The sequence below is a fragment of the Streptomyces rugosispiralis genome, from assembly GCF_024505145.1.
In the GTDB taxonomy this organism is placed as follows: Bacteria; Actinomycetota; Actinomycetes; order Streptomycetales; family Streptomycetaceae; genus Streptomyces; species Streptomyces rugosispiralis.
This window is the reverse complement of record NZ_JANIAA010000012.1, coordinates 1-57,671: the sequence shown is the minus strand read 5'-3', so window position 1 is coordinate 57,671 and position 57,671 is coordinate 1. Positions and strand designations below refer to the sequence as shown.

The 57,671-nt window shown below is 69.6% G+C and carries 51 protein-coding genes and 1 tRNA gene (1 of these 52 running past the window's edge); 30 read left to right on the top strand and 22 right to left on the bottom strand.

Features of this window, described 5'->3' with window-relative positions; genetic code table 11:
- Both NP777_RS20160 and NP777_RS20155 read right to left on the bottom strand, forming a co-directional pair.
- Window positions 1-1,115, bottom strand: partial view of a globin domain-containing protein gene (locus tag NP777_RS20160; RefSeq protein WP_256651564.1) — the 5' portion only. The gene continues 460 nt to the left of window position 1, outside the view; the window shows 1,115 of its 1,575 coding nt (coding positions 1-1,115); its start codon is at window positions 1,113-1,115; its stop codon lies off the left edge, out of view.
- Between the two features lie 351 nt (window positions 1,116-1,466).
- Window positions 1,467-2,099, bottom strand: a complete 633-nt coding sequence (locus NP777_RS20155; RefSeq protein WP_256651563.1) for an HAD family hydrolase — start codon at window positions 2,097-2,099, stop codon at window positions 1,467-1,469.
- A gap of 216 nt (window positions 2,100-2,315) precedes the next feature.
- Here NP777_RS20155 and NP777_RS20150 point away from each other — a divergent pair, with 216 nt between their 5' ends.
- The 3 genes from NP777_RS20150 to NP777_RS20140 all read left to right on the top strand — a co-directional run bounded on the left by NP777_RS20150 (window position 2,316) and on the right by NP777_RS20140 (window position 3,965).
- Window positions 2,316-2,822, top strand: coding sequence for a DUF2269 domain-containing protein (locus tag NP777_RS20150; protein WP_256651562.1), 507 nt, complete (start codon window positions 2,316-2,318; stop codon window positions 2,820-2,822).
- 67 nt (window positions 2,823-2,889) lie between these two features.
- Window positions 2,890-3,369, top strand: coding sequence for a MarR family winged helix-turn-helix transcriptional regulator (locus NP777_RS20145; protein ID WP_256651561.1), 480 nt, complete (start codon window positions 2,890-2,892; stop codon window positions 3,367-3,369).
- A 140-nt stretch (window positions 3,370-3,509) separates the two neighbouring features.
- Window positions 3,510-3,965, top strand: coding sequence for a GNAT family N-acetyltransferase (locus NP777_RS20140; protein WP_256651560.1), 456 nt, complete (start codon window positions 3,510-3,512; stop codon window positions 3,963-3,965).
- Between the two features lie 49 nt (window positions 3,966-4,014).
- On the opposite strand, the gene NP777_RS20135 is transcribed toward NP777_RS20140, so the two are convergent.
- Window positions 4,015-5,310, bottom strand: coding sequence for an SGNH/GDSL hydrolase family protein (locus NP777_RS20135; protein WP_256651559.1), 1,296 nt, complete (start codon window positions 5,308-5,310; stop codon window positions 4,015-4,017).
- A 495-nt stretch (window positions 5,311-5,805) separates the two neighbouring features.
- Window positions 5,806-7,194 carry a serine hydrolase domain-containing protein gene (locus NP777_RS20130; RefSeq protein ID WP_256651558.1) on the bottom strand — a complete coding sequence of 463 codons (1,389 nt, stop codon included), beginning with the start codon at window positions 7,192-7,194 and terminating at the stop codon, window positions 5,806-5,808.
- 120 nt (window positions 7,195-7,314) lie between these two features.
- Between NP777_RS20130 and NP777_RS20125 the strand changes: the two genes are divergently transcribed.
- The 3 genes from NP777_RS20125 (at window position 7,315) to def (ending at window position 8,931) form a co-directional block, all read left to right on the top strand.
- Window positions 7,315-7,746, top strand: coding sequence for a MerR family transcriptional regulator (locus tag NP777_RS20125; RefSeq protein WP_256651557.1), 432 nt, complete (start codon window positions 7,315-7,317; stop codon window positions 7,744-7,746).
- A gap of 57 nt (window positions 7,747-7,803) precedes the next feature.
- The gene (gene trxA / locus NP777_RS20120) at window positions 7,804-8,142 is read left to right on the top strand and encodes a thioredoxin (protein WP_044572667.1); all 339 of its coding nucleotides are present in this window, start codon (window positions 7,804-7,806) and stop codon (window positions 8,140-8,142) included.
- Window positions 8,143-8,292: 150 nt separating this feature from the next.
- A complete protein-coding gene (gene def / locus NP777_RS20115) occupies window positions 8,293-8,931 on the top strand; it encodes a peptide deformylase (protein WP_256651556.1) in 639 nt (212 codons plus the stop codon).
- A gap of 42 nt (window positions 8,932-8,973) precedes the next feature.
- On the opposite strand, the gene NP777_RS20110 is transcribed toward def, so the two are convergent.
- Together NP777_RS20110 and dnaB are read right to left on the bottom strand one after the other, a co-directional pair.
- Window positions 8,974-9,576: a class I SAM-dependent methyltransferase gene (locus NP777_RS20110; protein WP_256651555.1), complete on the bottom strand. Its 603-nt coding sequence runs from the start codon at window positions 9,574-9,576 to the stop codon at window positions 8,974-8,976.
- A 79-nt stretch (window positions 9,577-9,655) separates the two neighbouring features.
- Complete coding sequence (dnaB, locus tag NP777_RS20105; protein WP_037954653.1) at window positions 9,656-11,134, bottom strand: replicative DNA helicase; 1,479 nt, start codon at window positions 11,132-11,134, stop codon at window positions 9,656-9,658.
- Between the two features lie 460 nt (window positions 11,135-11,594).
- On the opposite strand from dnaB, the gene NP777_RS20100 reads away from it, so the two are divergent.
- The gene (locus tag NP777_RS20100) at window positions 11,595-12,935 is read left to right on the top strand and encodes an MATE family efflux transporter (RefSeq protein WP_256651554.1); all 1,341 of its coding nucleotides are present in this window, start codon (window positions 11,595-11,597) and stop codon (window positions 12,933-12,935) included.
- Window positions 12,936-13,162: 227 nt separating this feature from the next.
- Here NP777_RS20100 and rplI read toward each other — a convergent pair whose 3' ends face one another.
- The 4 genes from rplI to rpsF all read right to left on the bottom strand — a co-directional run bounded on the left by rplI (window position 13,163) and on the right by rpsF (window position 14,913).
- Entirely contained in the window at window positions 13,163-13,609 is a 447-nt protein-coding gene (rplI, locus tag NP777_RS20095) for a 50S ribosomal protein L9 (RefSeq protein WP_256651553.1), read from the bottom strand.
- A gap of 17 nt (window positions 13,610-13,626) precedes the next feature.
- The gene (rpsR, locus tag NP777_RS20090; RefSeq protein WP_003978893.1) at window positions 13,627-13,863 is read right to left on the bottom strand and encodes a 30S ribosomal protein S18; all 237 of its coding nucleotides are present in this window, start codon (window positions 13,861-13,863) and stop codon (window positions 13,627-13,629) included.
- An 85-nt stretch (window positions 13,864-13,948) separates the two neighbouring features.
- Window positions 13,949-14,539: a single-stranded DNA-binding protein gene (locus tag NP777_RS20085; RefSeq protein ID WP_256651552.1), complete on the bottom strand. Its 591-nt coding sequence runs from the start codon at window positions 14,537-14,539 to the stop codon at window positions 13,949-13,951.
- 83 nt (window positions 14,540-14,622) lie between these two features.
- A complete protein-coding gene (gene rpsF, locus NP777_RS20080) occupies window positions 14,623-14,913 on the bottom strand; it encodes a 30S ribosomal protein S6 (RefSeq protein ID WP_030827724.1) in 291 nt (96 codons plus the stop codon).
- A 229-nt stretch (window positions 14,914-15,142) separates the two neighbouring features.
- Here rpsF and NP777_RS20075 point away from each other — a divergent pair, with 229 nt between their 5' ends.
- The 3 genes from NP777_RS20075 (at window position 15,143) to NP777_RS20065 (ending at window position 17,795) form a co-directional block, all read left to right on the top strand.
- Window positions 15,143-15,460, top strand: coding sequence for a hypothetical protein (locus NP777_RS20075; RefSeq protein ID WP_256651551.1), 318 nt, complete (start codon window positions 15,143-15,145; stop codon window positions 15,458-15,460).
- 118 nt (window positions 15,461-15,578) lie between these two features.
- The gene (locus NP777_RS20070) at window positions 15,579-16,697 is read left to right on the top strand and encodes a lipid II:glycine glycyltransferase FemX (protein WP_256651550.1); all 1,119 of its coding nucleotides are present in this window, start codon (window positions 15,579-15,581) and stop codon (window positions 16,695-16,697) included.
- 66 nt (window positions 16,698-16,763) lie between these two features.
- Complete coding sequence (locus NP777_RS20065; RefSeq protein WP_256651549.1) at window positions 16,764-17,795, top strand: alanine racemase; 1,032 nt, start codon at window positions 16,764-16,766, stop codon at window positions 17,793-17,795.
- A gap of 52 nt (window positions 17,796-17,847) precedes the next feature.
- On the opposite strand, the gene NP777_RS20060 is transcribed toward NP777_RS20065, so the two are convergent.
- Window positions 17,848-19,356 carry a glycosyltransferase family 87 protein gene (locus NP777_RS20060; protein ID WP_256651548.1) on the bottom strand — a complete coding sequence of 503 codons (1,509 nt, stop codon included), beginning with the start codon at window positions 19,354-19,356 and terminating at the stop codon, window positions 17,848-17,850.
- A gap of 215 nt (window positions 19,357-19,571) precedes the next feature.
- Entirely contained in the window at window positions 19,572-22,259 is a 2,688-nt protein-coding gene (locus tag NP777_RS20055) for a transglycosylase domain-containing protein (RefSeq protein ID WP_256651547.1), read from the bottom strand.
- 357 nt (window positions 22,260-22,616) lie between these two features.
- Between NP777_RS20055 and NP777_RS20050 the strand changes: the two genes are divergently transcribed.
- From NP777_RS20050 to NP777_RS20040, 3 genes are all read left to right on the top strand, one after another.
- Entirely contained in the window at window positions 22,617-23,327 is a 711-nt protein-coding gene (locus NP777_RS20050; RefSeq protein ID WP_256651546.1) for a PadR family transcriptional regulator, read from the top strand.
- A 49-nt stretch (window positions 23,328-23,376) separates the two neighbouring features.
- The gene (locus NP777_RS20045; protein ID WP_256651545.1) at window positions 23,377-24,459 is read left to right on the top strand and encodes an inositol-3-phosphate synthase; all 1,083 of its coding nucleotides are present in this window, start codon (window positions 23,377-23,379) and stop codon (window positions 24,457-24,459) included.
- 85 nt (window positions 24,460-24,544) lie between these two features.
- The gene (locus tag NP777_RS20040; protein ID WP_256651544.1) at window positions 24,545-25,882 is read left to right on the top strand and encodes an MFS transporter; all 1,338 of its coding nucleotides are present in this window, start codon (window positions 24,545-24,547) and stop codon (window positions 25,880-25,882) included.
- A gap of 5 nt (window positions 25,883-25,887) precedes the next feature.
- Here the strand turns inward: NP777_RS20040 and NP777_RS20035 are convergent, their stop codons facing one another.
- Window positions 25,888-27,378, bottom strand: a complete 1,491-nt coding sequence (locus NP777_RS20035) for a CCA tRNA nucleotidyltransferase (protein ID WP_256651543.1) — start codon at window positions 27,376-27,378, stop codon at window positions 25,888-25,890.
- A 180-nt stretch (window positions 27,379-27,558) separates the two neighbouring features.
- Between NP777_RS20035 and NP777_RS20030 the strand changes: the two genes are divergently transcribed.
- The 7 genes from NP777_RS20030 (at window position 27,559) to trxA (NP777_RS20000) (ending at window position 37,352) form a co-directional block, all read left to right on the top strand.
- Window positions 27,559-29,916, top strand: coding sequence for a DUF6049 family protein (locus tag NP777_RS20030; protein ID WP_256651542.1), 2,358 nt, complete (start codon window positions 27,559-27,561; stop codon window positions 29,914-29,916).
- 48 nt (window positions 29,917-29,964) lie between these two features.
- Window positions 29,965-32,343 (top strand): murein biosynthesis integral membrane protein MurJ, encoded by a 2,379-nt coding sequence (murJ, locus tag NP777_RS20025; RefSeq protein WP_256651541.1) that lies wholly within the window; start codon window positions 29,965-29,967, stop codon window positions 32,341-32,343.
- Window positions 32,344-32,453: 110 nt separating this feature from the next.
- Window positions 32,454-34,169 carry a protein kinase family protein gene (locus NP777_RS20020; RefSeq protein WP_256651540.1) on the top strand — a complete coding sequence of 572 codons (1,716 nt, stop codon included), beginning with the start codon at window positions 32,454-32,456 and terminating at the stop codon, window positions 34,167-34,169.
- A gap of 36 nt (window positions 34,170-34,205) precedes the next feature.
- Window positions 34,206-34,895: an RNA polymerase sigma factor SigM gene (gene sigM, locus NP777_RS20015; protein WP_256651539.1), complete on the top strand. Its 690-nt coding sequence runs from the start codon at window positions 34,206-34,208 to the stop codon at window positions 34,893-34,895.
- Complete coding sequence (locus NP777_RS20010) at window positions 34,892-35,878, top strand: hypothetical protein (protein WP_256651538.1); 987 nt, start codon at window positions 34,892-34,894, stop codon at window positions 35,876-35,878. The genes sigM and NP777_RS20010 overlap by 4 nt, the downstream gene beginning before the upstream one ends.
- A 151-nt stretch (window positions 35,879-36,029) precedes the next feature.
- Window positions 36,030-36,980 (top strand): thioredoxin-disulfide reductase, encoded by a 951-nt coding sequence (gene trxB / locus NP777_RS20005; protein WP_256651537.1) that lies wholly within the window; start codon window positions 36,030-36,032, stop codon window positions 36,978-36,980.
- A gap of 42 nt (window positions 36,981-37,022) precedes the next feature.
- On the top strand, window positions 37,023-37,352 hold the full coding sequence (gene trxA / locus NP777_RS20000; RefSeq protein WP_014061966.1) for a thioredoxin: 330 nt from the start codon (window positions 37,023-37,025) through the stop codon (window positions 37,350-37,352).
- A 75-nt stretch (window positions 37,353-37,427) separates the two neighbouring features.
- Here trxA (NP777_RS20000) and NP777_RS19995 read toward each other — a convergent pair whose 3' ends face one another.
- The 9 genes from NP777_RS19995 to rpmH all read right to left on the bottom strand — a co-directional run bounded on the left by NP777_RS19995 (window position 37,428) and on the right by rpmH (window position 44,187).
- On the bottom strand, window positions 37,428-38,045 hold the full coding sequence (locus NP777_RS19995; RefSeq protein WP_037954609.1) for a GNAT family N-acetyltransferase: 618 nt from the start codon (window positions 38,043-38,045) through the stop codon (window positions 37,428-37,430).
- 326 nt (window positions 38,046-38,371) lie between these two features.
- Window positions 38,372-39,520, bottom strand: a complete 1,149-nt coding sequence (locus NP777_RS19990; RefSeq protein WP_256651536.1) for a ParB/RepB/Spo0J family partition protein — start codon at window positions 39,518-39,520, stop codon at window positions 38,372-38,374.
- Complete coding sequence (locus tag NP777_RS19985) at window positions 39,517-40,605, bottom strand: ParA family protein (protein WP_078956777.1); 1,089 nt, start codon at window positions 40,603-40,605, stop codon at window positions 39,517-39,519. The genes NP777_RS19990 and NP777_RS19985 overlap by 4 nt, the downstream gene beginning before the upstream one ends.
- A gap of 226 nt (window positions 40,606-40,831) precedes the next feature.
- Entirely contained in the window at window positions 40,832-41,545 is a 714-nt protein-coding gene (gene rsmG / locus NP777_RS19980) for a 16S rRNA (guanine(527)-N(7))-methyltransferase RsmG (RefSeq protein ID WP_256651535.1), read from the bottom strand.
- Window positions 41,546-41,656: 111 nt separating this feature from the next.
- Window positions 41,657-42,166 (bottom strand): Jag family protein, encoded by a 510-nt coding sequence (locus NP777_RS19975; protein WP_256651534.1) that lies wholly within the window; start codon window positions 42,164-42,166, stop codon window positions 41,657-41,659.
- Window positions 42,167-42,181: 15 nt separating this feature from the next.
- Entirely contained in the window at window positions 42,182-43,324 is a 1,143-nt protein-coding gene (gene yidC, locus NP777_RS19970) for a membrane protein insertase YidC (protein WP_256651533.1), read from the bottom strand.
- A 3-nt stretch (window positions 43,325-43,327) separates the two neighbouring features.
- The gene (yidD, locus tag NP777_RS19965) at window positions 43,328-43,645 is read right to left on the bottom strand and encodes a membrane protein insertion efficiency factor YidD (RefSeq protein ID WP_020869966.1); all 318 of its coding nucleotides are present in this window, start codon (window positions 43,643-43,645) and stop codon (window positions 43,328-43,330) included.
- A complete protein-coding gene (gene rnpA / locus NP777_RS19960; protein WP_256651532.1) occupies window positions 43,642-44,025 on the bottom strand; it encodes a ribonuclease P protein component in 384 nt (127 codons plus the stop codon). Before rnpA ends, yidD begins: the two co-directional genes overlap by 4 nt.
- A 24-nt stretch (window positions 44,026-44,049) precedes the next feature.
- Window positions 44,050-44,187, bottom strand: a complete 138-nt coding sequence (rpmH, locus tag NP777_RS19955; RefSeq protein ID WP_003949374.1) for a 50S ribosomal protein L34 — start codon at window positions 44,185-44,187, stop codon at window positions 44,050-44,052.
- Between the two features lie 438 nt (window positions 44,188-44,625).
- Between rpmH and dnaA the strand changes: the two genes are divergently transcribed.
- The 10 genes from dnaA to NP777_RS19905 all read left to right on the top strand — a co-directional run bounded on the left by dnaA (window position 44,626) and on the right by NP777_RS19905 (window position 57,535).
- Window positions 44,626-46,473, top strand: a complete 1,848-nt coding sequence (dnaA, locus tag NP777_RS19950) for a chromosomal replication initiator protein DnaA (RefSeq protein WP_256651531.1) — start codon at window positions 44,626-44,628, stop codon at window positions 46,471-46,473.
- A 955-nt stretch (window positions 46,474-47,428) separates the two neighbouring features.
- Window positions 47,429-48,559 carry a DNA polymerase III subunit beta gene (dnaN, locus tag NP777_RS19945; RefSeq protein WP_059143747.1) on the top strand — a complete coding sequence of 377 codons (1,131 nt, stop codon included), beginning with the start codon at window positions 47,429-47,431 and terminating at the stop codon, window positions 48,557-48,559.
- A gap of 105 nt (window positions 48,560-48,664) precedes the next feature.
- On the top strand, window positions 48,665-49,546 hold the full coding sequence (gene gnd / locus NP777_RS19940; RefSeq protein ID WP_256651530.1) for a phosphogluconate dehydrogenase (NAD(+)-dependent, decarboxylating): 882 nt from the start codon (window positions 48,665-48,667) through the stop codon (window positions 49,544-49,546).
- A gap of 57 nt (window positions 49,547-49,603) precedes the next feature.
- Window positions 49,604-50,746, top strand: a complete 1,143-nt coding sequence (gene recF / locus NP777_RS19935) for a DNA replication/repair protein RecF (protein ID WP_256651529.1) — start codon at window positions 49,604-49,606, stop codon at window positions 50,744-50,746.
- Window positions 50,743-51,294 carry a DUF721 domain-containing protein gene (locus NP777_RS19930; protein WP_256651528.1) on the top strand — a complete coding sequence of 184 codons (552 nt, stop codon included), beginning with the start codon at window positions 50,743-50,745 and terminating at the stop codon, window positions 51,292-51,294. Before recF ends, NP777_RS19930 begins: the two co-directional genes overlap by 4 nt.
- Before the next feature lie 307 nt (window positions 51,295-51,601).
- Window positions 51,602-53,632, top strand: a complete 2,031-nt coding sequence (gene gyrB / locus NP777_RS19925; protein ID WP_020869960.1) for a DNA topoisomerase (ATP-hydrolyzing) subunit B — start codon at window positions 51,602-51,604, stop codon at window positions 53,630-53,632.
- Window positions 53,633-53,674: 42 nt separating this feature from the next.
- Window positions 53,675-56,299, top strand: a complete 2,625-nt coding sequence (gene gyrA / locus NP777_RS19920) for a DNA gyrase subunit A (protein ID WP_256651527.1) — start codon at window positions 53,675-53,677, stop codon at window positions 56,297-56,299.
- Window positions 56,300-56,302: 3 nt separating this feature from the next.
- Window positions 56,303-57,073: a DUF3566 domain-containing protein gene (locus NP777_RS19915; protein ID WP_256651526.1), complete on the top strand. Its 771-nt coding sequence runs from the start codon at window positions 56,303-56,305 to the stop codon at window positions 57,071-57,073.
- Between the two features lie 62 nt (window positions 57,074-57,135).
- Window positions 57,136-57,209, top strand: a tRNA-Ile gene (locus NP777_RS19910).
- 191 nt (window positions 57,210-57,400) lie between these two features.
- A complete protein-coding gene (locus tag NP777_RS19905) occupies window positions 57,401-57,535 on the top strand; it encodes a DLW-39 family protein (RefSeq protein ID WP_003958712.1) in 135 nt (44 codons plus the stop codon).
- Window positions 57,536-57,671: the final 136 nt, after the last annotated feature.

Genomic DNA, 57,671 nt, shown 5'->3' with positions numbered 1-57,671 from the left:
CGGGCCCGGTGCACCAGCGCGGAGGACACCCATCCGGCCGGGACGGCCTTCACATGGAAGGAGAGCAGCCCGTCGGAGCGCGGCGCCGAGGCGAACGAATAGTGCCGCCAGACCCGCGGCCACCAGGGCGTTTCCAGTGAGGTGTACTGGCCCGCCAGAAAGGGGTACGGCTGGTCGGGACGGACGGTGATGACCGCGATGTCATGGGTGCGCGTCTCATGCCCGACCACCTCGGCCTGCCACCACGCGGGGGCGATCAGCTCGTCCTCGGCGGCCGAGTCGATCATGATCTGGGAGATCGCGGTGTAGGCCCGCACCCAGGCGGCCTCGGCCTCGTCGTTCCAGGTGGTGACGGCGTAGCGGGTGAGCGCGCCGATCAGGCATTCGCCGACGGCGGGGTAGTGCTCGGGCTGGGTGCCGTACTTGCGGTGGCCGCGGCCCAGCCGGGAGAGGAACTCGGTGAGGATGTCGAGGTCGTCGATGAGCCGGGCGGCGGTGAGGATCGCCTTGAACAGCCGGTCGCGCTGGGCGTCCATGGCGGCGGGGAAGAGCGGCCGCAGCTCGGGGTGCTGGACGAAGAGCAGCGCGTAGAAGTACGAGGTGACCTTGTCGCTGATGGGCTCGACCTCGGCCATGGTGCGGCGCAGCAGGATCGCGTCGGGCGAGGCGGTCTCGGGGGCGGCGAACGGCGAGTCGGGGCCGGGCCGGACGTCCTGCGGGACCGGGGCCACCTCGTCGGGGCGCTGATGCTCCTCGCGCCCGGGGGCGGCGGGGCCGGGGGCGGCTGGGCCGTGCCCCGCGGGGCCGGGGGCCCGGCGGTCGTCCGGGCGATGGTCGTCCGGGCGATGGTCGTCCGTACGGCGGTCGTCGGTGCGGTGGCCGCCCGCTCCCCGGCCGGGCGCGGGGGCCGGCTCCGCGGGCGTACGGCGGTCGGCTTCGGTGCCGACCGGGCGTATCGGGTTCACCGGGCGGCTGGGCGCACGCTCATCGCTCTGCTGGTCCGGGGTCCTGCGGTCGTCGGCCGGTTTCCTGCTCGGGGTGAACCAGCCCCAGTCGCCACTGTTTCCGCCGGAGCCGTCGCTGCCGGCCGACGATGTGGTGGTCGGAGCGTCCATGGTTGCCTCGCCTCGAACATCTTTCTGTCGGTCTTCGCACTTCCGCTGCCGGAATGTGCCCGCGATTCCCCGTCCTGGTGCACTGGTTCAAGCGAGAATGGTCGTGCCGACCCTCTCTGTAACTCTCTGCCGGGCAGCATGCCATGCTCGTTCCCCGCCCCGGGCGCATAGCCCGAAGTCCGGGAAACGGGGGCTGCGTTCCCGTTACGCTGGTTGCCCTGGGATGCCCGTTCTGACCCCGTTACAGCACGCCGCACGGAACCGGACCCGACCCTACCGGCCCCGGATGAATTCACAAGCCCCAAGTGCCCCACATCTGTTACACCCACCAACTCGCGTAATTACCGATAGTTACGTGTGGTTACCCATCAATTCGTAAGCCTCTCGGAGATCGCGGCCCGTATAGGCGTGGGATGCGATTTCGCTCACATGGTGGTCGGCGTTCACGGCGACCGAGACCGGCACCACCGTGAACAGTTCGGCGTCCGAGAGGGAATCCCCATAGGCCACGCAGTGATCCCTGGTCAAGCCGAACTTCGCACAGAGTTCATCGGCGATCCGGACCTTCGCGGCCGGGGTCAGGATCCCCGCCGGATCCACCGGCTCCCGGAACGGCACGGCGGGCCACGTCGAGCCGTACGTGGCGTCCGCGCCCCACTCCAGCAGCCGCGACACGAAGAAGCCCGGCGAGAGCGAAATCACCGCACAGCGCTCGCCCCGCGCCCGGATGTCCGCCCACACCTCACGGATCCCGGCCAGCCACGGCGCCCCCTCGAACGCCGCCGCCACATGCTCCTCCGTCAGCGCCGCCCACAGCGCACAGGCCCGCTCCGCGAACTGGGCCGTCGTCAGTTCCCCGCCCGCGAACGCCCGCTCCAGCGCGGCGATCTCCCGCTCCAGACCGAGCTGCCGGGAGATCTCGATCGCGGCGGCCGAGCCGTGGATGAGCGTCCCGTCCAGATCGAACAGATGCAGTCTGGTCATACCAGCCGAGCGTAGATGCACCCGCCGACCGGCCCCGCCCCGGCCCAACGCCAACGGCCCGGCCCGAACGCCAACGGCCCGGCCCGGCGCCGACGGCCCGGCGTCATCGCCCGGCCCGCCGGCACCTACGCGCCGGGCCGCCCGCGCCGCCGGGAGTACGCGCGGATACTCCCGACGTCAGACGCCCCGGGGTCGCGACGCCGCCACGGTGGGGGCATGCGGCAACTCACCCGCCCCGCGCGCCGGGGCCTCCTCGTCGTTCATGTCGTCGTCTCCGTCGGATGGCTCGGGCTGACCCTCGGGGTGCTGGCCCTGGGGATCACCGGGGCCATGGCCGGCTCGGCCGAAGACGCCGGGGCGGCGTACCGGTCCATGAACGTGCTGGGCGACTGGCTGCTGATTCCGATCAGCCTGCTGTCGCTGGTCAGCGGGATCGTGCTGTCGCTGGGGACACCCTGGGGGCTGGCGCGCCACCGGTGGGTGTACGTGAAGTTCTGGCTGACCATGATCACCACCGCCGCCACGGCGTTCGCACTGCGCGCCCGGATCGACTCCGCGATGGCCGATGTCGTGGCGGGGCGGGCGGTCGGGGCGACCACGGATCTGATCCTGGCGCCGGCGGTCAGCCTGTGCGTCTATACCTTTCTCACCGCGATCTCGGTGATCAAGCCCTGGGGGCTGACCGCCCGGGGGCGGCGGCTGCGGGCGACAAAGCGCCGATAATTGCATACGCGGTCTTTTTCATGCCTGGACTATCCTGGAATCCACTCACCCACCAAGGAGGGGTTCCATGCCGGACGAACCGCACGGCGCCGTCGCCCCGCCCGTAGCACAGACCCTGGCCCAGGGCTGGTGCGCCCTGTCCTCCCTGCACGGCCGGATAGAGACGCATATCGAGCGTGCGCTGCAGGCCGGGCACGATCTGAGCGTCCGCGAATTCTCGGTGCTCAACGTACTCAGCGGGCAGCACGACGGCGACGGCGGACATCTGCAGATGAAGCAGCTCGCCGACTCCGTCGTACTCAGCCAGAGCGCCACGACCCGGCTGGTCACCCGGCTGGAGGACCGCGGTCTGCTCGCCCGCTACATCTGCCCCGACGACCGGCGCGGCATCTACACCGACGTCAGCGACGAGGGGCTGAAACTCCTGGAGGAGGCGCGGCCGACGCATGACACCGCGCTGCGCGAGGCACTCGCCGAGGCCGCCCGGCGGCCGGAGCTGGCGCCCCTCGTCGCCGCGGTGGAGGGGCTGACCGGCACCACGCGCTGATGCCCGGACCCGCTGATCCCGGCACGCGCTGATGCCCTGACGCGCTGGAACGCCCTGATGCCCGGACCCGCTGATCCGCGGTGGCCGTGGGCCCGTCGCCGCCGTCGGGGGCTCGCGGGGCCCGGCGTAGGCTCCACCGCATGAGCGACTTCGAGATACGGCGCGCGACCGCCGATGACATCCCGGCGATCGTGGCCATGCTGACGGACGACCCGCTCGGCGCCCGCCGGGAGTCCCCGGACGACCTGGCCCCGTACCGCGCGGCGTTCGAGCGGCTGGACGCGGATCCCCAGCAGCGGCTGGTCGTCGCCGTCCGGGAGGGCCGCACCGTCGGCACCCTTCAGCTGACCGTGATCCCCGGGCTGTCGCGGCGCGGCGCCACGCGCTCGATCATCGAAGGCGTCCGGATCCACTCCGAGGAGCGCGGCGGCGGGCTCGGCACCCAGCTGATCGAATGGGCCGTCGAGGAGTCACGCCGCGAGGGGTGCGTGCTGGTGCAGCTCACCTCGGACACGACCCGTATCGACGCCCACCGCTTCTACGAGCGGCTCGGCTTCGAGGCCAGCCACATCGGCTTCAAGCTGCCGCTGGCCTGAACCGACCCGCTCTCACCTGTTCTCACCGGTCTCACCCCCGTCGGCGGCCTCATAGCGTCGCGAGGTCGACGGCCTCGGCCATCCGCCGGTAGCCCGCGTCGTTCGGGTGCTTGAAGTCGCCCGAGTCGTACGCCGGGTTCAGCCGCAGCGGGTCGGACGGCGCGGCCATGGCCTGCGCGAAGTCGACGACCGCGTCGAAGGCGCCCGAGGCGCGGATCCACTCGTTGATCGCGGCGCGCTTCGCCTCGGACCGCGGGGTGTGGTACTCGGCGCCCTTGAACGGCAGGATCGTCCCGCCGATGACCTTGATCCCGCGGGCGTGCGCGAGAGCGATCAGCTCCCGGTAACCGGCGATCACCTCATCGGCCGACACCTGCGGATCGGGCTTGTAGGTGGGCAGATCGACCTCGCTGAAGCCGATGTCGTTGAGCCCCTCGAGCAGGATCACCGACCGTACGCCCGGCTTGTCCAGGACATCGCGCCGGAAGCGGGCGCCCGCCCGGTCCCCGTACCAGGCCGAGTCGTGCAGCAGCAGATTGCCGCCGATCCCGGAGTTGAGTACGGGGCGCGGGGTGCCCGCGGCCACGAGGCGCTCGGCCAGCAGATCCGGCCAGCGGTGGTCGGCGTCATAGGTCGAGCCGAAGCCGTCGGTGATCGAGTCGCCGAAGGCCACCACCGTACCCGGGTGGCGCGGGCCGCCGGTGACCTCGACATCGGAGAGGTAGTACCAGGAGTGGGTGGTCTCGGCGAAGGCCGCCCCGGCGCGGTCGGCGCGGTGGTCGCCGTCCGCGCGGAAGCTGCTGGCGTACGCCTGGGCGTGGAAGGTGGCGGGGCCGGTCGGGCGGTCGAAGTACAGCGTGACGGTGACCGCCTGACGGGCCGCCACGCGCAGCGGGGCCGCGTCGCTCACCGTCTCCCCGCCCGCCGGGACCTCCACCGACCGACGGTGCCCGAAGGTCAGCGGGCGCAGGCTCGCGCCGTTGACGGCGGCGCCGTGCGCGGTACGGGCGATGGTCGCGCCCGCGATGCGCAGCGGGGTGGTGCCGTAACGGTTCGACAGCCTGATCCGGGCGGCCGTGCCGCCGTCGGTGACCCGGACGACCTGACGCAGGGTCTGGGCGGTGTGCTCGGCGAAGCCGCTCTCGGCCCAGTTCTTCTCGAAGCCCGAGCTGGGGCGCTGGACGGGGGCGGCCCACCCGGCCGACCAGACGGTCCCCGGCCGGTCGCGGCCGGCCGCCGGGCCGCCGGGCCGGGCGGTGGCCGTCCCGGAGGCGGCCATGGAGGCCGCCATGACGGTGGTGAGGGCGAGCAGGGATGCGCTGAGACGAAGCGTGGACAAGCGCACGACGGGGCTCCTGGGGGAGGGGAGGACGAGTGGATCGGATCAGGCCACTCCCGTACGGAGGCGCGGGGTACGGAGTACGTGGGTACGGGAGCCCGCGAGCTCCGGCGTATCGACGCACCGAAGCACGGTCGCGCCGGCTGAACCGTCGCACCGAAGCACCCGCGCAACGGCTGAACCAGCTGAACCGGCGCACCGACATACCGACATACCGACATACCCGCGCACCAGCTGAACCGGCGCACCGACATACCGACATACCCGCGCACCAGCTGAACCGGCGCACCGACATACCGACATACCCGCGCACCAGCTGAACCGGCGCACCGACGTACCCGCGAACCGACGTACAGGAGAACCGGAGACCAACCTGCCGCCCGCCGCACCGCCGACCCAGCCCCCGGCCGTGCGTACCACTGGCGGGGTCAGGCTACGGCCGCCGGATCCTCAACACCCCGCCGGAACGCGGCACCCGCTCCCGCCCCGCCGCCTCCCCCCTCAGAGTGCGCGCCAGCCCTCCGGGTCGACCCCGCCGGGCACCGCGTCGCCCGGGGCGTAAGGCTCCCGGGTGAACACGAAGGTGCCCAGGTCCAGATGGGCCGGGGCGCCGCCCTCCCCCTCGACCACCCGCAGCGTCTCCCCCGCGTAATAGCCGTCGAGCCCCGTCCAGGTGCCGTCCGGCTCGGCCCTGAAGCGGGAGGCCCGGCCTCCCCCGGTGGCCGGGGACAGCTCCAGCCCGCGGTCCGCCCGCAGCCGCAGGTGGTAGGCACGGGGGCCCCAGTACCAGGGGCCGGTCAGCGCCAGCAGCGCCGGATCCACCTCGGTGAGCGGCCGCCAGGGCTCGGGGATACGGGGCTCGTGCTCCGCCACGATCCGTATGAGGTCGGCGGCGATGGCGCCGATCGCCGGCCCCGAGGTGGCGTTGGCCAGCGCGATCCCGGCCAGCCGGTCCTCGGCGCTCACCCACAGCGAGGCCAGGAAGCCGGGCATGGAGCCGGTGTGGCCGTGGAGGAACCGTCCGCCGTGCCGGACGAGCTGCGTCCCCAGGCCGTAGCCGCCGTCCCAGTCCCCCTCCTCGGGGGCGACGGCGGGCGCCCGCATCTCGGCCAGCGACTCCGCGCCGAGCACCCGCTCGTCCCCGTCCAGCAGGAAGGCGGCGAAGCGGGCCAGATCCCCGGCGGTCGACCAGAGCTGTCCGGCCGGACCCATCCGCCCGGTGTCCTCGGCCGGTTCGGGCAGCAGCACATCCGCCCAGGGGTGCACGGCCCATCCCCCGGCGTGCGGCGCCCGCGGCTCGAGCGACGTACGCCCCATCCCCAGCGGCTCCAGCACCTCGCGCGCGAGCACCTCGCCCCAGGGCGCTCCGCGCAGCCGCTCGACCAGCGCGCCGAGCAGCGCGAAACCAGGGTTGGAGTAGTGGTGACGGCGGCCCGCGGGGTGGATCAGCGGGCGCTCGCCGAAGATGTCGGCCGTCTCTGGCCGCAGCGCCCCGGGCGTGCGCTCCCACCACGGGCCGCGGGCCTCGGCGGCGAGACCCGAGGTGTGGGAGAGGAGCTGGGCCACGGTCGCGCCCTCGGCCTCCGGCACGTCCAGATGCTTGGCCAGCGGATCGCCGAGGTCCAGCAGCCCCTCGTCGCGCAGCCGCATCACCAGCACCGCCACAAAGGTCTTGGTCAAGGAGCCGATGCGGTACTGGGTGTCGGCGTCCGGTGCGGATCCGTCCACGGAGCTGCGCGACCCCGTCCACACCAGCCGCCCCTCCCGCACCACGGCCCCCACCAGGGACGGGGCACGGCCCTCGGCCTGGCCGCGGGCGAGGCGGCGCAGCAGGGCACGGCGGGTGGCGGGCAGCGGCTCGGCGAACTCATCCACGTCGGGTGTGGTCATATCGGCACTCTACGGCGAGGGTCTGACAACGGTCGGTCATCGGTCGGCGGCGGCCGGGCGCCGCCCAGCCCCGCGGCGCGCTCTGGCCTTGACGCCGGGGTCAAGGTCTACCGTCGAGTCATGCGGATCGGAGAGCTGGCCGAACGGGCGGGTACGACCACCCGCACCCTGCGCTATTACGAGTCGCTCGGGCTGCTGCCCGCGCGCCGCACCGGCAATGGTTACCGGTCGTACGACGAGGAGGACCTGCGGCTGCTCCAGCAGATCCGCACGCTGCGCGACTTCGGTTTCGAACTGGAGGAGACGCGTCCGTTCGTCGAGTGCCTGCGCTCCGGCCATCCGGCCGGTGACTCCTGCCCCGCCTCGCTGGAGGTCTACCGGCGCAAGCTCGCCGAACTGGACGAGTGCATCGCCCGGCTGGGCGCGATCCGGGAGCGGGTCGGGACACAGCTCATCCAGGCGGAGCGGGCCCGCGCGGAGCTGGAGGCCGCGGCGACGGCGCCCGAAGGAGCCCCGGAGCCGCGCTGCGAGCTGACGCCGCCCGGCCCATGAGCCCGCCGTGACCGCGGCGGCTCCACACACATGACAAGGACCGCAGAGGGAGATGACATGTCACTGACACACACCGGGGGAGTGGCCACGGTCACGGACGCCACCTTCGCCGAGGAGGTGCTGGCGGCCGAGCTGCCGGTGCTGGTGAAGTTCACCGCCTCGTGGTGCCCGCCGTGCCGGATGATCGCGCCGGTGCTGGCGGAGATCGCGCAGGAGGAGGGCCACCGGCTGAAGGTGGTGTCCCTGGACGTGGACGAGAACCCGTCCACCACCAACGCGTACGGGGTGCTCTCGATGCCGACCCTGATGCTGTTCCGGGCGGGCGAGCCGGTGCGGTCGCTGGTCGGGGCCCGCAGCAAGCGGCGGCTGCTCGAGGAGCTCGGCGAAGCGCTCTGAGCCCGTACCTGACGCGATCTGACGCGCGCCGGAGCCGAGGCCGAACCGCCCCTGCTACGTTGGCCGGACATGACCATCAGCGGGGGCGGCCGACAGCGGCCGTGAGCGGCCATCAGGCGGCCAGTGGGGGCGGAAAAGGTGAGGTCAGCGGTGCGCGTCCTGGTGCAGGGGAAACCCGTCGACTCCTATCCGGCGCTGCCTCCCGAGGCCGAGCGCGGAGCACCGCGCCGGATCACCGAGGTCGGCGAGGAGGTGCTGCGCCGCTCCTGCCGTGAGGTGACCGAGTTCGGCACGCCCGAGCTGAGCGCCCTCATCGACGACATGTTCCTCACCATGTACATCGCCGACGGCGCCGGTCTGGCCGCCAACCAGGTCGACGTCGACCTGCGGCTGTTCGTCTATGACTGCCCGGACGACCACGGCGTACGGCACATCGGCCACATCATCAACCCCGTCCTGGACCAGCCCGACCCGGCCCACCGGCTGCTCATCGAGGAGCCCGAGGGCTGTCTGTCCGTACCGGGCGCGCGGATGGACGTACCGCGTACCGACCGCACCGTGGTCCGCGGCGTCGACAAGGACGGCAACCCGCTGATGATCGAGGGCACCGGCTACTTCGCCCGATGTCTGCAGCACGAGGCCGACCATCTCTCGGGGCACCTCTACATCGACCGGCTCTCCAAGCGCGACCGCAAGGACGCGCTGCGGCAGATGGCGGACCGTCACGAGGAGGTCCTCGCCCGCCGCGTGGAGAAGGCGACAGCCCTGGGCCACCAACTCCAGCCCTGACCCGACCTGCCCTGCCCTGCCCTGCCCCGACCCGGCTACCGCTTATCCCAGCCGTCGCGCTCGCAGCACGGTGTCATGGGTGTGGTGGGTACCGGCGGGGGCGGGAGCGGTGCGTGGACGGGTCTCGTTGACCACCACCGCCCAGCCGTCGTCGAGCACCCCGGCGACGTCGTCGGGCTGGTAATAGTCCCGGGGGTCGAAGCCCTGCTCCGGGTTCGGGCTCAGATCGGCGAGGTCATGGGTGGCGAACAGCAGCGTGCCCCCGGGCGCGACGGCGTCCAGCAGGCCACGCAGCGCGCCGTGGTCCGACTGGCGCTTGAGCGGAAAGTACTGGACGGACACCAGGTCGAACGCCGCGGCCGGGAATCGCGCGCTGCTCAGGTCGGCCCGCGTCCACGCCACCCGCCCCCCGATGTCCGCGGCCGCCGCGGCGGCGCGCTCCAGGGCGACCCGGGAGATGTCCACCGCGGTCACCTGCCACCCCCGCCGAGCCAGCCAGACCGCGTCACCACCCTCCCCACACCCCACATCGAGCGCCTGCCCCGGCGGCATGTCGGCGACCTCGGTGACGAGCACCCCGTTGGGCGCCCCACTGAAGAGCTGATCGCGGCTGCGATACATGTCGTCCCAGAATTCCGTGTCCATGCCCGCCAACCTCCCCCCACCCAGGGCAACCTGACAAACCCCTTTGCGAGACCGGCAAATCGCGGGCCCGGCGGCGGCGTCAGGTCTGGGCCATGTCCACGAAGCGGGAGTAGTGGCCCTGGAAGGCGACCGTGATCGTGGCCGTCGGGCCGTTACGGTGCTTGGCCACGATCAGGTCCGCCTCGCCCGCGCGCGGCGACTCCTTCTCGTAGGCGTCCTCGCGGTGGAGCAGGATGACCATGTCCGCGTCCTGCTCGATCGATCCACTCTCTCGGAGGTCCGAGACCATCGGCTTCTTGTCCGTGCGCTGCTCGGGGCCTCGGTTCAGCTGGGAGAGCGCGATGACGGGTACTTCCAGCTCCTTGGCCAGCAGCTTCAGGTTTCGCGACATGTCCGAGACCTCCTGCTGACGGCTCTCGGGGCGCCGGGCGCCGCCGGACTGCATCAGCTGGAGGTAGTCGATGACGACCAGTTGGAGGTCATTGCGCTGCTTGAGGCGCCGGCACTTGGCGCGGATCTCCATCATCGACAGGTTCGGGGAGTCGTCGATGTAGAGCGGGGCCTGGGAGACGTCCGGCATCCGCCGGGCCAGCCGGGTCCAGTCCTCATCGGTCATGCTGCCGGACCGCATGTGGTGGAGCGCCACCCGGGCCTCGGCGGAGAGCAGGCGCATGGCGATCTCGTTGCGGCCCATCTCCAGGGAGAAGATGACGCTGGGCATGGCGTGCTTGATGGAGCAGGCCCGCGCGAAGTCGAGGGCCAGGGTGGACTTACCCATGGCGGGGCGGGCGGCGATGACGATCATCTGGCCCGGGTGCAGCCCGTTCGTGAGGGAGTCCAGATCGGTGAAGCCGGTGGGCACGCCGGACATCTGCCCGCTGCGCGAGCCGATCGCCTCGATCTCGTCGAGCGCGCCCTCCATGATGTCGCCGAGCGGCAGATAGTCCTCGCTGGTGCGCTGCTCGGTGACGGCGTAGATCTCGGCCTGTGCGTTGTTGACGATCTCGTCGACGTCCCCGTCCGCCGCGTATCCCATCTGGGTGATGCGGGTGCCGGCCTCGACGAGGCGGCGCAGCACGGCGCGCTCGTGGACGATCTCCGCGTAGTACTCGGCGTTGGCGGCGGTGGGGACCGACTGGACGAGGGTGTGGAGATACGAGGCGCCGCCGACGCGGGCGATCTCGCCGCGCTTGGTCAGCTCCGCGGCGACGGTGATCGGGTCGGCCGGCTCGCCCTTGGCGTAGAGGTCCAGGATGGCCTGGTAGACGGTTTCATGGGCGGGCCGGTAGAAGTCGTTGCCCTTGAGGACCTCCACCACATCGGCGATGGCGTCCTTGGAGAGCAGCATGCCGCCGAGGACGGACTGCTCGGCGTCGAGGTCCTGGGGCGGAACGCGCTCGAAGCCGGAGCCCTCCCAGGGGGAGCCGCCGCCTCCGTCACGGTCCTGGCCGTCCCGGCCCCGGCCGCCGCCCTCACCACGGCGGAAGCGGGGGGACGGGAACCGGTCGGACGGGCCGGAGTCCGCCCATGGGTCGTCCATGGGCTCGGGCACGCTCACCCCGCCACCTCCTCCCGTCCGCGAAGCGAACCTCACCGTGCCCGTCCTTCTTACGGCACGGCTATGACACAACTGAGCGGCCGGCTTTCCGGACACGGCGCATCGGAGGCTGGGGATTCCAGAGCCGGATCGGGTGGCGGGCGCCGGACCACGGTAGGCCCGTCGGGACCGCCAGCCAACTTGGTTATCCACAGGGCCTGTGGATGATGGGATTCATCCTGTGGGTAAGTCGCGCGAACCTGTGCACGGGCCGGGGGACAGTGCTGTGGACAAACACACAATCACCTCGAGACGCCATGCCTGACCTGCGGTTTCTCTATCCAGTGGCTGTGCAGAAGAAAAACTTCCGCCCCCAGCGCAAGATCACGACAAAGGGCGCAGAGAAGATCGTCCCGCGCGCCGCCTTGTAAGGACCGGCTGCGGCTTGTGTCTCTTACCTGTGGACGATTACATTGCCCTCATGACACAGGCCCCCACGAGCGCGCGGAGCACCCCGCGCCACCACGACCGCGAGATCATCGCGCTCGCGCTTCCCGCCTTCGGCGCACTCGTGGCGGAACCCCTCTTCGTCATGGTCGACAGTGCCGTCGTCGGCCATCTGGGCACCGCCCAGCTGGCCGGTCTGGGCGTCGCCGCGGCCCTGCTCGCCACCGCCGTCAACATCTTCGTCTTCCTCGCCTACGCCACCACCGCGGCGGTGGCCCGAAGGGTCGGCGCGGGCGACCTCGCCGGGGCGATACGGCAGGGCATGGACGGCATCTGGCTGGCCCTGCTGCTCGGCGCCACCGTCATCGCCGTCGCCCTTCCCACCGCCCCCGCCCTGGTCGACCTCTTCGGCGCCTCGGACACCGCCGCGCCCTACGCCGTCACCTATCTGCGGATCAGCACCCTCGGCATCCCCGCGATGCTGGTGGTGCTCGCCGCCACCGGTGTGCTGCGCGGCCTCCAGGACACCCGCACCCCGCTGTATGTCGCCGTCGGCGGCTTCGGGGCCAACGCCGCGCTGAACGCCACCCTGGTCTATGGGGCCGGACTGGGCATCGCGGGCTCGGCCTGGGGCACGGTGATCGCCCAGAACGCCATGGCCGCCGTCTACCTCGCCGTGGTCGTCCGGGGCGCGCGGCGCCATGGCACCTCGCTGCGGCCCGATGCCGCGGGGATCAGGGCCTGTGCCCACGCCGGTGCACCGCTGCTGATCCGTACGCTCTCGCTGCGCGCCGTGATGCTGATCGCGACGGCCGTGGCGGCCCGCCTCGGCGACACCGATATCGCCGCCCATCAGATCGTGCTCACCCTGTGGAGCCTGCTGGCGTTCGCCCTGGACGCCATCGCCATCGCGGGCCAGGCGATCATCGGACGCTATCTGGGCGCCGGCGACGAGGAGGGGGCACGGGCCGCCTGCCGCCGCATGGTGCGGTGGGGCATCGCCTCGGGTGTGGCGCTTGGCCTGCTGGTGGTCGCCTCCCGGCCGCTGTTCATCCCCCTGTTCACCACCGATTCCGCGGTACGGGACGCCCTGCTGCCCGCCCTGCTGGTCACGGCCCTCATCCAGCCGGTCTCGGGGGTGGTCTTCGTCCTCGACGGCGTGCTGATGGGCGCGGGCGACGGGCCGTATCTGGCCTGGGCGATGATCGCCACCCTGGCCGTCTTCGCCCCGGTGGCGCTGCTGGTGCCCTCGCTCGGCGGGGGCCTGACCGCGCTGTGGTGCACCATGGCGCTGATGATGTCGGTCCGGATGGCGACCCTGTGGCTGCGCACCCGCTCCGGCCGCTGGATCGTCACCGGCGCGGTACGAGGCTGAGCCGACGCCCCACCCGTCAGCCCCCGGAACGGCGGAGGGCAACACGGCGGAGGGCAACACGACGGAAGCCCGACGCGACGGAAGCCCGACGCGGCGGAAGGCCGACAGGGCGGAGGACCAGCGTGGCGGAGGACCCACACGCCGGAGGGCCGCACCCACAACGGGGTGCGGCCCTCCGGTGCGCTGTGCGCTGTGCGCGGTGCCAGCGACGACCGTCACGGCCATCGTCAGGCGGCGACGACCTCGACGCCGACCTTGGCGGCAACCTCGGCGTGCAGCCGGATCGAGACCTGGTGCGCGCCCAGGGTCTTGATCGGGGCCGGCACCTCGATGCGGCGCTTGTCGACCTCCGGGCCACCCGCGTCCTTGATCGCCGAAGCGATGTCGGCCGGGGTGACGGAGCCGAACAGCCGGCCGGCGTCGCCGGCACGGGTCTTCAGGCGCACCTTGACGCCCTCGAGCTGAGCCTTGACCTCATTGGCCTGCTCGATCGTGGCGATCTCGCGGATGCGACGACCGCGACGGATCTGCTCGACGTCCTTCTCGCCGCCCTTGGTCCAGCGGAGCGCCAGACCACGCGGGACCAGGTAGTTACGGGCGTAACCGTCCTTGACGTCCACGACGTCACCGGCAGTGCCGAGGCCGGAGACCTCGTGGGTGAGGATGATCTTCATGAGTCAGTCCCCTTCCCTTATCGCGCGGTGGAGGTGTAGGGCAGCAGCGCCATCTCACGGCTGTTCTTCACGGCCGTGGCGACGTCACGCTGGTGCTGGGTGCAGTTGCCGGTGACCCGGCGGGCACGGATCTTGCCGCGGTCGGAGATGAACTTCCGCAGCAGGTTCGTGTCCTTGTAGTCGACGTAGGAGATCTTCTCCTTGCAGAACACGCAAACCTTCTTCTTAGGCTTGCGAGCAGGCGGCTTCGCCATTGTCTCTCTCCAGTGTGATCAAGAAGTGTGTGCTGGTCGCCCTGACCAGACCGCGCGCTGTTTCACGTGAAACAACGCCCCGGGTCTAGAAGGGCGGCTCGTCCGAGTAGCCCCCGGAGTTGCCGGAGCCGCCGCCCCAGCCACCACCACCGCCGCCCTGGCCGCCGGCCGGAGCGCCGGTCGCCCACGGGTCGTCGGCCGGAGCGCCGCCGCCCTGCTGCTGGCCGCCGCCGCTGGGGCCACCGCCCCAGCCGCCGCCACCCTGGCCACCACCGCCACCGCCACCGCCGTAACCACCCTGACCACCGCGACCGGTGGTCTTGGTGACCTTGGCTGTGGCGTTGCGCAGGCTGGCGCCGACCTCGTCGACATCCAGCTCATAGACCGTGCGCTTGATCCCCTCGCGGTCCTCATAGGACCGCTGCTTCAGACGGCCCTGCACGATGACGCGCATGCCGCGCTGAAGGGACTCGGCCACGTTCTCCGCGGCCTGCCGCCACACCGAGCACGTGAGGAAGAGGCTCTCGCCGTCCTTCCACTCGTTGGTCTGCCGGTCGAAGGTACGGGGAGTGGACGCGACGCGGAACTTCGCGACCGCCGCACCGGACGGAGTGAAACGCAGCTCGGGGTCGTCGACGAGATTGCCGACGACCGTGATGACGGTCTCGCCTGCCATTGGGGGAACCTCTCGGCGGGTACTGCTGGGCTGCTTGCTACTCGTTGCGATTCGGCCCCGATGACCGCTGAACGCTTACGCGGTCAGTGGGTCTCGGGACGGAGGACCTTGGTCCGGAGGACCGACTCGTTCAGGTTCAGCTGGCGGTCGAGCTCCTTGACGACCGCGGGCTCGGCCTGCAGGTCGATGACCGAGTAGATGCCCTCGGGCTTCTTCTTGATCTCGTACGAGAGACGACGACGGCCCCAGGTGTCGACCTTCTCGACCTTGCCGTTGCCCTCACGGACGACGGAAAGGAAGTTCTCGATCAGCGGGGAGACAGCGCGCTCCTCGAGATCGGGGTCGAGGATGACCATCACCTCGTAGTGACGCATGTGGAACCCACCTCCTTTGGACTCAGCGGCCACGGTCGTTCCGTGGCAGGAGGGTCGTGATGCGTATCCGCTTCGGCGTCAGTGCAGACACCACCGCGGACGGTACACAGTACCCGGCTCCGGCCGCCCGCTTGAAATCCGGGCGTCTTGGCCCGCAATCTGTACACATCGGGTGTGAGCGGCGTAACAGTTCGCCGCCCTGCTCTATGTGCCTACCTGGAGGTGCCCCATGGCACAGGCAGCACGATCCCACCACAGCTTGCTCACCTTCCTGGACACCGACGGCAAGTCGCATCCCGTCGAGAACACGGTCGCCGTGGTCACCGTGGTGATCGGCGTGATCGCCTTTGTCACGGCTCATTTCCCCCACCTCCACCTGGTCAGCTCATGGGTCGGGTTGATCGGGATGATCAGCGGTGCCTGGGGCCAGCTGAGGTCCGTGACCACCGGTGAGCGGTTTCTGCTGATCATCGGGCTCGGTGCCGCCGGGGTCGGCTTCTATCTCGGCATGGCGCATGGAGGGCTCTTCGGCGGCGTGCTGGGCTGAGCCCGCCCGGAGCCCGGTTCTCCCCGGGCCCGAACGGGGCGTGTCCCGGTCGCAGTAGGCTTCGGCGCGAGAGCCGGAGCCCCGACCCTGGGGACAAACCTGCCGAGGAGCGCCCCACATGAGCCTGACCCTGAGGACGATCAGCCGAGAGCAGCATCTGGCGTACATCCAGAGTCTGCCGGCGGCAAGCCACATGCAGGTGCCTGCGTGGGCTGACGTCAAGTCGGAGTGGCGCTCGGAGAACCTCGGCTGGTTCGACGCCACGGGTCAGCTCGTCGGTGCCGGTCTCGTCCTCTATCGCCAGCTGCCCAAGATCAAGCGCTATCTCGCCTATCTCCCCGAGGGCCCGGTCATCAACTGGTACGCCCCCAATCTGGAGGACTGGCTGCGCCCGATGCTCGCGCATCTGAAGCAGCAGGGCGCCTTCTCCGTGAAGATGGGCCCGCCGGTCATCATCCGCCGCTGGGATTCCGCCGCGATCAAGTCGGGCATCCAGAACCCCGACGTCAAGCGGCTGCGCGATGTCGAGGCCACCTTCATCGAGCCGCGCGCCTTCGAGGTGGCCGAGCGGCTGCGGCGGATGGGCTGGCAGCAGGGCGAGGACGGCGGGGCCGGCTTCGGTGACGTCCAGCCGCGGTACGTCTTCCAGGTGCCGCTGGAGAACCGCTCCCTCGAGGATGTCCACAAGGGCTTCAACCAGCTGTGGCGCCGCAACATCAAGAAGGCCGAGAAGGCCGGTGTCGAGGTCGTCCAGGGCGGCTACGAGCATCTGGCCGAGTGGCAGCGGCTCTACGAGATCACCGCGGAGCGCGACCACTTCCGGCCCCGCCCGCTCAGCTACTTCCAGCGCATGTGGACGGCCCTCAACACCGAGGACCCCAACCGGATGCGGCTGTACTTCGCGATGCACGAGAACGAGGCCGTGGCCGCCGCCACGATGCTGATCGTCGGAGGCCATGTCTGGTACTCCTACGGCGCCTCCGCCAACCACAAGCGCGAGGTCCGGCCCTCGAACGCGATGCAGTGGCGGATGCTCCGCGACTCCTACGCACTGGGCGCGACCGTCTATGACCTGCGCGGCATCAGCGACTCCCTCGATGAGACGGATCATCTCTTCGGTCTGATCCAGTTCAAGGTGGGCACCGGCGGGCAGGCTGCCGAATACCTCGGCGAGTGGGACTTCCCGCTCAACAAGCTCCTGCACAAGGCGCTCGACATCTACATGTCGCGCCGCTGACCACGATTCGCTGTCTCCCATACCTCCAATACACCGCGGCTACGAGAAAGGTTCCGGGACCGGCCAATGGCGCTCACCCTCTACGTCGACACCGCTCGCTGGCGGGCGCATCAGCAAACGGTGATCCAGCAGTTTCCGGGGATAGTCCCGGTCTGCAAAGGCAATGGCTACGGCTTCGGCCATGAGCGGCTGGCCGAGGAAGCCGCCCGCTTCGGCAGCGATGTCCTCGCTGTCGGGACCACGTACGAGGCCGCCCGGATGAAGGACTTCTTCAGCGGTGACCTGCTGGTGCTCACCCCCTTCCGCCGCGGTGAGGAGCCGGTGCCGCTCCCGGACCGCGTGATCCGTTCGGTCTCGTCGGTCGACGGCGTCTACGGCCTGGTGAACGCGCGCGTGGTCATCGAGGTCATGAGCAGCATGAAGCGGCACGGCGTCACCGAGGAGGACCTGCCCAAGCTGCACGCCGCGATAGAGAACGTCCGGCTGGAGGGGTTCGCCATCCACCTCCCGCTCGACCGCACCGACGGCCTGGACGCGGTCGAGGAGGTCATCGCCTGGATGGACCGGCTGCGGGCGGCGCGGCTGCCGCTGCACACCATGTTCGTCAGCCACCTCAAGGCCGAGGAACTGGCCCGGCTCCAGCAGCAGTTCCCGCAGACCCGCTTCCGGGCGCGGATCGGCACCCGGCTGTGGCTGGGCGACCACGATTCGACGGAGTACCGGGGCTCGGTGCTCGACGTCACCCGGGTCTCGAAGGGTGACCGCTTCGGCTACCGCCAGCAGAAGGCCGCCTCCGACGGCCATCTCGTCGTGGTCGCGGGCGGCACCTCCCACGGTGTCGGCCTGGAGGCGCCCAAGGCGCTGCACGGGGTGATGCCCCGCGCCAAGGGGGTCGCCCGCGCCGGTCTGGCGACCGTCAACCGCAACCTCTCGCCGTTCGTATGGGCGGGCAAGCAGCGGTGGTTCGCCGAGCCGCCGCACATGCAGGTGTCCATCCTGTTCGTGCCCGGCGACGTCCAGGCGCCCCAGGTGGGGGATGAGCTGGTGGCGCATCTGCGGCACACCACGACACAGTTCGACCGGCTGTTCGACCGCTGAGCCCACGCCACCGGGAGTGAGCCCTGGCCGGGAGGAGCCTCCCGGCCAGGGCTCACTCCCGGTGGACGCCGCGGTCCGGCTCCCGGTGGACACCCCAGTCCACCAGCGCCGCGCCCTCATAACGGGACGCGCGCCGCGCCTCTCCCAGCACGAACGCGTCCGGGGCCCGGTCCAGCACGCCTCCCCCGGGGTCGTCCGACCCGTCCCGGCGCACCGGGTCCCGCTCCGGCACCAGCGCGTCCCGGATGATCAGGGCGCACAGATAGAGCGTCCCCAGCAGATGCACGGCGATCGCCAGCTGATAGCCCTCCGCGGGCAGCCCCCGGTGCTGGTCGCCGCTGCCCGTGTACGCGAGGTACATCCAGATCCCCAGGAAGTACATGACCTCGCACGCCTGCCAGACCAGGAAGTCCCGCCAGCGCGGCCTGGCCAGTGCGGCCAGCGGGATCAGCCACAGCACGTACTGCGGTGAGTAGACCTTGTTGGTGAGCACGAACGCCGCGACGATCAGGAAGGACAGCTGGGCCAGGCGCGGGCGACGCGGGGCGCACAGGGCGAGCGCCGCCACCCCGAGGCAGGCCAGGGCCATCAGCACGGTCCCGTAGGTGTTGACGTCCTCCAGGGAGTTCCCGGTGCGCTGGGAGATGATCAGCCACACGGAGCCGAAGTCCACGGGGCGCTCCTGGCTGAAGGTGTAGAACGTCTTCCAGCCGTCGCGGATGTGGAGACCGCCCTGCGTGCTGACCATCACGGGGAGGTTCACCACGAGCCAGGCGGCCAGGGCTCCGCCCGCCGCCGTCCAGAAGGCCCGCAGCCGCCCCGCCCGGAGGCAGAGCACCAGCAGCGGACCGAGCAGCAGCCCTGGGTAGAGCTTGGCGGCGGTCGCGAGCCCCAGCAGCACACCGGCGGCCAGCGGGCGGCTGCGGGACCACATCAGCAGGGCGGCGGCCGTAAGGGCGACGGCGAACAGGTCCCAGTTGATGGTGGCCGTGAGCGCGAAGGCGGGGGCCAGGGCGACCAGCAGCGCGTCCCAGGGGCGGCGGCGGTGCGTACGGGCCACACAGACCGCGATGACCGCGGTGCAGACCATGAGCATGCCCGCGTTGACCAGCCAGTAGATCTGCTCGCGGTCCTGGATGGAGCCGCCGTGCGGGGTCATCCAGGAGGCGACCTCCATGAAGAGGCCGGTGAGGACCGGATACTCCAGGTACTGCATCCCGCCCGAGACGCTGTCCGGTATCCGGTCGAAGTAAGGGACGAGGTCGAGGGCGAAGCCGCGGCCGTTGTAGAGGTGCGGTATGTCGGAGTAGCAGGCGTGGGTGTACTGGGCGGTGGCGCCGTAGAACCAGCCGCCGTCGTAGCACGGCAGCTTCTGCGCCATGCCCAGGGCGAACATGCCGATGGCGACGATCGCCACGATCCGCACCGGGGTCCACCAGCTCGTGCCGAGCAGGGCCCGGCGCCCGGTCGGCCCACCGATCAGCTCGCTGCCGGCCGCGGCCACCGGGTCCTCGGCGGTCGGCCGTACGGGCTGGGCCTGTGGGTCCTCGCGCACGCTCATGGCCCCCATCCTGCCGTACGGGCTCCACCGGAGGAGTCAGGACCGCCCCAGCGGCCGCTGAGCGCGCCGCGGACGCCCCGCCGGGCTCCGAGTCGGGGCGAGGTGTGCCAGAGGCGCAGAGAGCCGCCCAGGGCCTGGAACGGCGTCGGCCGCGCCGGAGCGGGTTCGCTCCGGCGCGGCCGACGAGGGGTGAACCGGTCGTACGGGACCGCGGGCTATTGCTGCCTGCGGGTCCCGGACGGGCCGCCGAATATGCCACCGGGGCCACCCGGGTCGTCCGTGGTCGGCGACGTGGACGGGCCTCCCGGACCGCCGTTCGCGCCGCCGTTCTGGTTGCCCCCGTTCCCGTTACCGCCGTTGTCCTTGCAGTTCAGGTCCAGCGGGTCACAGGTGTCCGTCGGGGTCGGGCTCCCGGACGGGGTCTCCGAGGGGGACTCCGACGGAGATTCCGAAGGCGACTCCGACGGGCTCTCGGACGGCTTCTCCGTCGTCGGGGTCGGGCTCGGGCTGGCGTCCTCGCCGAAGACCTTCTGGCCGATCGGGGTGGCCGCGGGGAAGCCCTTGACCGGCACGCCCTTCAGGGCACCGCGCATGTAGTCGGCCCAGATCTCCGCCGGGAACGACGCACCGTGGATCGTCTTCTGACCGCCCACACCGCGCATGGACAGGAACTTCTGGCTCTTGGCCTGGTCGTCCACCCGCCACATGCCGATCGCGGTGGACAGCTGCGGGGTGTAGCCGGAGAACCAGGCCGACTTGTTCTCGTCGGTGGTTCCGGTCTTGCCCGCGACCGGACGGCCGATCTTGGCCGAGGTGCCGGTGCCGTGCTCGACCACGTTCTCCAGGACGTCGGTGACGTTGTTCGCCACGTTCGAGTCGAACGCCCGCTTGACCTCGGCGTCCTGCTTGTGGTCGTAGACGGTGCCGTTCTTGTCCTCGACCCGCTCCACCGAGTACGGGTCGGCCTGCTGACCGCTGGCCGCGAAGGTGGCGTACGCCCCGGCGAGCCGGATGGCGCTGGGTGCGGAGGTGCCGAGCGAGAACGTCGGGGTGATCGACGACAACTGCTCCTTGTTGAGCCCGGCGGCCAGGGCCGCGTCCCGCACCTTGTCGGTGCCGACGTCCATGCCCAGCTGGATGAACGGGGTGTTCACCGAGTACTGCATCGCGGTACGCAGGCTGATCGGGCCCTTGTCCTCGTCACCGTCGTTCCGCTGGTGCCACTCCTTGCCGTCCTTGTCGTGCCAGACGGTTCCGTCGTAGTCCCGCAGGGTCACCTTGTTGTCGCCGTTGTAGACACTGCTCGGCGAGACCAGGGTGCGCTCGGAGTCGGGTTGCTCCCGTTGGCCCTTCGGATCGCGGGCGCCATTGGTCATCGCGGCGGCCATCACGAAGGGCTTGAAGGTCGAGCCCACCTGGACACCGGTGTAGTCGGCGTTGTTGCGGTAGTGCTCCAGCGCGTTCTTGCCGCCGTAGATGGCCAGGATCTTGCCCGTCTTGGGCTCCACCGAGGCGCCGCCGAACTGGACGTGTTTGTCCACCTCGCGCTCCTTCGGCTTGATGTTCTCCTTGGAGACCTTCTCGACCGCCCGGGTCAGCTCACTGATCTTCTTCCGGTCGAAGGTGGTGTGGATCTGATAGCCACCCTTGTCCAGTTGTGACTTGCTGATGCCGGTTTGGGCGATGATGTAGTTGTCGGCGAGGTCGGTGAGATAACCGATCTGGCCCTGCTTGTTCGTGGCCACCTTCGGGTTCTGCGGCATCGGGAAGCCCTTGCCGATCCACTCCTGGGCCTCGGTCCTGCTCATCCTGTGCACGGCGACCTCACGCCGCAGGATCCACTCCCAGCGCTGCTTGGCCCGCGCGGTGTTGGCTTCCTTGGTGGCGGCGGCGCCGTAGCCGCCGTAGGGGTCGTAGAGGTTGGGGCCGTTGAGCGTCGAGGCCAGGAAGGCGCTCTGGCTGGGTGTCAGCTTCGCGCAGTCCCGGTCGAAGTAGGCGCGGGCGGCAGCCTGACAGCCGTAAGCACCGCGTCCGTAGTACGCGGTGTTCAGATAGCTCCCGAGGATGTAGTCCTTGTCCTTGGTCGCGCCCACCTTTATGGAGATGAACAGCTCCTTGACCTTACGCGTGAGCGTCTGTGACTGGTCCAGGTAGGTGTTCTTCACGAACTGCTGGGTAATGGTCGAACCACTCTGGGTCGCCCCACCCTTCGCCATGTTGACGACCGCGCGGGCGATACCCATCGGGTCGACGCCGTTGTCGTCGTAGAAGCTGGCGTTCTCCGCGGAGATCACCGCGTTCTGCATGGACTTGGGGATCTTGCTGAGGGGGACGATCTGGCGGTTGAGGTCACCACCGCCGGAGACCACCATCTGCTTGCCGTCCGCCCAGTAGTAGACGTTCTTCTGGGTCTGGGACGCGGCCTGGGCGGTCGGCACCTCCACCAGCCACAGGCCTATGCCCACGGCGCCGAGCAGCACCGCGAAGAAGAAGATGAAGGTTCCCGTCACCAGCCTCCAGGACGGAACCCAGCGCCGGAAACCCGACCGCCCGCCGCGCGGGTAGTCGATGAAGCGCTTCTTGCCGGGGGGCCCATCGCCCCCCGAGCCATGTCCGCGGCCGCCGGTCCCCCGGCGGCCGCCTCCGCGACCGCCGGAGCCCGCGCCGGCCGCGGCCGCGCTCGGATCGGACCCTCGTCTACGGCCACCGCCGCGTTGGGCGGCGCGGCGGGCCGCCGCGCGGCCGCCGTAAGGGCGCTCCTCCCCCTCCGGGGTGGCGCCCGACCCGGCTGCGGCGTTGTGCGTCGGTGCTGCGCGGCGGCCGGACGACTGCTGTCCGGCCCGCCGGGCCGCTGCTCGTCCGCCACCTTGGGGTTGCGGCGGCTTGCGACGGTGCTCGCTCATGGAACGACTTCTCCTCGGGCAGGCGCTATCGCCTGAAAGCGGCAGATGGCTTCCGGTCCCCCCAATGTGCGATCCGGTCGCACCAGGCAACCGGACGCACTGCATCCGGGACGAGGACGCATCGCGGCGTCACTTGGTTCCCATAGGTCTGCATGGCGAACAGAGTACGCACGGTCAAAACCCGCCCAGCCGCCACCTTCACTCCATAACCGTCAGATTGAGTGTCTCGAATTGATGATGTGACGGCGTTCACCGTGGTCCCTCTTGTCCCGTCCCCAGCACGGATCTATCGTCTGGATGTATCGAGTCGATACATCATCTCGACATAGCGGGCCCGGAGGAGAGGGGAGGCGGGGAATGAGCAGACGCTCCGGCGTCCTGGAGTTCGCCGTTCTCGGCCTGCTGCGCGAGTCACCGATGCACGGATACGAGCTGCGGAAGCGGCTCAACACCTCACTCGGGGTGTTCCGTGCGTTCAGCTACGGCAGCCTCTATCCCTGCCTCAAGACGCTGGTCGGCAACGGCTGGTTGATCGAGGAATCCGGCAGCACCTCCCAGGACGCTCTCGCGGCGCCCCTCTCCGGCCGCCGGGCGAAGATCGTCTACCGGCTCACCGCGGCGGGGAAGGAGCGGTTCGAGGAACTGCTCTCCCACACCGGGCCGGACGCCTGGGAGGACGAGCACTTCGGCGTCCGGTTCGCCTTCTTCGGCCAGACGTCACGGGACGTTCGGATGCGGGTGCTGGAAGGGCGGCGCAGCCGCCTGGAGGAGCGCCTGGACAAGATGCGCGCCGCCATGGCCCGCACCCGCGAGCGCCTGGACGACTACACCCTCGAGCTGCAGCGACACGGGATGGAGTCGGTGGAGCGCGAGGTGCGCTGGCTGAACGAGCTGATCGAGAGCGAGCGGGCCGGGCGCGATCGACGCGACGGCACCGCCGGGCAGGACCGGACGACCGAGCGGGACGAGGACCGGCCGCCACAGCAGGACCAGTCAGAAGATGCGGACGGCCCGCCCCGGCACCGGGGTGGTTCCCGGCCGGATCCGTCCGATGACACCGCCAAGTGAGGCCCGGCATCCGCGGGGCCTCGTCCAGTACACACAGGGAGCAACCGGAATGGGTTCGGTTCGTGTAGCCATCGTCGGTGTGGGCAACTGCGCCGCCTCGCTGGTGCAGGGCGTCGAGTACTACAAGGACGCCGACCCGGACACCCGCGTGCCGGGTCTGATGCACGTGCAGTTCGGCGACTACCACGTGAAGGACGTGGAGTTCGTGGCCGCCTTCGACGTGGACGCGAAGAAGGTCGGTCTGGACCTCGCGGACGCCATCGGCGCCAGCGAGAACAACACCATCAAGATCTGCGACGTGCCGACGGCCGGTGTCACGGTCCAGCGCGGCCACACGCTCGACGGACTCGGCAAGTACTACCGCCAGACCATCGACGAGTCCGACGAGACCCCGGTCGACGTCGTCCAGGTCCTCAAGGACAAGCAGGTCGACGTTCTGGTCTGCTACCTCCCGGTCGGCTCCGAGGACGCCGCCAAGTACTACGCCCAGTGCGCCATCGACGCGAAGGTCGCCTTCGTCAACGCGCTCCCGGTCTTCATCGCCGGCACCAAGGAGTGGGCGGACAAGTTCACCGAGGCCGGGGTGCCGATCGTCGGCGACGACATCAAGTCGCAGGTCGGCGCGACCATCACGCACCGCGTGATGGCCAAGCTGTTCGAGGACCGGGGCGTCATCCTGGACCGCACCATGCAGCTGAACGTCGGCGGCAACATGGACTTCAAGAACATGCTCGAGCGGGAGCGCCTGGAGTCCAAGAAGATCTCCAAGACCCAGGCCGTCACCTCCCAGATCCCCGACCGCGACCTGGGCGCCGACAACGTCCACATCGGCCCCTCGGACTTCGTGGCCTGGCTGGACGACCGCAAGTGGGCCTATGTCCGCCTGGAGGGCCGCGCGTTCGGCGACGTCCCGCTGAACCTGGAGTACAAGCTCGAGGTGTGGGACTCCCCGAACTCCGCGGGTGTCATCATCGACGCGCTGCGCGCCGCGAAGATCGCCAAGGACCGCGGCATCGGCGGCCCGATCCTCTCGGCCTCCTCGTACTTCATGAAGTCGCCTCCGGTGCAGTACTTCGACAACGAGGCGCGGGAGAGCGTGGAGAAGTTCATCAAGGGCGAGGTCGAGCGCTGAAGCGCCATGCACTGATTCTCGCCGCGTGATCACGGGTCTCCGGGTAATACGCCCGGAGGCCCGTGTGGTGTGTGAGGCTGACGCCATGCCTGTTGTGCGTGATCTCCGCGTACTGCTGCAACTGCGGGACTTCCGCCGCCTCCTGGCCATCCGGCTGCTGTCCCAGTCGGCCGACGGCGTCTACCAGGTGGCGCTCGCCACCTATGTGGTCTTCTCCCCGGAGAAGGAGACCTCCGCCACGGCCATCGCCTCCGCCATGGCCGTTCTGCTGCTCCCCTACTCCCTGCTCGGCCCCTTAGCCGGGGTACTGCTGGACCGCTGGCGCCGGCGGCAGGTGCTGCTCTACGGCAATCTGCTGCGCTCGGGGCTGGCCGCCGGAACCGCCGTACTGGTCCTGGGCCAGGTGCCGGAGTGGCTCTTCTATGTCTCGGCCCTGTCGGTGACGGCCGTCAACCGCTTCGTACTGGCCGGCCTTTCGGCCGCTCTGCCCCGGGTCGTGGACAGCCAGGAACGTCTGGTCATGGCCAACTCCCTCTCACCCACGGCCGGAACGCTCGCCGCCACTGCCGGAGGCACCCTCGCCTTCATCGTCCGGCTGTCGGGCCCGGGAGGCACTTCCTCGGACGCGCTGGTCGTCCTGGTGGGCGCCGCGCTCTATCTCATCGCCGGGCTCACGGCCCTGTTGATGGCGCCGGGCCTGCTGGGGCCGGATCCCGCGGCCCTTCAGCCCCGCCTCTCCGCGGCGCTGATGAGCACCGCGCGGGGCCTGGTCGCGGGCGTACGCCATCTGCTGGAGCGCCGGGACCCCACCGTGGCGCTGACCGCGATGACGCTGATGCGCTTCTGCTACGGCGCGCTCACGGTGACGGTGCTGATGCTCTGCCGCTACGCATGGGCCGACACCGAGTCCCAGGGGCTCGCGCTTCTGGGGCTGGCTGTCGGCGTCTCGGGCGCGGGCTTCTTCGTAGCGGCGGTGATCACACCGTGGGCGGTGGCCCGGCTCGCGGCCCGTACGCCCTCCCGGCCGGACGGCCGGCTCTCCTGGGTGATGGTGTGCGCGGGGAGCGCGGCCCTCCTGGAACCGGGGCTGGGACTGCCCTTCGAGCCCGCTCCCATGCTGATCGCCGCGTTCATCCTCGGGCTGACCACCCAGGGAGCGAAGATCGCCACCGACACCGTGGTGCAGTCCACCATCGCCGATGACTTCCGCGGGCGGATCTTCTCCCTCTACGACGTGCTGTTCAATGTCGCCTTCGTGGGAGCCGCGGCGGTCGCCGCGGTGATACTGCCACCGGACGGCCGATCGGCCGCGCTGCTGATCTGTGTGGCGCTGCTCTACGCGGCCACCGCGTTGCTGGTGAGGTTTCACGTGAAACATGACCGGCGGAGCGCCAAGCGGGTCGATGTTTCACGTGAAACGTGAGGGGCTCAGCCCTCCGACTGACCTTCCCACCACTCCTGGAGCGCGGCGATCGCGGTGTCCCGCTCCATGGGGCCGTGCTCCAGCCGCAGCTCCAGCAGATGCTTGTACGCCTTGCCGACCTGCGGCCCCGGGGGGATGCCGAGGATCTTCATGATCTCGTTGCCATCCAGATCCGGGCGGATCGCATCCAGTTCTTCCTGCTCCTGCAGCAGGGCGATGCGTCCCTCGAGGCCGTCGTACGCCCGCGAGAGCGCCATCGCCTTCCGGCGATTGCGCGTGGTGCAGTCCGAGCGGGTCAGCTTGTGCAGCCGGTCCAGCAGCGGTCCGGCGTCACGGACATAGCGGCGGACCGCGGAGTCGGTCCATTCCCCCGTGCCATAGCCGTGGAAGCGCAGATGCAGCTCGACCAGGCGGGAGACATCCTTGATCAGCTCATTGGAGTACTTGAGCCTCGTCATCCGGTACTTGGTCATCTTCGCCCCCACCACCTCGTGGTGATGGAAGGAGACCCGGCCGTCCTTCTCGAAGCGGCGCGTCTTGGGCTTGCCGATGTCATGCAGCAGCGCGGCCAGCCGCAGCGTCAGATCGGGTCCCTCGGTCTCCAGATCCATGGCCTGGTCCAGCACCGTCAGCGAGTGCTCGTAGACATCCTTGTGGCGGTGGTGCTCATCGCGCTCCAGGCGTAGCGCCGGAAGCTCCGGCAGAATCCGGTCGGCGAGCCCGGTCTCCACCATCAGCCGCAGCCCCTTGCGGGGGTGATCGGCCAGGATGAGCTTGTTGAGCTCATCACGCACCCGCTCCGCCGAGACGATGTCGATGCGCTCGGCCATCGCCGTCATCGCGGCGACCACCTCGGGGGCCACCTCGAAGTCCAGCTGCGCCGCGAAGCGCGCGGCACGCATCATCCGCAGCGGATCGTCGGAGAAGGACTCCTCGGGCGTCCCCGGAGTACGCAGCACCCGGGCGGCGAGGTCCTCCAGACCGTGGTGCGGGTCGATGAACTCCTTCTGCGGAAGCGCCACCGCCATCGCGTTGACCGTGAAGTCCCGACGGACCAGGTCCTCCTCGATGGAGTCGCCGTACGACACCTCGGGCTTCCGAGATGTCCGGTCATAGGCTTCTGAACGATAAGTCGTGATTTCGATCTGGAAGCTCTGCTCCGACCCGTTTCCGGGCGACATGCCCTTGCGGCAGCCGACGGTACCGAAGGCGATGCCGACGTCCCAGACCGCGTCAGCCCAGGGCCGTACGATCTTCAGTACCTCGTCCGGCCGCGCGTCCGTCGTGAAATCCAGATCGTTACCGAGCCGGCCGAGCAGCGCGTCCCGTACCGAGCCGCCGACCAGGGCCAGCCGGAAACCGGCCTGCTGGAACCGGCGGGCAAGATCGTCGGCAACGGGAGAGACCCGCAGGAGTTCGCCCACGGCGCGGCGCTGCACCTGGCTGAGCTCATTGGTCGACTGCGGGGATCGGCTGTCATTGTTGGCGTTCGGCACAACAGAACAGGGTACGTGGCCGTGCGCCCCCGAGAGTCCACCCCCGATGGGGCCACCACTGCGTAACGATCTTGTGGAGCCGTCCACAGCACTTCGTCACAGCGGGCATCGTTACCATTTCGTGGACGCACAATGCGACGACCACTGACGACCTACTGACGACAAGGGACGGGCGAGCGCGTGGCCGATGCGGCAGACCTCCGGGGGACAACTTCCGCTCGCGCCCGGCGATGGTTGCGGCGCACGGCGGCCCTGCTGGCCGCGGCGCCGATGCTCGCGGGCCTGACACAGATTCCGGCGGCGCCCGCCGCCCACGCCGAGAGCAAGGCCACCGGCTCGCGATCGGTGGATGTCTCCATCACCTCACTGACCCCCACCGCGCCGCAGAAGAGCGACACCCTCACCGTCAGCGGCACCGTCACCAACGACACCAAGGGCACGGTCTCGGGGGCGCGGGTGGGCCTCCGTGTCGGCCCGACCATGAGCGGCCGCAGCGCTATCGACACCACGGCCCATCGCACCGGCTATACGGAGGGGCTCGACGGCACCGAGATCGACGGCAAATACGCCAAGAAGATCGGCAAACTGGCGGCCGGCACCAGCCGTGACTTCTCCCTCTCCATACCGGTGGATCAGCTGCACCTGGGGGAGAACGGCGTCTATCAGCTCGGCGTCTCACTCACCGGTGGCACCTCCGACCAGCCGTGGCCGCAGGTGCTGGGCATGGAGCGGACCTTCCTGCCCTGGCAGTCGGGCCCGTCCCAGAAGAAGTCCCAGCTCACCTATCTGTGGCCGCTGATCTCCGCCACCCATGTGACCGCCCGCACGGACAACGACGAGGACCGCACCCCGATCTTCCGGGACGACCGCCTGGCCAAGGAGCTGGCCCCGGGCGGCCGGCTGCAGCAGATGGTCGCGCTGGGGAAGAACCTCCCCATCACCTGGGTGATCGACCCCGACCTGCTCGCCACGGTCGACGCGATGACCAAGAAGTACGAGGTCCAGACCCCCTCCGGGAACGGGACCAGGGCGGGCCGCGGCCAGACCGTCGCCAAGCAATGGCTGGACGCCCTGCAGAAGGCCGTGGACGGCAAGCAGGTGGTCGCGCTGCCGTTCGCCGACCCCGACCTCGCCTCGCTCGCTCACCGCGGTAAGAACGTCACCGGCGCCCTCAGCCACCTCCAGGGCGCCACCGATCTCGCCTCGACGACCGTGGAGACCATCCTCGGGGTCCGGCCGCGCACGGACTTCGCCTGGCCCGTCGACGGCGCGGTCGACTCCTCGATCGTGGACGTCGCCACCTCCGCGGGCGCCCACAACGTGATCGCCCGCAGCGACAGCCTGCGCGAGACCGGCGGGCTCCCCTACACCCCGACCGCGGCCCGCCAGATCGGCGGCGGCAATACGGCGGTGGTCGCCGACGCACGGCTCTCGACGGCCTTCACCGGCGACATGTCCAAGGCGGAGAATTCCACCCTCGCCATCCAGCAGTTCCTGGCCCAGAGCCAGATGATCAATCTGCAGGCGCCGGACAAGCAGCGCAGCATCGTGGTCGCCCCCCAGCGGACGCCCACCACCAGCCAGGCACAGGCCATGGCGGCGGCCCTGGAGGGCCTCTCCGGGCAGTGGACGCAGCCGCTGAGCCTGGGGCAGGCCGCGAAGGCCAAGCCCGACCCGAGCGCCACCCAGCGGGTGCCGAGCACCCGCTCCTACCCTCGGTCGCTGCGCGCACGAGAACTGCCCACCGAGGCGTTCGACCGGATCCAGGAGACCCAGAAGACCCTCGACAATTTCGAGCCGATTCTGACCGCCAAGTACCGGGTGGTCACCCCCTTCGGGAACGCGATCAGGCGCGAGATGTCGACCTCGTGGCGCAGCGAGGCGCAGAACGCGACCGTCTTCCGGCACGATGTGCAGACCTACCTCTCCGGGCTCGCCAAGAAGGTGCGCCTGGTCCCGAAGACGGACATGACCCTCTCCGGGCGCAGCGCGACCGTCCCGGTGACCGTCCAGAACAACCTGGTGCAGGGCGTCGAGCTGCGGCTCGTCCTGCGCTCCCAGCAGGGCAACCGGCTGGCGGTCAGCGATCCCCAGCTGGTCAATGTGGAGGGCGGACACAGCCAGTCCGTGAAGTTCGGGACCACGGCCAACGCGAACGGCCCGGTGTGGGTCTCGGCACAGCTCTACACCCCGGACGGGCAGCCGTACGGCGGCGAGATGATGTTCGAGGTGAATGTCACCGAAATCACGTCCACCGTGATCCTGGTGATCGCCGGTGGTGTGCTGCTGCTCGTCCTCGCCGGTGTCCGGATCTATGTCCAGCGCAAGCGCGCGGCCGCCAGGAACGGTGAGGACGGCGGGGACGGGGAAGACGCCGAGGAGCCGCACGGGCAGGATGAGGACGACAGCGAGGCCCCGGAGACCGACCGGTGTGACCCCGCACACGCCCTTGTGCCCGAGCAGCCGAGTGACCCGGCGCCGGACACCGGATCGCAAAGCGCTGGCCCGTCCGGCTCGGGTGAGAAAGTGGACCATTGAGCAATGCCGGGGCCGGTGGGCCGCAGTGGACGATGAGGTGGGGTAGCGATGAACGCGCCGTATGACGGTGATGGCCGAGTGCCACCGCCGCCACAGCCGTCCCCTCATGGCCCCCACGACCCTTACGGACAGGAACCACACCAGCGGGATCCGTATCTGGGCGACGCCCACCAGGCGCCCGCGGCCGATCCGCGCCAGTCGTACGGCCAGCAGTACTACGCACCGGATCCGTATCTGGACGACTCGTACGCGACGGGCAGCTTCACGCCCTACCCGTATCCGACGCAGGATCGGTACGCCCACGATCCGCTGACGGACCCCCTGTACGACCGGCACTCCTCCCACGCGCCGCAGCAGGACGGCTACCAGCAGCAGTACTACCAGCAGCCCTCCGCGCCGCAGGGACCCGACCCGCGCGTCTGGTCCCCCGAGGCCGCCGCCGGCCACCAGGGCGCGACACAGCAGCCGTACACGGCCGATCCGGCGGGCCAGAGCTATCCGGCGGCCGGCGGCGGCTACGGGGCGAGGGAGCAGCCGCAGCGGGACGCCTTCGCACACCTCTACCGCGATCAGCAGCCCTATGAGCCCCGGCCCGGCCAGGGCCAGGGCTACCCACAGGGCCCGGAGGGCTATCCGCAGGGCCAGGCGCCCGCCCAGGGGCAGGCGCCGGTCCCCGGGCCGTCCCGAGCCGAGTCCGCCAGTGCGACGGCCGCCGCCCCCACGGTGGCCGCCCCGGTGGTGACCGCCCCCGCGACCGAGCCCGAGCCGAGGAAGCCATCAGGGGGCAAGGGCCGCGCGTCCAGCGTGCTCCAGTCCAGCGCGCTGATGGCCGCGGGCACCCTGGTCTCCCGGCTCACCGGCTTCGTCCGGCAGATGGTGGTCCTCGCGGGCCTGGGTGCGGCCACCCTCGGCTCCACCTACGCCCTCGCGTACACACTGCCGACGATGGTGTACATCCTCACCATCGGCGGCGGTCTCAACTCGGTCTTCGTCCCGCAGCTCGTGCGCGCGATGAAGGAGGACGACGACGGCGGCGAGGCCTTCGCCAACCGGCTGCTCACCCTGGTGATGGTGGTGCTCGGCCTCCTGGTCGCGGTGACCGTGCTCGCCGCGCCGCTGCTGATCCGCGTGATGTCGCCGACCATCGCGGACAACCCCGCCGACAACGAGGTCGCGGTCACCTTCGCCCGCTACTGCCTGCCCACCATCTTCTTCATGGGCATTCACGTGGTGGTCGGCCAAATCCTCAACGCCCGGGGCCGGTTCGGGGCGATGATGTGGACCCCGGTCCTGAACAACATCGTCATAATCTTCACCTTCGGCCTGTTCATCTGGGTGTTCGGCACCGCCGGCAGCTCCAAGATGGACACCACGACCATCACCGCCGAAGGCATCCGGCTGCTGGGCATGGGCACCCTGCTGGGGCTCATCGTCCAGTCCCTGGCGATGTTCCCCTACCTGCGTGCCACCGGCTTCCGGTTCCGGCCGCGCTTCGACTGGCGCGGCCACGGCCTCGGCAAGGCCGCCAGGCTGGCCAAGTGGACGGTGCTGTTCGTCCTCGCCAACCAGGCGGGCGTGCTGGTCGTGACCCAGCTGTCCACCGCGGCCGGTGCCGAGGCCGAGAACCAGAACGCGCCGGGCATGAGCTTCGTCGGCTACTCCAGCGCCCAGCTCATCTGGGGCATGCCGCAGGCGATCATCACCGTCTCCGTCATGGCCTCGCTGCTGCCCCGGATCTCCCGGGCGGCCCACGACGGGGACTCCGGAGCGGTCCGCGACGACATCTCGCAGGGTCTGCGCACCTCCGCGGTCGCCATCGTCCCGCTCGCCTTCGGCTTCATCGCCCTGGGCATCCCCATGTGCACGCTGCTGTTCGGCGCATCCGGCACCGATGCGGCCGTCTCCATGGGCTACATCCTCATGGCGTTCAGCCTGGGCCTGATCCCCTTCTCCGTGCAGTACGTCGTCCTCCGCGGCTTCTACGCCTACGAGGACACCCGCACCCCCTTCTACAACACGGTGATCATCGCCGCCGTCAACGCCGCCGGATCCGGGCTCGCCTATCTCCTGCTCCCCGCCCGCTGGGCCGTCGCCGGTATGGCGGCCGCCTACGGTCTGGCCTACGCCATCGGCGTGGGTGTGGCCTGGAAGCGGCTGCGCAACCGGCTGGGCGGCGATCTGGACGGCCCCCGCGTCGTACGCACCTACACCCGCCTCATCGGCGCCAGCATCCCCGCCGCCCTCCTGGGCGGCGGCTCGGCCTACACCATCATGCAGACCCTCGGAATGGGCGTCGCCGGTTCCGTAGCGGCTTTGCTGGGTGGCGGTCTCGTTCTTATCGCGGTCTTCTACATTGCTGCGAAACGGATGCGCGTTGATGAGCTGACGGCCATGGTCGGTATGGTGCGCGGACGACTCGGACGCTGATCATTGAGCACAACCATCGTCCGCCACCGTGTGTCGTGCATAGCGGCGGACTGTGGGCACAATTGTCTTGGCTCGGAGTAGGCGCAACGGATGGGGAGGCAGGAACGACGGTGGCGGAACGGAGCACGGCTGCCGTCGACGTGGCCGACAGCGGTGGAGAGGAGCCGCTGACCGCCGAGGCGGGTAAGGCCACGGCCGACGGGGCGGGGACGAAACAGAAGGTCGGCAAGGGGACAGAGGCCGCGGTAACCGACGATACGGGCACCGCGGCCGAAGCGAACCCCCTCGAACTGCACAGCGGTCACAAGCTGGCCAGACGCTACCGTCTGGAGGAGTGCGTCACCCGTCTGGACGGATTCAGCAGTTGGCGTGCTGTGGACGAGAAACTGCGGCGTGCCGTCGGGGTGCATGTCGTGCCCGCGGACCATCCGCGCGCCAGGTCGGTGCTCGCCGCCGCCCGTTCGGCGGCCCTGCTGGGCGATCCCCGCTTCGTCCAGGTCCTCGACGCCGTCGAGGAGAACGATCTTGTCTATGTCGTCCATGAGTGGCTTCCCGACGCCACCGAGCTCACCGCCGTGCTGGCCGCCGGGCCGCTCGAGCCGCACGACGCGTACCAACTGGTCAGCCAGGTCTCCCAGGCCATGGCCGCCGCCCACCGCGAGGGCCTGGCCCATCTGCGGCTGAACCCCGGCTCCGTGCTGCGCACCGAGTCCGGTCAGTACCGCATCCGCGGACTGGCCGTCATGGCCGCCCTGCGTGGTATCAGCGTCGACCACCCCCAGCGCACCGACACCGAGGCGATCGGCGCGCTGCTGTACGCGGCGCTCACTCAGCGCTGGCCGTACGAGGCCGACGCCTACGGCCTCTCCGGGCTGCCCAAGGGCGTGGGCCTGATCGCCCCCGACCAGGTCCGGGCCGGAGTGCACCGCGGTCTGTCCGAGCTCGCGATGCGTGCGCTGGTGAACGACGGGGCCACCGCCTCCCGTCAGGACCAGCCCTGCACCACCCCCGAGGAGCTGGCCAAGGCCGTCGCGGCGATGCCGCGCATCCGGCCGCCGGAGCCCGCCTTCACCCCTTCCCCGGCGTACCAGCGCACGACGTACCAACAGGGCATGTACGGCCAGCAGCCGAACCGCGGCGGCACCGCGCACCCGGCCCGTCCGGCGGCTCCCATGCCGCCACCGCCGCCGCTGCAGAGCCGCACGGGCAAGGTCCTCAAGTGGACCGTCTCCGCCCTTCTGATCGCCGCTCTCGGCCTCGGCAGCTGGCAGCTCGCGGACACCCTCCTCAAGGAGGAGAACAAGTCCAGCCCGGGCAAGTCCACCGGTGAGAAGGACGATGGCAAGAGCTTGAAACCCGCGGGCAAACCGCTCAGCATCGAGGGCGCCACGGAGTTCTCGCCGCTGGACGCGCCCTTCGCCCCGGACAAGGTCGACAGTGCCGTCGACGGCGATACGGGCACCGCCTGGGTGACCAAGTTGTTCTACAACTACCCGAACTTCGGTAACCTGCCCGGGCGCAAGCAGGGCAGCGGCATCATCGTCGACCTCGGTAGCGCCAAAAGCGTCTCCAGCCTCGACATCGACTTCTACAGCGCCGGACAGAAGGTGGAAGTCCTCGCCGCCGATCCCTCCGCCTCCGACCCCACCTCGCTCAGCGCCTTCTCCAAGCGCCTCACCGATCTGAAGAGCGTCGGGAAGAAGCTGTCCACCGTTCTCGACAAGCCGGTACGGACCCGATACGTCCTGGTCCACATCACGGAGCTTCCGGCCAGCACCCCCGATCGCTACCGTGGCGGCATCTCGGAGATCAAGGTCAAGGGCTGACCCTCTACGGTCGGCCGAGAGGGGAGGGGCTCAACGTTGGACGACGCCACCATCGGCGGAGCGAGCGACGGCGAGCTCCTCGCCCGGCACGTCGACGGCGACCCGGACGCCTTCAGCGAAATAGTGCGGCGCCACCGCGACAGACTCTGGGCGGTGGCGCTGCGCACCCTCGGCGACCGTGAGGAAGCGGCCGACGCGGTCCAGGACGCGCTCGTCTCCGCCTATCGCGCCGCCCACACGTTCCGGGGCCAGTCCGCCGTGACCACATGGCTGCACCGCATCACGGTCAACGCCTGTCTGGACCGGGCCCGCAAGGCCGCTTCCCGTCGCACCTCCCCCGTCGACGACACCGAGCGGCTCGAGCAACTCCTGGAACCCCATGAGTCGGCCGCCGCCCCCGCCGAGCGCGGTGATCTCCACCGCGAACTGCTCCAGGCGCTGCGCACCCTCCCTCCCGAGCAGCGGGCGGCCCTGGTGCTGGTCGATATGCAGGGCTACCCCGTCGCGGAGGCGGCGAAGGTCCTGGACGTTCCCACCGGCACCGTGAAGAGCCGCTGCGCCCGGGGCCGCGCACGACTGCTGCCACTCCTCTCACATCTCCACCCCAGCGGGAGGGGTAGCTCACCCTCGGGCGTGGGAAGGAACCGGACGCAGGGGACGTCCGTCCCACCGACGGCAGGACCGAACGACACAGATGCCGTGAAGGGCGGAGGTGGGCGAGCGTGACATCCTCGACGGACACGGAAGAGCACCCTGAAGTCGCGGAGATCTCCGCACTCACCGAGAATCTGCTCTCTCCGTCCCGCGCCGTCGATGTGCGCACTCACCTCGCGAGCTGCGTGCTGTGTGCGGACGTATGGGAGTCCCTGGACGAGATCCGCTCCCTGCTGGGGACCCTTCCCGGGCCGGTACGGATGCCCGCCGATATCGCGGGCCGCATCGACGCGGCGCTGGCCGCCGAAGCGCTTCTCGACGCGACCGCCCCCGAGCGGGTGGCCGATGTTTCACGTGAAACTCCGGATCCGGACGCCGTGCCCTCGCCTGTTTCACGTGAAACGGCCGATGCCGCCTCCAGTAACCCCGGCACCAACACCGACACCGTGGAGCCCGCGGCCAAGCCGTCCATCGCGACGGACCGGCCCGCAGGGCGCCCCCGCGCGGCCACCGGGCCGGGACGGGGAACCACCGGACCCGGCACCCGCCCCGGGCGCGCCCGCCGCTGGCGCAAGGCCGTCCTCGGCGGCGCCTGCGCCGCGGCGGTGATCGGCATCGGCTCCTTCTTCCTCCAGAGCGGCTCCTCCGGCGATCGCAACGACAGCGACACCCAGGCGCACGCCAGCCAGAGCGCCACCGGGAAGTCCACCCTCTCCTCGGGCACGCTCAAGGACCGGGTGCACGAGCTGCTCGCCGACCGGAAGTCCACCGCGTCGGACGGCGTCACCGGGCAGGGAAACTCACCCGATGTGCCACTGCGCGCCGATGACGACCCTCATGTGCCCTCCTGCGTACAGAGCGGCACCGGCCGCAAGGAGCCGGCTCTCGCGGCGCAGCAGGACACCTACGACGGCCAGACCGCCTATATCGTCGTGCTCCCGCACCCCTCCGACAGCTCGCTCGTCGATGCCTTCGTGATCGACGCGTCCTGCGTCTCGACGTCCCCGACGGCTCCCGGGGAGCTCCTGGTGACCCGGACCTACCCGCGGCACTGAGGCACGCCGCACACCGGGCCCTGCCTGACAGCGCTCGGGAATGCCTGACCCGTAGGATCCGTTGGGTGGGGTGGCAGCGGAATTCCGGGGGAACCCGGAGCCGCCCGCCCAGTCAGCAGTCCGGCAGTCGGCAGAGACAAGGAAGACATCCGTGAGCGACGTCCGCAACGTGATCATCATCGGTTCCGGGCCCGCGGGCTATACGGCCGCGCTCTACACCGCCCGCGCTTCCCTGAAGCCGCTGGTCTTCGAAGGCTCCGTGACCGCGGGTGGTGCCCTGATGAACACCACCGACGTGGAGAACTTCCCCGGCTTCCGGGACGGGATCATGGGCCCCGACCTGATGGACAACATGCGGGCCCAGGCCGAGCGCTTCGGCGCCGAGCTCGTTCCGGACGACGTGACCGCGGTCGATCTCAGTGAGCAGATCAAGACTGTCACCGACTCCGCCGGTACGGTCCACCGCGCCAAGACCGTCATCGTGGCCACCGGCTCCCAGCACCGCAAGCTGGGGCTGCCGCGCGAGGACGAGCTCTCCGGCCGCGGTGTCTCCTGGTGTGCCACCTGTGATGGGTTCTTCTTCAAGGACCAGGACATCGCCGTCATCGGCGGCGGCGACACGGCCCTGGAGGAGGCGACCTTCCTGTCGCGGTTCGCCAAGTCGGTCACGGTGGTCCACCGCCGGGACACCCTGCGCGCCAGCAAGGCGATGCAGGAGCGCGCCTTCGCCGACCCGAAGATCTCGTTCATCTGGGACAGCGTGGTCGAGGACATCCACGGCGACGGCAAGCTCTCCGGTCTCACCCTCCGCGACGTCAAGAAGGACGAGACCTCCGAGCTGCCGGTCACCGGACTGTTCATCGCGATCGGCCACGACCCGCGCACCGAGCTGTTCAAGGGCCAGCTGGGCCTGGACGACGAGGGGTACCTGAAGGTGGACGCGCCCACCACCCGGACCAACTTGCCCGGTGTCTTCGCCGCCGGCGATGTCGTGGACCACACCTACCGCCAGGCGATCACCGCGGCCGGTACCGGTTGCTCGGCGGCACTGGACGCCGAGCGGTACCTCGCCTCGCTGGGCCAGGGCGACGCCACCGTCTGATTCCGCTTCCCACCTCTGCACCAACTCACTAAGGAGATTGCCATGGCCGGTGCCACGGTCACCGTGACGGACGCCGACTTCGAGGAGAAGGTCCTCAAGAGCGACAAGCCGGTACTCGTCGACTTCTGGGCCGCCTGGTGCGGTCCGTGCCGCCAGATCGCCCCCTCCCTGGAGGCCATCGCGGCCGAGCACCCCGACAAGATCGTCATCGCCAAGCTCAACATCGACGAGAACCCGGCGACGGCCGCCAAGTACGGCGTGATGTCCATCCCGACGCTCAATGTCTACCAGGGCGGCGAGGTCGCCAAGACCATCGTCGGCGCCAAGCCCAAGGCCGCCATCGAGCGCGACCTGGCCGACTTCATCGGCTGAGCACTCCACGCGTCGCCCACATACACGAAGGGGCTGCCCATCGGGGCAGCCCCTTCGTGTTTCACGTGGAACCCGCTACAGCGGCCGAAGCGCCGGCTCCTTCTGGACGGCGCCGAGCAGCCGGTCCAGCGCCAGCTCGACATCCTCCTTCCAGGAGATCGTCGTTCTCAGCTCCAGCCTCAGCCGGGGGTAGCGCGGATGCGGCCGTACGGTCTTGAAGCCCACGGCCAGCAGATGATCGGCGGGCAGCACACACGCCGGTTCCTTCCATGTGGCGTCCCCGAACGCCTCCACCGCCTTGAAGCCCCGGCGGATCAGATCCTTGGCGACGGTCTGCACCATCACCCGGCCCAGCCCCTGCCCCTGATATCCGGGCATCAGCCATGCCGTCATCAGCTGGACGGCATCCGCGGCGACCGGACTGGTCGGGAAGGCCGTGGAGCGCGGTACATACGCCGGAGGCGCGTACAGCACAAAGCCCACCGGGACCTCATCGACATAGACCACCCGGCCGCAGGATCCCCACTCCAGCAGAACGGCGGAGATCCATGCCTCCTTCTCCAGCTCCGGCCGGCCGGCCCTTACGGCTGCTTCGCCGCTGACCGGATCGAGCTCCCAGAAGACACAGGCGCGGCAGCGCTTGGGGATGTCCGGGAGGTTGTCCAGCGTGAGCGGTACGAGCCGACGCCCCATGAAGCCAGTCCTTCACTTCCGTGGCCAGCCGCGCCCCGGGCGGCTGACAGCGCACTACGCTCCCTGAGCAGACTGCCGACGAAACCGCCGACAGCTCCCAGGCCCAATCCTGTGGCCAACAGTCCGGTGCGGCTCACCGATCGCATGGCCCTGCCCTCCACATGCGGCGCCTCCACATGGATCCGCCCTACCTGATCGCATCGTATCCGTGCCGAGATTGCACCGATACCGCCCTTCGGCAAACAGCGGGTCGCGTTCCGACCATGTCGGAACGCGACCCGCCCCCGCTGCTCTTCCATGCGGTATGAGACCGCACGGACAGCGCCTCACTCGTCCTCGTCCGCCGCTCCGTCCTCGGAGGAGAGCGGCTGCTCCAGCACCGGCCCCTCACCGGGGGCCAGCGAGCCCAGGATCCGCTCGAGATCCTCTATTGAGGCGAACTCGACGACGATCTTTCCCTTCTTCTGACCGAGGTCGACCTTCACCCGCGTCTCGAACCGATCGGAGAGGCGTGAAGCCAGATCCGTGAGCGCGGGGGACACCCTCGCGCCCGCCCTCGGACCCTTGGGCTTCGTCGTACCGCCCGAGCGCGATCCCATCAGGGTCACGATCTCCTCCACCGCACGCACCGACAGCCCCTCAGCGACGATGCGATGGGCCAGCCGGTCCTGCTCCTCCGCGTCGTCCACGGAGAGCAGCGCCCGCGCATGGCCCGCGGAGAGAACCCCGGCGGCCACCCTGCGCTGGACGGACGGGGAGAGCTTCAGCAGCCGCAGCGTATTGGAGACCTGCGGACGCGAGCGCCCGATGCGGTCGGCCAGTTCGTCATGCGTGCAGTTGAAGTCCTTCAGCAGCTGGTCGTACGCCGCCGCCTCTTCCAGCGGATTCAGCTGGGCCCGGTGGAGGTTCTCCAGCAGCGCGTCCAGGAGGAGCTTCTCGTCATCGGTGGCCCGGACGATCGCGGGGATCTTCTCCAGACCGGCCTCACGACAGGCCCGCCAGCGGCGCTCGCCCATGATGAGCTCATAGCGCTCCGGCGCCAACTGCCGTACGACGACGGGCTGGAGGAGACCGACCTCCTGGATCGAGGTGACCAGTTCGGCGAGCGCGTCCTCGTCGAAGACCTCGCGGGGTTGCCGCGGGTTGGGGGTGATGAAGTCCAGCGGCAGCTCGGCGAAGTGGGCCCCGGCAACCTCCTCCGGCATCGCCTCCGGGGCGGCGGCCTCGGGCTCCTGCTCTCGCGGCGCCGGCGGCTCGGTTTCCTGTGGAACGGCCTGGGTGGCCAGACCGGCCACCTTGGCCGCCGCCACTCCGCGCTCCTGGGTGAGCACCGGGACCGCCGTCGGTGAGGTGGTGGCCCCGGTCGTCGTGACCGTTCCCGCCCCCGCCGAGGACGCGGCGTTGTCCGCCCCCTTCGGCGCGGGAGGGATCAGGGCACCGAGCCCACGGCCCAGTCCTCTGCGTCGCTCACTCACTGAATCCCCTCCTGCATGCTGCTGTGCTGGTCGTGCTGGCTGAGCTCGGGCAAGGCATGAGCGTGCTGGGCTTCGTAGTGCACGCCGACACCTCTGAGGGCGATCTCTCGGGCCGCCTCCAGATAGGAGAGCGCCCCACTCGACCCCGGGTCATAGGTGAGGACGGTCTGCCCATAGCTGGGGGCCTCGGAGATGCGCACCGATCGGGGAATGCTCGTCCGGAGCACCTCACCGCCGAAGTGGCTCCGCACCTCGTCGGCGACCTGGGAGGCCAGCCGAGTGCGACCGTCGTACATGGTGAGAAGGATCGTCGAGACATGGAGCTTGGGGTTGAGATGGCCCCGCACCAGATCCACATTCCGCAGCAGCTGCCCCAGCCCCTCCAGCGCGTAGTACTCGCACTGGATCGGGATCAGCACTTCCGCACCGGCCACCAGCGCATTGACCGTCAGCAGACCCAGCGAGGGCGGGCAGTCGATCAAGATGTAGTCCAGCGGCTGCTCATACGCCTCGATGGCCCGTTCGAGCCGGCTCTCCCTGGCCACCAGGGAGACCAACTCGATCTCGGCGCCGGCGAGATCGATCGTGGCCGGAGCACAGAAGAGGCCCTCCACGTCCGGGACCGGCTGCACCACATCGGACAACGGTTTGCTGTCGACCAGCACGTCATAGATCGATGGAACCTCGGCATGGTGGTCGATCCCCAGCGCCGTCGAGGCATTGCCCTGTGGGTCGAGATCGATCACCAGCACGCGACCACCGTGCAGGGCGAGCGAGGCGGCCAGATTGACCGTGGTCGTGGTCTTCCCGACCCCGCCCTTCTGGTTGGCGACCACCATCACCCGGGTCTGCTCCGGCCTGGGCAACCCCTCACCGGCGCGGCCCAGGGCTTCGACCGCCAGCTGAGCGGCGCGACCGATAGGGGTGTCGTCCATCGGAGGCGGCGTTTCACGTGAAACATCCTCCCCCGGCGATTCGGTACGGGGGCCGGGGACCGGATCGGTCATCGGCCCCGCGATGTTGGCGTCGGACCGCAAGGATTCACTCTCCTCGACATCAGGCTCGCAATAAGCAGAGCCTGCCATGCTTTTGGGGTCGTGAACCAGCGAGGCCCGTTCTCCTGTGGATGAATCCACGTTCATTCGGGGTCGGCGGTCGCGGGGCAAGGCCGCCGCACGACCGCGACTGATGATTCCATGCAGCAGGGAGCGACGTTTCACGTGAAACACGATGCACGGGAGACCTCGTCGATGGGTCGCGACACTCCGGTATGTGTAGTTTTGCCAGCTTGTATGGAGCAATGCCGTTGATTCAGGGGCGACGGCGCGGTGACCGGCGAGCCGCCTTGGCTCGCTTCGCCGCGAAGCGCACACCCCCGGGGCTCTCCCCGACCTCGACCCGCACCACCGTGGACGGCGGGTCCACCACTCCCTCACCGACATGCAGCACCGAGGTCCCCACCACGCCCAGCTTGCCCAGCGCGGCCCGAGCCTGCTTCAGCTCCTCCTCGGCGGTGTCGCCCTTCAGTAGCAGCATCTCGCCGTACGGGCGCAGCAGCGGAACCCCCCAGCCGGCCAGCCGGTCCAGCGGGGCCACCGCCCGAGCCGTCACCACATGCATCGGGGTCAGCTTGCCGAGGACCTCCTCGGCTCGGCCGCGCACCACCGTCACATGCTCCAGCCCCAGCAGCTCGACCACTTCCCGCAGAAAGTTCGTGCGGCGCAGCAAGGGCTCCAGCAGCGTGATCTGGAGGTCGGGACGGGTCAGGGCGAGCGGGATACCGGGGAGCCCGGCCCCGGACCCCACATCGCAGACGGTGACCCCCTCGGGCACCACTTCGGAGAGCACGGCGCAGTTCAGCAGATGCCGCTCCCACAGCCGCGGCACCTCGCGCGGGCCGATCAGCCCGCGGGTCACTCCCACATCGGCCAGCAGCTCGCCGTAGCGGACAGCCTCCGGGAAACGGTCACCGAATACGTCCCTTGCCTCGGGGGGCGCCGGGGGGAGCTCCGCTGCTTCCGTCACGGGGACCGTCCTTCCGTACCGAACACTCTGCTGAACGATGATGTAAGGCTGACAAGATTCGGCCCCGTCTGCGTGCAGACGGGGCCGTGTGGATCACGAGGCGGAACCGCTTCAGACCGGAAGCACGACCACGCAGCGCTGGGGCTCCTCGCCCTCGGACTCGCTGCGCAGCCCGGCGGCGGCCACGGCGTCGTGCACGACCTTCCGCTCGAAGGGCGTCATCGCCTTGAGCTTCACCGGCTGACCGGTGCCCTTCGCCTCCTCGGCCGCCTTGGTACCCAGCTCGGTCAGCTCGGCACGCTTACGGGCCCGGTATCCGGCGATGTCGAGCATCAGCCGACTGCGGTCACCGGTCTCCCGGTGCACCGCGAGGCGGGTCAGCTCCTGAAGGGCCTCCAGCACCTCGCCATCGCGGCCGACCAGCTTCTGCAGATCACGGCTGGTCGAGTCGCTGATGATCGACACCGCTGCGCGATCGGCCTCGACGTCCATGTCGATGTCGCCGTCGAGGTCCGCGATGTCCAGCAGCCCCTCGAGGTAGTCGGCCGCGATCTCCCCTTCCTGCTCAAGGCGGGACAGGGTGTCGACACCCTCGGCTGCCGGGGTGGTGCCTTCCGTCACGGATGGACTCCTTCGTTACTTCTTGGACGGGTGCTTGGGGCGCTGCTGGCCCTTGCGCTGGCCGGACTTCGCGCCACGGGAGGAGCCGGAAGCCGAGCCGCCGCCGGCCGGCTTGCCGCCCTGCGCGCCCTTCTTCTGCCCCGGGCCCTGCTTCTCGGCGGGCTTGGCCTCGGTGGTCTCCTCCGTGGCGGCCGCGGGGGCCGACTGCGAGCTGGCCCGGCTGTGGCCGGTCGTGGAGCGCTGCGCCTTGGTCTGGCGCTTGGGCTGCTGACGGTTGGCACGCGCCACGTCGGCCGCCTCCTTCGCGGCGACCTCGGCGGGCTCCTCCTTCAGCTTGCCACTGGCCCGCAGCCGCTCCTGGCGGGCCTTGAAGGCCACGCTGCCCGGGGTCGGGTTCCGGCGGATGACGAACATCTGCTGGCCCATGGTCCAGACGTTGGTGGTCAGCCAGTAGACGAGGACACCGACGGGGAAGTTGATGCCGAAGACGGCGAACATGATCGGGAAGACGTACATCAGCATCTTCTGCTGCTGCATGAACGGCGTCTTCACCGTGAGGTCGACGTTCTTGGTCATCAGCTGGCGCTGGGTGAAGAACTGCGAGGCCGACATCAGGATGATCATGGTGATCGTCACGATGCGGACGTCGGTCAGCGAGGCGCCGAGGGATTCGACCTTCGAGGCCGAGTCCATGAACTTCACCGACAGCGGAGCGCCGAAGATATGGGCGTTACGGGCGCTGTCCAGCAGCGACTGGTCGATGACACCGACCGTCCTGTTGTTCGCGATGTGGTTGAGCACCTGGTACAGCGAGATGAAGAACGGCGACTGCGCGAGGATCGGCAGACAGCTCGAGAGCGGGTTGGTGCCCGTCTCCTTGTAGAGCTTCATCATCTCTTCGGACTGGCGCTGCTTGTCGCTCTTGTAGCGCTCCTGGATCGCCTTCATCTTGGGCTGGAGCGCCTGCATGTTCCGCGTCGACTTGATCTGCTTCACGAAGAGCGGGATCAGGCAGATCCGGATCAGCACCACCAGCGAAACGATGGACAGACCCCACGCCCAGCCACTGTCCCGATCGAAGATCAAGCTGTAGAACGAGTGGAACTGGACGATGATCCAGGAAACTACGTCATAAAGAGGACCGAGGATCGTGTCCACGAATCAGGCTCCTTGGGCTTTGGGCTGGGTCTCGGGCTGTGCGGCAGGCTCCACAGCCGGATGCCCGCCGAGGCGGTTCCGCAGCCGCTGGTGCCACACCGGACGCTTCCGGGGCGGGACGTGGTCGACGCCACCGAGTGACCATGGGTTGCAGCGCAGGATGCGCCAGGCCGTCAGCGCCGTTCCTTTCACCGCGCCGTGCCGGTTGATGGCCGTATAGCCATAGTGCGAGCACGACGGGTAGTACTTGCAGACCGGTCCCAGCATCGGGCTGATGGTCCACTGGTACAGCTTGATCAACCACAGCAGCGGGTACTTCATCGCGGCACCCCTCCCAGTAGCCGCTGCACTGCCGTGTCGAGATCGCGGGCCAGCTGGTCGTGACCCGCCTCACCCGCACCGGGCAGCGCCCGTACGACCACAAGGCTACCTGCGGGAAATCGGTCGATGCGGTCCCGCATCAGATGGCGCAGTCTCCGCTTCACCAGATTGCGGACGACGGCTCCGCCGATCGCCTTGCTCACGACGAAACCCGCACGCGCCGGAGGAGCACTCTCCCCGGATGCGTGCGGGTCCGTATCACCGCTGGTGAGGCCGTTGCGAAGATGCACGACAAGGAGCGGGCGCCCGGCCCTGCGTCCTCGGCGTACCGCGGCCGCGAAGTCCTCGCGCCGCCTCAGCCGATGTTCGGTAGGCAGCACGTCATGGACCTTGGGTCAGGCTGCTCAGGCCGACAGGCGGGCGCGACCCTTGCCACGGCGGGACGCGAGGATCGCGCGGCCGGCACGGGTGCGCATCCGCAGCCGGAAGCCGTGGGTCTTCGCGCGACGACGGTTGTTCGGCTGGAAGGTGCGCTTGCTCACTCGGGGGCTCCAGAAATGAATCGGATGGTGGCGGTCTATCGCTTGGCTGTCACCGTGCGCCCACGAGTAGCTCGCAATACGCCCGAGTGCACCGCTTCACGACCACGGATCAGTCGGCCCGTGAATCCTTGCCCATCGGAGGCAGGCGGCAGCAGCCATCGACAACTCGACCTGGTTACGGTACGCGCGGTTACGCCATCCGGTCAAACCGGTGGCCGACACCCTGACAGCGCGCTATCCCCCCACAGCCTAGGGGCAAGGGAACGCCCGGCGACATCGCATGGCACATTTGTACACACCCTGTGGACAACGACTTGAACCGCGTACCCCGGCCTGACTACCGTGGCTGGGCTCCGATTCCTTCACGCCCGTCCCGAGAACCACGCATTCGTGGGACCTGTCGGCGTCCCCCACCCAGCGAGTGAGAGAGCGTGCCCTGTGGCTGACGTACCCGCCGATCTTGCCGCAGTGTGGCCACGTGTGCTCGAGCGGCTGCTGGGAGAGGGCTCCGGGCAGGGCGGACAAGGCGTCGAGGCCAAGGACGAGCACTGGATCAAGCGGTGCCAGCCCCTCGCGCTGGTCGCCGACACCGCGCTGCTCGCCGTCCCCAATGAATTCGCCAAGGGCGTACTGGAAGGCCGGCTGGCCCCCGTCGTCAGCGAGACGCTGAGCCGGGAGTGCGGCCGCCCGATCCGCATCGCGATCACCGTGGACGAGTCCGCCGGCGAACCGATCGTCCCCCCGCAGCCCCAGCGCGAGCAGCGCGAGTCCTACGACCAGGGCTACGACGGCCGGGACGGCTACGGCCGCCAGGCGCCGGACGACCTTCCGTCGGCCCGCCCCGCGTACCCCGGGTATCACCAGCCGCGCCCCGAACCGGGCGCCTGGCCGCGGGGCCGTGACGACTACGGCTGGCAGCAGCCCCGGCTCGGCGGCTTCCCCGAGAGCGACCCGTACGCCTCCCAGCACACCTCCTCCGGCTACGACCAGCAGCCTGGCTATGACCAGCAGCCGTATGAGCAGCAGCCGCGCGGCGACTACCGCGGCCCTGGCCCCGAGCGCCCCGGGCCGGGCGGCCCCGGTGGCATCCCCGGCCCCGGTCCTGGCCCCGAGCGCCCGCCGTACGAGCAGCGCCACGATCTGCCCGACCCGCTCGAGCGGGCCCGCGGCGGACCGCCCGTGCTGCCCTCGCAGACCGGCGCCCCCGGGCCGCTCGCCGCTCAGCCCGCGCCCGCGTCCGGCCCCGGTGAGCCGACCGCGCGGCTGAACCCCAAGTACCTCTTCGACACCTTCGTCATCGGCGCGTCCAACCGCTTCGCGCACGCCGCGGCGGTCGCCGTCGCCGAGGCGCCGGCCAAGGCGTACAACCCGCTGTTCATCTACGGCGAGTCCGGGCTCGGCAAGACCCACCTGCTGCATGCCATCGGGCACTACGCGCGCAGCCTCTACCCCGGCACCCGGGTGCGCTACGTGAGCTCGGAGGAGTTCACCAACGAGTTCATCAACTCCATCCGCGACGGCAAGGCGGACGCGTTCCGCAAGCGCTACCGCGACATGGACATCCTGCTGGTCGACGACATCCAGTTCCTGGCGAGCAAGGAGTCGACGCAGGAGGAGTTCTTCCACACCTTCAATACGCTCCACAACGCCAACAAGCAGATCGTGCTCTCCTCCGACCGGCCGCCCAAGCAGCTGGTCACCCTGGAGGACCGGCTCCGCAACCGTTTCGAGTGGGGCCTGATCACCGATGTGCAGCCGCCGGAGCTGGAGACCCGCATCGCGATCCTCCGTAAGAAGGCGGTGCAGGAGCAGCTGAACGCGCCGCCGGAGGTGCTGGAGTTCATCGCCTCGCGGATCTCCCGCAACATCCGTGAGCTGGAGGGCGCGCTGATCAGGGTGACGGCCTTCGCGAGCCTGAACCGGCAGCCGGTGGACCTCGGACTCACCGAGATCGTGCTGAAGGATCTGATCCCCGGCGGCGAGGACGCGGCCCCGGAGATCACCGCCACCGCGATCATGGCCGCGACCGCCGACTACTTCGGGCACACGGTCGACGATCTGTGCGGCGCCTCCCGCAGCAGGGTGCTGGTCACCGCGCGGCAGATCGCGATGTACCTCTGCCGGGAGCTGACCGATCTCTCGCTGCCCAAGATCGGCGCGCAGTTCGGCGGCCGCGACCATACGACGGTGATGCACGCCGACCGCAAGATCAGGGCGCTGATGGCCGAGCGGCGCTCCATCTACAACCAGGTGACCGAGCTGACCAACCGCATCAAGAACGGCTGAGAGGGGCCCGCAGGGCCACCGCGAACCGCTGAAGGGCGCTCCGGGACGGACATCTCCCGGGGCGCCCTTCGTCGTCCTCCCCGGCCTGCCCTTCGTCGTCTCCCCGGTGCGCCCTTCGCCGTCCTCCCCGGGGCGCCCTCAGCCGTCCTCGCCTGGCTGCCCCTCGCCGTCCTCCCTCGTCACATCGCGGTCCCTCGTCGTTCACCGCCACGAAGCTGTTCGATTCCCTGCCCGGCCAGCCAGGTTCTCCACAGATCCACAGCTCATCCACCGTCCACACCCTGGGGACATGGGAGTTGTCCCGATCGTGTCCACAGGGTGCCCGGTGGAAAGGAGATCCCCCGAGGTCAGCCGGTTGTGGAATTGTGGCTAACGGAAGTCCACAGACTGTGGATGATCGAGATGCCCACAGGCCGCGCGTCAGCTTGTCCACCGGCAACCCACAGCCAAAGGCCCGTTGCCCACAGCTTCTCCACACCGCTGTCCACTGTTCGGCAACGAAACGGCCACGGTCACCAGGCCGAGTGAAAGGCGTCACACCGAGGAGGCGGGTTGGGCTGTGGGGAAGGTGGGTAAAACTGGGGACGGCGCTGGGGAGAACCGGGCGATGTCTGTGCATCGCATGTGCAGAACTCTTCGGCATCCACAGAAAGCCCTGGTTGTCCACCGCCTCCACCCACAGGCCCGGTGGACAAAAAATCGCCTCTGACCAGGGCTGATTGAGTTTTCCACGGTTTCCACAGGGCCTACTACTACGACCACATAGAGATAGCGAGGAAATCGCTTCGAAGTGGGGCCTGTGCACAACCTCGGGCCGAGCCGCCCGACACCCCGCGCACCGACTTGACCCCGAGCCGCACCGACTGTCGGCGGCGTGCGTCAGACTGGTCTCCGGCGACACAGTCGACGACGAAGGCCAGCAGGGCGAGCCAGCAACAGCAGGAGGCGGCTAACGGTGAAGATCCGGGTGGAGCGCGATGTACTCGCGGAGGCAGTGGCCTGGACGGCCCGCAGCCTCCCGGCCCGACCGCCGGTGCCCGTGCTCGCGGGGATCCTGATGAAGGCGGAGGAAGGCGCACTCAGCCTCTCCGGCTTCGACTACGAGGTCTCGGCCCGCGTCTCGGTGGAGGCCGACATCGAGGACGACGGCACCGTCCTCGTCTCCGGCCGCCTCCTCGCCGACATCTGCCGCGCCCTCCCCAACCGCCCCGTGGAGATCTCCAGCGACGGGGTGCGGGTGACCGTCGTCTGCGGCTCCTCGCGATTCACACTCCACACCCTGCCTGTGGAGGAGTACCCGGCGCTGCCGCAGATGCCGACCGCGACGGGCACCGTCCCCGGTGAGGTCTTCGCCGCCGCCGCGGCCCAGGTCGCCATCGCCGCCGGCCGTGACGACACCCTGCCGGTGCTCACGGGTGTGCGGATCGAGATCGAGGGCGACACCGTCACGCTGGCTTCCACCGACCGCTACCGCTTCGCGGTCCGCGAGTTCCTGTGGAAGCCCGAGACCCCCGACATCTCCGCCGTCGCGCTGGTGCCCGCCAAGACGCTCCTCGACACCGCCAAGTCGCTGACCAGCGGTGACACCGTCGCGCTCGCGCTCTCCGGCTCGGGTGCGGGCGAGGGTCTGATCGGCTTCGAGGGCGCCGGGCGCCGTACGACCACCCGGCTGCTCGAGGGCGACCTGCCGAAGTACCGCACGCTCTTCCCCACCGAGTTCAACTCGGTCGCGGTGATCGAGACCCCCCCGTTCGTCGAGGCTGTCAAGCGTGTGGCCCTGGTCGCCGAGCGCAACACCCCGGTGCGGCTCACCTTCGAGCAGGGCGTGCTGATCCTGGAGGCCGGATCCAGCGACGACGCACAGGCTGTGGAAAGGGTGGACGCCCAGCTCGACGGCGACGACATCTCGATCGCCTTCAACCCGACGTTCCTGCTGGACGGCCTCAGCGCGATCGACTCGCCGGTCGCCCAGCTGTCGTTCACCACCTCGACCAAGCCCGCCCTGCTGAGTGGCAAGCCCGCCATGGACGCCGAGGCGGACGAGGCGTACAAGTACCTGATCATGCCGGTCCGGCTGAGTGGCTGAAAGCCGAGCGAATGAGCGGGTGTAGCCCACATCTGTGCGGTTACCCGCGGGCGTAGGCTCGGATTCACCGCGAAACGCAACGGACTACGGCACAAAGGATCACTGATGGAGCTCGGTCTCATCGGCCTCGGCAAGATGGGCGGCAACATGCGCGAGCGCATTCGCCGCGCAGGCCACACCGTCATCGGATACGACCGCAACCCGGACGTCGCCGATGTCCACAGCCTCGATGAGCTCGTCAACAACCTCAAGGGCCCGCGAGTGGTGTGGGTCATGGTCCCGGCGGGCGTCCCCACTCAGATCACCATCGATGAGCTGGCCGAGCTGCTGTCGCCCGGCGACATCGTCGTGGACGGCGGGAACTCCCGCTGGACCGACGACGAGAAGCACGCCGAGCAGCTCAACGCCAAGGGCATAGGCTTCGTCGACTGCGGCGTCTCCGGTGGCGTCTGGGGTCTGGAGAACGGCTACGCGCTGATGTACGGCGGCGCCGCCGAGCATGTGGCCCGGGTCCAGCCGATCTTCGACGCGCTCAAGCCCGAGGGCGAGGTCGGCGCCGTCCACGCCGGCAAGGTCGGCGCGGGCCACTTCGCCAAGATGGTCCACAACGGCATCGAGTACGCGATGATGCAGGCGTACGCCGAGGGCTGGGAGCTGCTGGAGAAGGTGGACTCGGTCACCGACGTCCGCGAGGTCTTCCGCTCCTGGCAGGAAGGCACGGTCATCCGCTCCTGGCTGCTGGACCTGGCCGTCCGCGCCCTGGACGAGGACGAGCACCTGGGCAAGCTGCGGGGCTACGCGGAGGACTCCGGGGAGGGCCGCTGGACCGTGGAGGCCGCGATCGACAACGCGGTGCCGCTGCCCGCGATCACCGCGTCGCTCTTCGCCCGGTTCGCCTCCCGCCAGGAGGACTCGCCGCAGATGAAGATGGTCGCCGCACTGCGCAATCAGTTCGGGGGCCACGCGGTCGAGAGCAACGAGAAGTAACCACCCCTCGGGGTCGGAAGCAAGCAGTACTGCCGGGGGAGGTCGGCGCAGCCCACCATGCACGTCACGCATCTCTCGCTCGCCGACTTCCGCTCGTACGCCCGGGCCGAGGTGGCACTCGACCCGGGCGTCACGGCCTTCGTCGGGCCCAACGGCCAGGGCAAGACCAATCTCGTCGAGGCCGTCGGCTATCTCGCCACCCTCGGCAGCCACCGGGTCTCCTCCGACGCCCCGCTGGTGCGCATGGGCGCGGAGCGGGCCGTGGTCCGGGCCGCGGTCGTCCAGGGCGACCGGCAGCAGCTGATCGAGCTCGAGCTCAACCCGGGCCGGGCCAATCGCGCCCGGATCAATCGATCGTCGCAGGTCAAGCCGCGTGATGTGCTGGGGATACTGCGGTCGGTGCTGTTCGCGCCCGAGGATCTGGCCCTGGTCAAGGGCGATCCGGGCGAGCGCCGCCGGTTCCTCGACGAGCTGATCACCGCGCGGGCGCCCCGGATGGCGGGGGTCCGCTCCGACTACGACCGGGTGCTGAAGCAGCGCAACACCCTGCTGAAGACCGCCGCCCTGGCCCGGCGCCACGGTTCGCGCGGCGGGGGCGGCGACGCGGCGCTGTCCACCCTCGACGTCTGGGACCAGCATCTGGCCCGGACCGGTGCCGAGTTGCTCGCCCAGCGGCTCGATCTGATCTCCGTGCTCCAGCCGCTCGCCGACAAGGCGTACGAGCAACTCGCCCCCGGCGGCGGCCCCGTGCTGCTGGAGTACCGCGGCTCGGCAGGCGAGGGGCTGGCCGACGCGGGCAGCCGCGAGGAGCTGTACGAGCTGCTGATGGCAGCCCTCACCGAGGCCCGTAAGCAGGAGATCGAGCGCGGGGTCACGCTGGTGGGCCCGCACCGCGACGATCTGGTGCTCAAACTGGGCCGGCTCCCCGCGAAGGGCTACGCCAGCCATGGCGAGTCCTGGTCGTACGCCCTCGCCCTGCGGCTGGCCTCCTACGATCTGCTGCGCACCGAGGCGGGCGAGCCGGTGCTGGTGCTCGACGACGTCTTCGCGGAGCTGGACACGCGGCGCCGGGAGCGGCTGGCCGAGCTGGTCGCCCCCGGGGAGCAGGTGCTGGTGACCGCGGCGGTGGAGGACGACGTCCCGCATGTGCTGACCGGTACGCGCTTCGCGGTGTCCGAGGGCGAGGTGCGGCGCGTATGACGGACGGGACGGACCGGCCCTCGGCGGCGCCCGGGTCCTCGCCGGTGCCGGAGCCCTCGGGCGTCGATCTCGCGCGAGTGGCGCTGCGCGCCGCCAAGGAGCAGGCACGCGCCCGGGGAGCCGCGGCCCAGCAGAAGAAGCAGGCGCGCAGAGGGGGCCTGCGCTCCGGCGCACGCGCCGATGGCCGCGATCCGCTTCCGCTCGGTGCGGCGATCAACCGTCTGATCACCGAGCGTGGCTGGGAGACCCCGGCCGCGGTCGGCGGGGTGATGGGCCGCTGGCCCCAGATGGTGGGCCCCGAGGTGGCCCAGCACTGCGAGCCCCAGCGCTATGACGAGGACGCCCGGGTGCTCACGGTGCGCTGTGACTCCACGGCGTGGGCGACCCAGCTGCGGCTGCTCGCGCCCCAGCTCGTGGCCCGGCTCAACGCCGATCTGGGCCAGGGCACGGTGAAGCTGATCAAGGTTCTGGGCCCCGGCGGCCCGCCCCGGCGCTACGGCCAACTGCGTTCCCCGGGCTCCACGGGCCCGGGTGACACCTACGGCTGACCGGGGTTCGAGCGCTGGTGTTAACCGGGGGTAACAGGGTGACTGCTGAGACCCCGGTCACGGTAGCCGGTGGTTGACAGCTCGAAGCGCTGAGTGGCGGCGTGAGCCTCTTGGAGCCCGTCCCCGCATATGGGGAGTCGCTGGCGGCCGGTTCAGGGCGGCACATGCGGACTCAGGCGGCAGCAAGCCCCCATTCTTGTCGGCGCTACCGGTAGACTGGGGCCGTACACCGTCGCCGCTGGCGCACCGAGCGCTTGCGGACACATGTTGAACGACGCAGCCGCTCCCGCCTGCCCGGAGACGGCTTGTGCTGTGCCAGAAAGGGCGCTTCGTGGCCGATTCCGGCAACCCCATCGAAAACATCCCGTCCACGCCCGACGGCGAGGCCCTGGCTCCGCCGTCGTACGACGCCAGTGCGATCACCGTTCTGGAGGGGCTGGAGGCGGTCCGCAAGCGACCCGGTATGTACATCGGTTCCACCGGTGAGCGCGGCCTGCACCACCTCGTCCAGGAGGTCGTCGACAACTCCGTCGACGAGGCCATGGCCGGTCACGCGGACACCATCGAGGTCACGATCCTCGCCGACGGCGGCGTCCGCGTCGTGGACAACGGCCGCGGCATCCCCGTGGGCATCGTCCCCTCGGAGGGGAAGCCGGCCGTGGAGGTCGTGCTGACCGTGCTGCACGCGGGAGGCAAGTTCGGCGGCGGCGGCTACGCCGTCTCCGGCGGTCTGCACGGCGTCGGCGTCTCCGTCGTCAACGCCCTCTCGTCGAAGGTGTCAGTCGAGGTCAGGACGGACGGCTACCGCTGGACCCAGGACTACAAGACGGGAGCGCCGACCGCGCCCCTGGCCCGGAACGAGGCCACGGAGGAGACCGGCACCACGGTCACCTTCTGGGCGGACCCGGACGTCTTCGAGACCACCGAGTACTCCTTCGAGACGCTGGCCCGGCGCTTCCAGGAGATGGCGTTCCTCAACAAGGGCCTGTCCATCTCGCTGACGGACGAGCGCGAGGCCCATGTGGACGAGGAGGGCAAGCCGCTCTCCGTGAAGTACCACTACGAGGGCGGCATCGTCGACTTCGTCACCTACCTCAACTCCCGCAAGGGCGAGCTGGTCCACCCCACGGTGATCGGCTTCGAGGCCGAGGACAAGGAGCGGATGCTCTCCCTCGAACTCGCGATGCAGTGGAACGCGCAGTACACCGAGGGTGTCTACAGCTTCGCGAACACCATCCACACCCATGAGGGCGGCACCCACGAGGAGGGCTTCCGCGCCGCGCTGACGTACCTGATCAACAAGTACGCGCGCGACAAGAAGCTGCTCCGGGAGCGCGACGACAACCTCACCGGTGAGGACATCCGCGAGGGCCTGACCGCGATCATCTCGGTGAAGCTGGGCGAGCCGCAGTTCGAGGGCCAGACCAAGACCAAGCTGGGCAACACGGAGGCCAAGACCTTCGTCCAGAAGATCGTCAACGAGCATCTCGCCGACTGGCTGGACCGCAACCCCAACGAGGCGGCGGACATCGTCCGCAAGGGCATCCAGGCGGCCACGGCCCGCGTCGCGGCCCGTAAGGCGCGCGATCTGACCCGTCGCAAGGGGCTGCTGGAGACCGCTTCGCTGCCGGGCAAGCTGAGCGACTGCCAGTCCAACGACCCGTCGAAGTGCGAGATCTTCATCGTCGAGGGTGACTCCGCCGGCGGCTCGGCCAAGTCCGGCCGCAACCCGCAGTACCAGGCGATCCTCCCGATCCGAGGCAAGATCCTCAACGTCGAGAAGGCCCGGGTCGACAAGATCCTCCAGAACAACGAGGTCCAGGCGCTGATCTCCGCCTTCGGCACCGGGGTGCACGAGGACTTCGACATCGCCAAGCTCCGCTATCACAAGATCATCTTGATGGCGGACGCCGATGTCGACGGCCAGCACATCAACACCCTGCTGCTGACCTTCCTCTTCCGTTTTATGCGCCCGCTGGTCGAGGCGGGGCATGTCTTCCTGTCCCGTCCGCCCCTCTACAAGATCAAGTGGGGCCGGGACGAGGTCGAGTACGCGTACTCGGACCGGGAGCGGGACGCGCTGATCCAGGCCGGCCGGGAGCAGGGCAAGCGGATCAGGGACGACTCCGTCCAGCGCTTCAAGGGTCTGGGCGAGATGAACGCCGAAGAGCTGCGAGTGACCACGATGGACCAGGACCACCGCGTCCTCGGCCAGGTCACGCTGGACGACGCGGCCCAGGCCGACGACCTGTTCTCGGTCCTCATGGGCGAGGACGTCGAGGCACGGCGCTCGTTCATCCAGCGCAACGCCAAGGATGTCCGCTTCCTCGACATCTGAGTCGGCCCCCAGCCGCAGACGACAGAAGGACTTTGACCAGCAATGGCCGACGAGAACACCCCGAACACGCCCGACGACCTGACCCCCGACGAGCTCGCCGAGGGCGCCGCACTCCGCGTCGAGCCGGTGGGCCTCGAGACGGAGATGCAGCGCTCGTACCTCGACTACGCGATGAGCGTGATCGTGAGCCGTGCGCTGCCCGACGTCCGGGACGGCCTCAAGCCGGTGCACCGCCGGGTGCTGTACGCGATGTACGACGGCGGGTACCGCCCCGAGAAGGGCTTCTACAAGTGCGCCCGCGTCGTCGGCGACGTCATGGGCACCTACCACCCGCACGGCGACTCGTCGATCTACGACGCGCTGGTGCGGCTGGCCCAGCCGTGGTCCATGCGGATGCCGCTGGTCGACTCCAACGGCAACTTCGGCTCCCCGGGCAACGACCCCGCGGCGGCCATGCGGTACACCGAGTGCAAGATGGCGCCGCTGGCCATGGAGATGCTCCGGGACATCGACGAGGACACCGTCGATTTCCAGGACAACTACGACGGCCGTAACCAGGAGCCGACGGTCCTGCCGTCGCGCATCCCGAACCTGCTGGTCAACGGCTCGGCGGGGATCGCGGTCGGCATGGCCACCAACATCCCGCCGCACAACCTGCGCGAGGTCGCCGAGGGCGCCCAGTGGTTTCTGGCCAACCCGCAGGCCACCCAGGAGGAGCTGCTCGACGCCCTGGTCGACCGGATCAAGGGCCCGGACTTCCCGACCGGCGCGCTGGTCGTCGGCCGTAAGGGCATCGAGGAGGCGTACCGCACCGGGCGCGGCTCGATCACCATGCGCGCGGTGGTGGAGGTCGAGGAGATCCAGGGCCGGCAGTGCCTGGTGGTCACCGAGCTGCCGTACCAGGTGAACCCGGACAACCTCGCGCAGAAGATCGCCGACCTGGTGAAGGACGGCAGGGTCGGCGGCATCGCCGACGTCCGCGACGAGACCTCATCGCGCACCGGCCAGCGCCTGGTCATCGTGCTCAAGCGGGACGCGGTCGCCAAGGTCGTCATCAACAACCTCTACAAGCACACCGATCTGCAGACCAACTTCGGCGCCAACATGCTGGCGCTGGTCGACGGTGTGCCGCGCACCCTCTCGCTGGACGCGTTCATCCGCAACTGGGTCACCCACCAGATCGAGGTCATCGTCCGCCGGACCCGCTTCCGGCTGCGCAAGGCCGAGGAGCGGGCGCACATCCTGCGCGGTCTGCTCAAGGCCCTGGACGCGATCGACGAGGTCATCGCGCTGATCCGGCGCAGCGACACGGTGGAGACCGCGCGCGAGGGCCTGATGGGCCTGCTGGAGATCGACGAGATCCAGGCGAACGCGATCCTCGAGATGCAGCTGCGGCGGCTGGCCGCCCTGGAGCGTCAGAAGATCGTCCAGGAGCACGACGAGCTCCAGGCGAAGATCAACGAGTACAACGCGATCCTGGCCTCGCCCGAGCGGCAGCGGCAGATCATCAGCGAGGAGCTGACCGCGATCGTCGAGAAGTTCGGCGACGACCGGCGCACCAAGCTGGTCCCCTTCGACGGCGACATGTCCATCGAGGACCTGATCGCCGAGGAGGACATCGTCGTCACGATCACGCGTGGCGGCTATGTGAAGCGCACCAAGACCGAGGACTACCGCTCGCAGAAGCGCGGCGGCAAGGGCGTGCGCGGGACGAAGCTGAAGCAGGACGACATCGTCTCCCACTTCTTCGTCTCGACCACCCACCACTGGCTGCTGTTCTTCACCAACAAGGGCCGGGTCTACCGGGCGAAGGCGTACGAGCTGCCGGACGCGGGACGTGACGCGCGCGGTCAGCACGTGGCGAATCTGCTGGCCTTCCAGCCCGATGAGAAGATCGCGCGGATTCTCGCCATCCGGGACTACGAGGCGGTGCCGTATCTGGTGCTGGCCACCAAGTCCGGCCTGGTGAAGAAGACTCCGCTGAAGGACTACGACTCGCCCCGCTCGGGCGGTGTGATCGCGATCAACCTCCGGGAGATGGAGGACGGCCGCGAGGACGAGCTGATCGGCGCCGAACTGGTCTCCTCCGCGGACGATCTGCTGCTGATCAGCAGGAAGGCCCAGTCGATCCGGTTCACGGCGACCGACGACTCGCTGCGGCCGATGGGGCGCGCGACCTCCGGTGTGAAGGGCATGAGCTTCCGCGAGGGTGACGAGCTCCTCTCGATGAATGTCGTCCGGCCCGGTACGTTCGTGTTCACCGCCACCGACGGCGGGTACGCGAAGCGGACCGATGTCGATGAGTACCGCGTCCAGGGGCGCGGTGGTCTCGGGATCAAGGCGGCGAAGATCGTCGAGGACCGTGGTTCCCTGGTCGGGGCGCTGGTGGTCGAGGAGACCGATGAGATCCTCGCCATCACGCTCAGCGGTGGCGTGATCCGCACCCGGGTCAATGAGGTCAGGGAGACGGGCCGTGACACCATGGGCGTCCAACTGATCAACCTGGGCAAGCGCGATGCCGTCGTCGGCGTCGCCCGGAACGCCGAGGCCGGTCGTGAGGCCGAAGAGGTCGAGGAAGAAACCGCGGCCGTGAACGCGCCGGCCGAGGAGGCCGAGTCCGAGGCGGCCGAGGGCACAGCGCCCCCGGCCGACGAGACCGAGGAGTAAGTCGTGAGTGGAGCCACGGGTGCCGCGGGCGGCGGTGCGGACGCCGGAGGGCGTCCGGGATCAGGAGCCCCGACGGGCGGTCATACCGCTGGGGACGGCGCCCGTGGCCCGGCCGGGGACTCCGCCCCCGCGGCGGTGACCGAGACCCGGAAGCTGCGGCCGCAGCGCGATCCGCACCCCAAGCCCCAGTACTCCAGCCCGCTCCCCAACGAGCGCGCTGCCCCGGCCCAGCCCGCGCAGCCGTACCACCCGCCGCAGGCATACGCCCCGCCGCCCGGCGGCGGGGCCGGGCGAGGCGGTTCGGTGCCCGGGCAGTCGGCCCAGGCCGCCCAGACGGGGCAGCAGCAGGCCGCCACGGCCGTCCGCCGCCCGCGTACGTCCGCGGGGGCCCGTCCGGCGCCGCGGACCCGTAAGGCGCGGCTGCGGGTCGCCAAGGTCGATCCGTGGTCGGTCATGAAGGTCAGCTTCCTGCTGGCGATCGCGCTGGGGATCTGCACCGTGATCGCGGTGGCGGTGCTGTGGATGGTCATGGACGCCATGGGCGTCTTCAGCGCGGTGGGCGGCACCATCAGCGACGCCACGGAGTCGCGGAAGGGCAGCGGATTCGACTTGCAGTCCTTCCTGTCGCTTCCGCGTGTCCTGGGGTTCACCGGGATCATCGCCGTGATCAATGTGGTGCTGGCGACCGCGCTGGCCACGCTCGGGGCCTTCATCTACAACCTGTCGGCGGGCTTCGTGGGCGGCGTCGAGCTGACCTTGGCCGAGGACGAGTAGCGGTCCGCCCGTTACCGATTTTGGGACAGGGCAGGTGGTGCGCTAATCTTTCGGTGCAGCGCGGGGCTATAGCTCAGACGGTTAGAGCGCTTCCCTGATAAGGAAGAGGCCACAGGTTCAAGTCCTGTTAGCCCCACCGTCGCGATCAGCCTGGATGGAGATCCTCTCCGTCCAGGCTGATGTCGTATGGGGGCAGGAAGTTGATCCCTGCTTCCTTCCCGGTTTCTCATCGGCCAATGCCGGTCATAGGTCACCGATCGGTATCGGTCGGTGTGTATCATCGGGCGCCAGAGGTCCCCTACGTCAAGAAAGAGACGAGGTAGCGCGGTGAAGAAGCTGCTCCTGGTCGCACTGGCCGCCATCGGCGGGCTCCTCGTGTACCGCCAGATCCAGGCGGATCGCGCCGAGCAGGATCTGTGGACGGAGGCGACCGACTCCGTACCCGCAGGTTCGGGTGTGTGAGCTCCTATAACAGTCCTGGTACGGGGCCCCGATCGCTGGAGCGGTCGGGGCCCCGTCGGCTTTACTGGCGCCGTGGCGGGGCAGTGGCGGGGGGGGCGGGGGGGGGGGGGGGGGGGGGGGGGGGGGGGGGGGGTGG

Coding starts and splice junctions, on each gene's coding strand:
- NP777_RS20155 (WP_256651563.1), bottom strand. CDS start 2,099: ATGACCAGACTGCATCTGTTCGATCTGGACGGGACGCTCATCCACGGC.
- NP777_RS20150 (WP_256651562.1), top strand. CDS start 2,316: ATGCGGCAACTCACCCGCCCCGCGCGCCGGGGCCTCCTCGTCGTTCAT.
- NP777_RS20145 (WP_256651561.1), top strand. CDS start 2,890: ATGCCGGACGAACCGCACGGCGCCGTCGCCCCGCCCGTAGCACAGACC.
- NP777_RS20140 (WP_256651560.1), top strand. CDS start 3,510: ATGAGCGACTTCGAGATACGGCGCGCGACCGCCGATGACATCCCGGCG.
- NP777_RS20130 (WP_256651558.1), bottom strand. CDS start 7,194: ATGACCACACCCGACGTGGATGAGTTCGCCGAGCCGCTGCCCGCCACC.
- NP777_RS20125 (WP_256651557.1), top strand. CDS start 7,315: ATGCGGATCGGAGAGCTGGCCGAACGGGCGGGTACGACCACCCGCACC.
- trxA (WP_044572667.1), top strand. CDS start 7,804: ATGTCACTGACACACACCGGGGGAGTGGCCACGGTCACGGACGCCACC.
- NP777_RS20110 (WP_256651555.1), bottom strand. CDS start 9,576: ATGGACACGGAATTCTGGGACGACATGTATCGCAGCCGCGATCAGCTC.
- NP777_RS20100 (WP_256651554.1), top strand. CDS start 11,595: ATGACACAGGCCCCCACGAGCGCGCGGAGCACCCCGCGCCACCACGAC.
- rplI (WP_256651553.1), bottom strand. CDS start 13,609: ATGAAGATCATCCTCACCCACGAGGTCTCCGGCCTCGGCACTGCCGGT.
- rpsR (WP_003978893.1), bottom strand. CDS start 13,863: ATGGCGAAGCCGCCTGCTCGCAAGCCTAAGAAGAAGGTTTGCGTGTTC.
- NP777_RS20085 (WP_256651552.1), bottom strand. CDS start 14,539: ATGGCAGGCGAGACCGTCATCACGGTCGTCGGCAATCTCGTCGACGAC.
- rpsF (WP_030827724.1), bottom strand. CDS start 14,913: ATGCGTCACTACGAGGTGATGGTCATCCTCGACCCCGATCTCGAGGAG.
- NP777_RS20075 (WP_256651551.1), top strand. CDS start 15,143: ATGGCACAGGCAGCACGATCCCACCACAGCTTGCTCACCTTCCTGGAC.
- NP777_RS20070 (WP_256651550.1), top strand. CDS start 15,579: ATGAGCCTGACCCTGAGGACGATCAGCCGAGAGCAGCATCTGGCGTAC.
- NP777_RS20065 (WP_256651549.1), top strand. CDS start 16,764: ATGGCGCTCACCCTCTACGTCGACACCGCTCGCTGGCGGGCGCATCAG.
- NP777_RS20060 (WP_256651548.1), bottom strand. CDS start 19,356: ATGAGCGTGCGCGAGGACCCACAGGCCCAGCCCGTACGGCCGACCGCC.
- NP777_RS20055 (WP_256651547.1), bottom strand. CDS start 22,259: ATGAGCGAGCACCGTCGCAAGCCGCCGCAACCCCAAGGTGGCGGACGA.
- NP777_RS20050 (WP_256651546.1), top strand. CDS start 22,617: ATGAGCAGACGCTCCGGCGTCCTGGAGTTCGCCGTTCTCGGCCTGCTG.
- NP777_RS20045 (WP_256651545.1), top strand. CDS start 23,377: ATGGGTTCGGTTCGTGTAGCCATCGTCGGTGTGGGCAACTGCGCCGCC.
- NP777_RS20040 (WP_256651544.1), top strand. CDS start 24,545: ATGCCTGTTGTGCGTGATCTCCGCGTACTGCTGCAACTGCGGGACTTC.
- murJ (WP_256651541.1), top strand. CDS start 29,965: ATGAACGCGCCGTATGACGGTGATGGCCGAGTGCCACCGCCGCCACAG.
- trxA (WP_014061966.1), top strand. CDS start 37,023: ATGGCCGGTGCCACGGTCACCGTGACGGACGCCGACTTCGAGGAGAAG.
- NP777_RS19995 (WP_037954609.1), bottom strand. CDS start 38,045: ATGGGGCGTCGGCTCGTACCGCTCACGCTGGACAACCTCCCGGACATC.
- NP777_RS19985 (WP_078956777.1), bottom strand. CDS start 40,605: ATGGCAGGCTCTGCTTATTGCGAGCCTGATGTCGAGGAGAGTGAATCC.
- yidD (WP_020869966.1), bottom strand. CDS start 43,645: ATGAAGTACCCGCTGCTGTGGTTGATCAAGCTGTACCAGTGGACCATC.
- gnd (WP_256651530.1), top strand. CDS start 48,665: ATGGAGCTCGGTCTCATCGGCCTCGGCAAGATGGGCGGCAACATGCGC.
- recF (WP_256651529.1), top strand. CDS start 49,604: ATGCACGTCACGCATCTCTCGCTCGCCGACTTCCGCTCGTACGCCCGG.
- NP777_RS19930 (WP_256651528.1), top strand. CDS start 50,743: ATGACGGACGGGACGGACCGGCCCTCGGCGGCGCCCGGGTCCTCGCCG.
- gyrA (WP_256651527.1), top strand. CDS start 53,675: ATGGCCGACGAGAACACCCCGAACACGCCCGACGACCTGACCCCCGAC.